Origin of the sequence: Roseomonas sp. HF4, from assembly GCF_005222755.1 — a bacterium.
Lineage (GTDB): Bacteria > Pseudomonadota > Alphaproteobacteria > Acetobacterales > Acetobacteraceae > Neoroseomonas.
Genome location: NZ_STGD01000011.1, coordinates 1 through 54,126, shown reverse-complemented (window position 1 = coordinate 54,126; position 54,126 = coordinate 1). Strand labels below are relative to the sequence as shown.

The following is a 54,126-nucleotide window of genomic DNA, read 5'->3' as shown; positions in this document are numbered from 1 at the left end:
CCCCCGGCCTTTCTGCCCATGAGCACCACCACCGCCGACTTCCTCCTCGACGCCCGCGGCGTCTCGCATGACCTCGGCGCCTGGGTCGTCGGCCTCGCCTTCGGTCGGGAGGGGAGCAGCATCGGCTTCGCGCTCGGCGACGGCACGGTGCGCCTCGGCGCGCTGGCGGGCGAATGGCGCAGCGTGGCCGCGCATGACGGCGCCTGCCTCGCCATCGCCGCCGATGCGAAGGACGGCCTGCTGACCGGCGGCGACGACGGGCGCCTGGTGCGCGTGGCGCCGGACGGGGCCGTCGCGGAGTTGGCGAAGTACGGCAGCCGCTGGGTCGAGCATGTCGCGGCCCACGAATCCGGCCTGCGCGCGGCGGCCGTCGGCAAGGCGGTCCACCTGATCGATGCGAAGGGGGCGGCGCTGAAGTCGCTCGCGCATCCGTCCTCGGTCACCGGCATCGCCTTCGACGCCAAGGGCAAGCGGATCGCGGCGTCGCACTACAACGGCGCCTCGCTCTGGTTCGTGGGCGCCAGGGACGGCACGGCGCGGCTGCTCGAATGGAAGGGCAGCCATACGGGCGTCGCGATCAGCCCGGACGGCACGCATGTCGTGACCACGATGCAGGAGGCGACGCTGCATGGCTGGCGCCTGGCCGATGGCCAGCACATGCGCATGGCGGGCTACCCCTCCAAGACGAAGTCCTTCGGCTTCACCTCCAAGGGCCGCTGGCTCGCGACCGCCGGGGCGGATTGCGTCGTGCTCTGGCCGTTTTTCGGCGGCGGGCCGATGGGCAAGGCGCCGACGGAACTGGCCGGAGGGGATGGCGTGCTCTGCACCGTCGTCGCCTGCCACCCGCAGCAGGAGGTAGTGGCGGCCGGCTTCGCCGATGGCCTCGTGCTGATCGGCGACGTGGCGAGCGGGCGGATCGTGCCCGTGGCGGCGCCGCGCGGCTCGGCCGTTTCGGCGCTCGGCTGGAGCGCCGCCGGCACGCTGCTGGCCTTCGGCACGGAGGCCGGCTTCGCGGGGCTCGTGGACCTGGCGCGGCGCTGATGCGGCAAGGAAGGATCGCGACATGACGGCACCCATCCTCGAAACCCCCCACCTCCGCATCCCGCGCATCGGCCTCGGCACCTGGACGCTGCGCGGGGCGGAGGCGCAGCAGGCCGTCGAAGGCGCGCTCGCGCACGGCTACCGGCACATCGACACCGCCGCGATGTATGGCAACGAGGAAGCGGTCGGCGCGGGCATCGCCGTCTCCGGGCTTCGCCGCGGGGACATCTTCGTCACGACCAAGGTCTGGTGGACCGAGCTTGCGCCGGATGCGCTGCGCGCCTCGGCCGAGGCGTCGCTGAAGCGGCTCGGCCTGCGCCAGGCCGACCTGGTCCTGGTGCATTGGCCCGCGCCGGGGATGGATCTGCCCGCGACCCTCGGCGCGCTCGACCGCCTGCGGCGCGACGGGCTTGCGCGCGCGGTCGGCGTCTCGAATTTCCCGGCCGGGCTGCTCGAGCACGCGATCGCGCTCGGCATCGGGCCGCTCGCTGCACTGCAGGTGGAGGCGCATGTCTATCTCTGGCAGGACCGGCTCGCGGCGCTCTGCCGCCGGCACGGGCTCGCGCTGACCGCCTATGCCCCGGTGGCGAAGGCGAAGGTGAACGACGATCCGGTGATGCGCGCCATCGCCGCCAAATACGATGCGAGCCCGGTGCAGGTTGCGCTGGCCTGGCTCATGGCGCAGGACGGCGTCGTCGCGATCCCGAAATCCGGGCGTCCGGAGGGCCAGCGGGAGAACCTCGCCGCCGCCTCGATCCGCCTCGATGCCGAGGATCTCGCTGCGATCGCCGCCCTGCCCAAGGACCGGCGCCTGGTGAACCCCGATTTCGCACCCGACTGGGCGGCCTGATCGCACGGGCCGGGGGTGGCCCCCCGCCCCCCGCCCATGCTTGATTGCGCCCGACCGCAGACCGGAGACGATGACCATGGCCGCACGCAGCGAGGATGAGGAGTTCGACCTCGGCATCAGCCTCGAGGCCGTCGCCGCCATCGTCGACGCCGCCCGCGCGGTGCAGGAGGGCGAGGAGAGCGGCGCCCTGGCGCGCGAGGAGGAGGACGAGGAAGGCCTCGACGCCGAGGACGACGAGAACATGGACGAGGACGCGCTGCGCGCCTTCATCGCCGACCTCAACGAGGACGAGCAGGCCTCCCTCATCGCGCTCGCCTGGATCGGCCGCGGCGACTACACCGGGGCGGAATGGGACGAGGCGCGCAGCCTCGCCAAGGAGCGCAACATCCGCGATCCGGCCGAATACCTGCTCGGCATCGACATGCTGGGCGACATGCTGGAGGAAGGGCTGTCGGAACTCGGCCTGTCGCTGGAGGACGCGGACGGATCGTGACGCGCGCAGCCCTCCTGCTGCTGCTGCTGGCGCTGCCCGGTTGCTCGGCGCGCGATTCGGCCCGCGCGGAAGACGGCCGCGAGCGGCTGGTCGGCCTGCGCGCGGACGACCTCCGGCTTTGTGCCGGCGTGCCGAACCTGACCGCGAATTCCGCCGGCGGCGATTTCTGGACGTACGACCGCACGCCGCCGGCCTCGGGCGTCTCGGCGCCGGTGCCGGTCATCGGCGGCTCGCTCAGCGTCTCGGCCGGCTCGACCTGCCGGGTGACCTTCCAACTGGTGGACGGCAAGGTCACGCGCGTCGGCTACGCGGCGGCGTCCGACCTGCCGCTGTCGCAGAATGCGGCCTGCGCGCCCGTGGTGCAGGGATGCCTCCGCCTGGTCGACGAAGGCTCGGTCAGGCGGGAATGACGCCGGACGGGGCGATGCCCGCGATCTCGCGGATTAGCTTGCGCTTCACCGCCTGGCCGAAGCTCTCGAAATTCTGGGCCACGATCATGAAGGCGCCAGGGCCGCCGATCACGTTGTCGCGAAAGTAGTCGTCGAGCGGCACGGGTGGCAGGCGGCCGAAGGTCGGCCGGTCGTTGATGATGGGCAGGCCGTTGATGGTGATGCCCTCCTCGACCGCCGCGTCGCGCTCGAAATCCGCGGGCGCGCCGGAATTGTTCACGCCGTCGCCCGAGACGTCGATCACGCGGCGCGTCGCATCGAACGGGCAGTCGCGCAATTCGCCCCGCGCGTGCCGGATGGCGCCCGAGATCGAGGTCCACGAGAGCGAGGCGCGCGGCGCCTCCGACAGCGCCGAGGCCCAGCGTTCGGCATCCATCGCGGTCGCGATCCGCTGCCAGGACAGGATGGTGCGTTGGAACTCCATCCCCGCCCATTCGACATAGCAGACGGCGATGGCGCCGATCAGGCCGCGCCCGATCGCTGTGACCACGACGGGATCGACGATGGCGTTGCGGTAGCCTTCGCGCTGCAGCCGGGCCTCGTCCTCGTCGATCGAGCGCGAGACGTCGACCGCCAGCACGAGCGCGACGTCCACCTCCTGCGACGCCCGCGCGGGGCGCGGCACCGGCACGGCCACGGCGCCCGCCGCGGCGAGAAGCATCCTGCGACGCATCGGCGCCTCCTCGGCACGAAGCCGCATCGTGGCGCCGAGCCGCGGACGGATTCAACCGTTCCGTGCAGCCGGTTACAAAGCGGCCAGGACCGTCTCCGCCGCCCGCGTCGCATCGGCCTCGCTCATGTAGGGGTGCATCGGCAGGGACAGGACCTGGTGGCACAGCGCCTCGCTCACCGGCAGCGGCGGCGGGCCGCCCGCGATGGACGCGGCATGATGCGTGGCATAGGCCGGCTGGTGGTGCAGCGCCTTCGGGTAGTAGATGCCGCTGCCGATCCGCTGCGCCGACAGCGCCTGCTGCACCCGCCCGCGCGCCTCCGGATCCGGCAGGCGGATGGTGTAGAGGCCGTAGCAGCTCTCGGCGCCCTGCTGCGCCACCTGCACGCCGACGCGGCCCGCCAGCGCGGCGTCGTAGGCGGCGCCGAGGCGGCGGCGCTGCGCGAGCTCGCCCTCGAACAGCGACATCTTGGCCAGCAGGATCGTCGCCTGGATCGTGTCGAGCCGCCCGTTCATGCCGGTGCGCTCGACCTCGTAGCGGGTCTTGCCCTCCCCGTGCGTGCGCAGCGAGCGGTAGAGCTCGGCGCGGTCCGCGTCGTCGGTCAGCAGCGCGCCGCCGTCGCCATAGGCGCCCAGCGTCTTGGTCGGGTAGAAGGACAGCGCCGCGGCATGCCCCCAGCGGCCGAGGCGCCGGCCGTCCAGCGCCGCGCCGAAGGCCTGCGCCGCGTCGTCGAGGGCGAACATCCCCTCCCGCGCGCAGGTCGCCTCGATCGCCTGCCAGTCGGCGGGCAGGCCGAACAGGTCGACGCCGACCACGGCGCGCGGCCTGAGCCTGCCTTCCGCCTTCACGAGCGCGATGCGGCGCTCGAGGTCGGCGATGTCGAGGTTGAAGCTCTCGGCCGCCACGTCGACGAAGACCGGCTTGGCGCCGAGCACGAGCGGCACCTCGGCGGTCGCGGTGTAGGTGAAGGCTGGCAGGAAGACGGCGTCGCCGGGGCCGATGCCCTCGGCCATCATGGCGATCTGCAGCGCGTCGGTGCCGGAGGAGACGCCGACCGCGTGGCCGCAGCCGGCGAAGGCGGCGAGCGTGGCCTCGAGCTCGGCCACTTCCGGCCCGTTGATGAAGCGGCCCGAATCGAGCACGGCGGCGATGCGGCGGTCGAGATCGGCGCGGATCAGGGATTGCTGCGCCTTGACGTCGAACAGCGCGATGGGGTCGGACATGGAGCCTCACGCAGGAAACGGTCGTCGTCATAGACCCGGGCGCCGCGTCGCGCGAAATCACCCTTGGTGACGCTGCGCTACCGGAGGCGGGAGCCTCTCCCCCGCAACACGCCTCAACCCCCCTTGTGCCCTGGCGCCCCGCCTGCACGGATCGGCGCCGATTGCGAAAGAAGGGAGGGGGCTTGGGGGAGGTTCCCCTCCGCCACCCTGCCTCAGGGCGCCACCAGCATCACCCAGAGCGGCAGCGTCACGATCGAGGCGATGTGCTCCGTCGTCGTGATCGCGGCCATCAGCCGCGCATCGCCGCCCAGCGCCCGCGCCATGACGTAGGAGGTCGCCGCCGTGGGCAGCGCCATGAAGGTGACCGCGATGGCGGTCGCCAGCGGCGGCACGCCGAACAGCACGCAGAGCCCCCAGGTCGCCGCCGGCATGACCAGCAGCTTCAGCGCCCCCGTCGCCGCTTGCACGCCGATGCGGTCCGAGAAGGATTGCAGCGACAGCGCCGCGCCCACGCAGAGCAGCCCGAGCGCGACCGAGGCCCGCCCCAGCGCCTGCACCGTCGGCGCGAGCCCGGCCGGCAGACCGCCGAGTGCCGCGATGGCGAAGCCGAGGCCGACCGCCATCATCAGCGGGTTGAACAGCAATTGCCGCAGGATCGCCAACGGCCGCGGCGGGCCGCGGTCGCCGCCCAGCGCGAAGGCCAGCGTCGTCGCGGTCTGCACGAAGGGCACGATGATGCCCGTGGCGACCGCGCCGAAGCCCGTGCCTGCGGCGCCGAACAGCGCGCCGACGATGGCGAAGCCCATCAGGTTGTTGAAGCGGATGCCGCCCTGCAGCACCGAGGTCATGGCCGGACGCCCGAGCCCGAGCGCCCGCGACAGCATGACCGCGACCAGCGTGCCGAGCGCCAGCGCCCCCCATATCGCCGCCGCGATCCGCCCGAGCGGCAGGTCCGCGAGGTTCAGCGGCGCCAGCGCCGCGACGATGAGGGAGGGCAGCAGCACCCAGTAGATCAGCCGCTCCATTCCCGCCCAGACGGCGTCGTCCTTCAGCAGGCGCCGCTTCAGCAGGGCGCCGAGGGCCAGCAGCGCGAAGGCGGGCACGAAGGCGTCGAGCCAGGCGCTCACGGGTGGCGCGCCGGGGCGGGGGGCTGGGGCATGGGGCGAGGCACGACGGGTGCTTACGCCCGGCGGCCGGGCGGCGCTACCCGATGCCGGCGGCCGGGCGATGCCGCCCGATGGCGGGTGCCGGGCAGGGTCAGGCGCGGCGGCCCGTGGCCGGGGCAGTCCAGGGCGCCGGCGTCGGTGCCGCGGCGATGGCGGCAAGGCAGGCGGCCTCGGTCACGCCGTCCCCGGCGCCATGCGCGCGCGCCGCGGCATGGGCCACCCGCAGCGCCCCGCCCTCGGGATAGAGCACGAGGTCGAGCCGGCAGTCGCGAGCCTCGTAGAGCCAGATCTCGGCCTCCCCTTCCGGGCGGCGCAGCGCGGGTTCGCCCAGCATGCGGCGCAGCTCCGCCGCCGGTCGTCCGAGCAGCGCGGCCGCGGCGGCGGGCGGCGCCACGCCGGCCTGCCGCGGCCCGGTCGGCGGCGGAGGCAGGGTGGGCGGGACGGGGGTGGCCGCGCGGGCCAAGGGCTGAGTCAGGCCGGGGCCGTCTCGGCCGTCGGCGGATGGCGGACCCACGGCCGCCACGCCTGCGCGGGCGGACCGAAGCGCGTCGCGCATCATGGCGGCGGCCTCCTCCCCGGGTTCGGCCACGCAGCCGAGAAGGAGGAGAGACAGCAACGGGAGGACGCGCGGTCCCGGCATGGGGCATCGCCCGGCCCCGGCGGCGGTGCCGCCGGGGCGCGGGGCCGTCGGCTCAGGCGTCGGCGGGTTCCGTGCTGCGCGCCGGCACGGCGGCGGGCGGGGACACCGGCGCCAGGCGCGGCGCCCCGGCGGCCGGGGCCGGCGCGTCCGTGATCATCTCCATCTTGCCGGAGAGCTGCCCGCCTTCCTCGACCTGCAGGCGGCGGCAGCGCGCCGTACCCAGCACGCGCCCCGTGGCGCGGATCGTCAGGCTGCCGCTGGCGGTCAGGGTGCCGTCGAAGGTGCCGCCGATCTCGGCGTCCTCGACCTGCACCTCGCCCTTGAACAGGCCGGAATGGGTGATGATCAGCTCCTGCGCCTGCAGGAGCTCGCTCTCCATCGTGCCCTCGATGACCAGGCGCTCGGCCTCGGTCACGGTGCCCTGCAGGCTGATGCCCTTGCCGACCACGAGGGTGCGCTGGTCCGTGGCCTCGGTGCGCGACGGCCCGCGGGACGGGGCGGCGACGGGCGCTGCCGGCGCGCCGGTCACGCGCGCGGCCGGCGTGCTGGCCGGGGACGGCGCCGTGGCAGCCTTGGGCGCCGCCGCGCCGGCCTGCGGCAGCGTGATGCCCGACGGGCGGAAGGGCGGCACCCCGAGATCGGGGTCCCGCGCGGCGGCGACGGTCGTGGCGGCAGGCTCGGCCCCGGTGCCCGCGGCACCCGGTTCATCCTTGCGGCGGAAGAGCGACATGGTGGAGCCCCCTCGATTCCCGGCGGTTGACCTGAAGATGCGGGGCTAGCATGCGCATCGGCGCGGCCACAACGCCGCCGCCCGGCTTATCCCCAGGATTCACGTCCCCCCGGCGGGCCTCATGCGCGCCGCGGCCCGCGGTGCAGCAGGTGTACCGCCGCCGCCGTGCCGATCACCGGTACCAAAAGATTGAACAGTGGGACCATCGCCAGGGCCGCCAGCGCCAGCCCGAGCGCCCATCCGGCCCAGCGGCGCGACCGCCAGGCCAAGCGCGACTCGGCCGTGCCCATGCGCAGCATCGCGGTCTGCCGCAGCATCCCGGCCCCGAGCGCATGGGCGGAGATGGCGAGTGCGGCCACAAGTCCCAGCACAGGCACCAACAGCAGCGGCAGGAGCAGCACCTGGAGCGCCAGCATCCGGAGGCCGAACAGCACGCCGAAGGCCGCCTGCGCCGCGACCGAGGCGCCGCGCGGCGGCGGCAAATGCGGGTAGTGCCGGCGTTCCACCGCGGCAGCCACCGGCTCCACGAGCTGCGAGGCGATGACGGCCGCGATCGGCAGGAACAGCCACCAGGCCAGCACCAGCGCCGCCAGCCCGCCGCCCGCCTGCGCCGCCCAGGACAGCCAGCCGGTGGTGCCCGCGGCCCAGTGCGCGGCCTCGGTGGCGCCCCAGACGAGCAGGCCGATCGCAACGACCGCGCCGAGCACGCCCAGCAGGAGCGGGCGGCGGAAGGCGGGGTCGCCGATCTGGGCGAAGGCGAGGAGGATCGCGGCCGGCATGGCGGGGATGTAGCGGTCGCGCGGCGCGGCCGCGAGGGGGCGGGACCGGCCCCGCGGTCGCGCAGGCCCCTTGGCGGCCCGCGCGCGCGGCGCCAGATTGGCGGCCCTGCCCCGGAGGAAGCGCAAATGATCCGACGTCGCGGCGCGCTCGCGCTCGGCCTTGCCCTGCCCGGCCTGGCGCATGCGCAAGCCACCTGGCCCGAGCGGCCGCTGCGCCTCATCGTCGGCTATCCCGCGGGCGGCCCGTCGGATGTCTTCGCACGGCTCGTGGCCGGGCAGATGGGCCCGCGACTCGGCCAGGGCATCGTGGTCGAGAACCGCCCCGGCGGCGGTGCCGTGCTGGCCAGCGAGACCGCCGCCCGGGCGCCTGCCGACGGCCACACGCTGATGCACGTGGACAACGGCATCCTGGTCTACAACCCGGCGCTCTATGCCAGGCTGCCCTATGATCCGGACCGGGATTTCCGCGGCGTCGGCTTCATCGGGCGCTTTCCGCTCTACATCGTCTGCCGCGCCGATGCGCCCTTCGCGGATTTCGCGGCGCTGCTCGCGGCCTCCCGCACGCGGGCGGCCACCTATGGGAGCCCGGCCGTTGCCTCACCGCACCATCTGGCGATGGAACTGGTCAAGCGCCGCAGCGGCCTCGCGGCCGAGCACGTGCCTTATCGCGGCGGCGGCGCGGCGATGCAGGACCTGCTCGCGGGCAGCGTCGACCTGGTGATGATCGACACCGCGACCGGCCTGCCCTTCATCCGCGACGGGCGCGTGCGCGCGCTGGCCGTGCTGACCGAGGCCCGCACCGCCGAGGCCCCCGCCGTGCCGTCGCTGCGCGAACTCGGCCACGATGCCGTGGCCTTCGGCTGGCAGGGCATCAGCGTGCCGCGCGCGGTCGCGACGCCGGTGGTCGAACGGCTCAGCGCCGAACTCGTCCGGGCCATGCAGGCGGATGAGGTGCAGGCGCGCACCCGCGCCCTCGGCATCCAGACCACGGGCTGGAGCGCGGCCGAATTCGACGCCTTCGTCGCCGCCGAGGCCGCCGCCTGGCGGCCGCTGATCCGCGACCTCGGCATCCGTCTCGATTCTTGACGTGAGCCCGGCCCCGCATCACGTTGAGCGCATGAAGCGGCGTTATCTCATGCTTGGCCTGCTGGCCGGGACCCTCGCCAACCCGGCCGTCGCGGCCGAAGGGGCGGTGCAGCGCACCGGGCGGCGGCTCGAGCGCACGGCCAAGCGCACCGGCGCTGCGATCGAGCGCGGCGCGCAGCGCACCGGCGGCGCGTTGGAACGCGCTGCGGACTGGACCGGCAACCGGCTCCGCCGCGCCGGGCAATGGGCCTTCGGGGACTGATGGCGAGCGCCCGAATGGGCGCCGCAGGCGATCCAGCGAAGCCCAGGGCCGCGGATGCGACCCGCCAGGCGGCTTGAGGGTCACGAGGGTGAAACCCGCGTGCGCGCCAAAGGCGCGCCGCCCCGTTGTTGCCACGGGAGCGCGTCATCATCTCCCTGGCGCGTTGCCCAGTCCAGGAGACCCTGTGATGCGTCCGTTGCCTGTCGCCGCTGCCCTGGTCCTCATGGCGCTGCCCGCCGCCGCGCAGCAGCCCGGCAGCCTGCCGCCGCCCGTGCCGCGCGCGGCCGAGCCCGCGCCGCCACCCGGCGCTCCGGCCCCGGCCGCCCAGCCCGGCCTTGGCGAACGTACGGGAGCGGCGATCGACCGCGCCGCCGAGCAGACCGGCCAGGCGCTCGAACGCGCGGGGGAGAGCACCGGCAGCGCGGTCGGCCGCGCCATGCGGTGGACCGGGGAGCAGATGCAGGGCGCCGGCGCCTGGACCGCCCGGCAGGGAGAACGGATGACCGCGCCCGCGGCGCCGCCCGGCGCGCCGCCCACCGCTGCGCCCGACACCCCGGCGCAGCCGGCCCGGCCCTGAGGCGCCGGACGGTTTCGTTTCGTAACAATCACGGCATGCGCGCGCAATCCGCGCAACGCAGGCTGATGGCGACGCCGGCGGGAGATCCGCCATGCGCGGTCGCCCGCTCCCTGCTTCTTCTCCTCCTCGCCGCGCCGGCGGCCCTCGTGCCCGCCGCGCCGAGGCGCGCGAACACAGCCGCGCGTGGCGCGCCACCCGCAGCGGCGGGCGCAGCGCGAGCGGCGGCATGACCCGGTCCTACGACCCCGCCACCGGCACCCGCCAGCGCAGCGCGAGCAAGACCGGCCCGAACGGGCGCACGCGCAGCGCCACGGGCCAGGGCACGGTGCAGGACGGCACCTATTCCGGCACGCGCGACGTCACCGGCGCGGGCGGCAAGACGCGCAGCACGGACATCGAGCGGACGCGGCGCTGAGCCTGCCTCAGCCCGGCGCCCTCGGGTCGAGATGCACGACAGGCAGGCCGACCGCCTCGGCGACCAGCGTGCGGTGGCAGGTCCGCGGGTCGGCTTCGAGGCAGAGCAGGCAGACGGGCCCGTGCCGCGCGAGGTCCGCGAGGTCGGCGAGCGCCGCCTGCGCCTCGGTGCCCGCAAGGTGCGCGGCGAAGATCCGGCGCATGACCTCGGGCCGGCCGCTGCGCACCGCGGCGCGACCTTCGGCCGGCGTGCCCAGCGCGCGCAGGTGCAGGTAGCCGATGCCCGCGCCGGTGAGCGCTGCCGACAGCGCGCCCTTGGCGAAGCCGGGCCGGCGGCTGTTAGCCAGCGCCCGCACGTCCACCAGCGTCGCGACGCCCGCCCGCTTCAGCGTGGCCAGGAGGGCGTCCGGCGTCGCGTCCTCGTAGCCGATGGTGAAGACGGGCGGCGCCCGGCTCACCGTGGCAGCGCGGCGTGCGCGGCCAGGCAGGCGACATCCAGGATCTGGTTCACCCCCGCCTGCATCGGCACGATCTGCGCGGAATGCGACATCCCCGTCAGCAGCGGGCCGATCACCGTGGCGCTGGTCAGCTGCGGCACGGAGCGCGTCAGGATATGCGCCGCGTGCAGCCCCGGCATGATCAGGATGTTCGCCGGCCCGCTCAGGCGGCAGAAGGGATAGAGCGCGGCGCGCAGCGTCGGGTCGAGCGCCACGTCGGCCGCCATCTCCCCGTCGAACTCGAAATCGGCGCCGCGTTCCGTCAGCAGCTTCACCGCCTCCCGGATGCTGCCGGGGATGGTGCCGCGCGGGTCACCGAAGGTCGAGAAGGACAGGAAGGCGACACGCGGCTCGAGCCCGAGGCGACGCGCCGCTGCGGCCGAGCCGCGCGCGATGCCGGCCAGCGTCTCGGCATCCGGGCGTTCGTGGACCGCGGTATCGGCCACCAGCACCGTGCCGGCACTGCGCGAGACGATGATCGACAGCCCGAAGACCGACCGGCCGGGCACCGGGTCGATCGCCATCGAGATGCCCTCCATCGCGACGGAATAGGACCGCGTGGTGCCGGTGACGACGGCGTCCGCGTCGCCCATCGCGACCATGCAGGCGGCGAAGACGTTGCGGTCCTGGTTGACCAGCCGCTGGCAGTCGCGCTGCAGGAAGCCATCGCGTTGCTTGCGGCCGTACAGGAAGTCGGCGTAGCGGCGGTTGGAATCCGACACGCGGGCGTTCTGGATCTCGATGCCGTCGGGCAGCGGGATGCCGAGCGCCGCGGTGACGGCGCCGATCCGGTCCTCCCGCCCGACCAGCACGGGCGTGCCGTAGCCGGCGTTGCGGAAGGCGATGGCGGCGCGGATCACCTTCTCCTCCTCGCCCTCGGCGAAGACGACGCGGCGGGGGTTCTGCCGGACGGATTCGCTGATCGCCTCGAGCGCGCCGACCGTCGCGTCCAGCCGGTTCGCGAGGTCGCGCGCATAGCGCTGCAGGTCGATGATCGGCTTGCGCGCGACGCCGCTGTCCATCGCCGCCTTCGCGACCGCCGGGGAGACGCGGCTGATCAGGCGCGGATCGAAGGCGTTCGGGATGATGTATTCGGGTCCGAAGCGCAGCGCCTTGCCGGCGCCGGCGCCGGCCACTTCCTCGGGCACGTCCTCGCGCGCCAGCATGGCCAGCGATTCCGCCGCCGCGATCTTCATCGCGTCGTTGATCGTGCTGGCCCGCACGTCCAGCGCGCCGCGGAAGATGAACGGGAAGCCGAGGACGTTGTTCACCTGGTTGGGATAGTCCGATCTCCCGGTGGCGATGATGCAGTCGGGCCGCGCGGCGCGCGCCTCATCCGGCGTGATCTCGGGGTCGGGGTTGGCCATCGCGAACAGGATCGGGCGCGGCGCCATGGCGCGCAGCATCTCGGGCGTCAGCGCGCCCTTGACCGACAGGCCGAAGAAGACGTCGGCGCCGTCCAGCGCCTGCATCAGCGTACGGGCGGAGGTCGCGACCGCATGGCCCGACTTCCACTGGTTCATCCCTTCGGTGCGGCCGCGCCAGATCACGCCCTTGGTGTCGCACAGGATGACGTTCTCGGGCCGCATGCCCATGGCCTTGACCAGCTCGGCGCAGGCGATGGACGCGGCGCCCGCGCCGTTGATGACAAGGCGCGTGGTCGCGATGTCGCGCCCGGTCAGGTGGATCGCGTTGATCAGGCCGGCGGCGGCGACGATCGCGGTGCCGTGCTGATCGTCGTGGAAGACCGGGATGTCCATCAGCTCGCGCAGGCGCTGCTCGATGACGAAGCACTCCGGCGCCTTGATGTCCTCGAGGTTGATGCCGCCGAAGGACGGGCCGAGGTACCGGATGGAATTGACGAAGGCGTCCACGTCCTCGGTATCGACGCACAGGTCGATGGAATCGACATCGGCGAAGCGCTTGAACAGCGCCGCCTTGCCTTCCATCACGGGCTTGGACGCCAGCGCGCCGAGGTTGCCGAGGCCGAGCACGGCCGTGCCGTTCGAGACGACGGCAACGAAGTTGCCCTTGGCCGTGTAGTCGTAGGCGAGCTTCGGGTCGCGGTGGATGTGCAGGCAGGGCTCGGCGACGCCCGGGGAATACGCCAGCGACAGGTCGCGCGCCGTGATCAGCGGCTTGGTCAGGCGGATCTCGAGCTTGCCCGGCCGCCCCTCTGCATGCATGGCGAGCGCCTCCTCGCCTGTCACGCGGGCGGTGCGCGTGTCTTCGGCGGGCGGCTGCTTCACGTCGTCCATGGTCGTTCCTGTCCCCGGGGATCCGTGCGATCCGAACACCCATTGTGGCGCCGCGCCGCCCGGCGCGCGACCCCCTGGCTTCGCAGGCGCGGCAAGGGTGGTGCCCGCGATCCGCCGACCGGCGGCATCACCCGGCCCCCGCCGCCCGCCAGCCCGCCTCATAGCGCCCGATCACCGCGCGCAGCGCCGCGCCGATCCGGCCATAGGCCTCTTCCGCCAGGTTGGCGAAGGAGATCCGCGCCGACCATCCCGGCGCGTGGAAGCCGCCGCCGGGCAGCAGCACGATCCCGTGCTCCTCGGCCAGGCGGAAGGCGATGTCGAGCGGATGCACATGCGCCCGCATCCAGTCGGCCGCTGCCTCCCCGAGATGCGTCCGCATCCAGAAATCGAGGTCGACCAGCCCGTAGTAGTGGTCGAACAGCGGGTTGCGCTCGAGGTCGAGGCCGAGCGCGCCCGCGAAGGCGCGGGACCGCCGGTGCAGCACCGCCGTAACCTCCCGCCGGTAGTCGAGCGCCCGGTCGGCCAGCTCCGACAGCGCGAACAGCGCCATCATCGCCTGCTGCGGCGTGGACAGCCCCGCCGTGTGGTGGAGCGCCACGTCGCGGCTGTCGGCGACCATGCGCTCGATGAAGGGCAGGCAGCCTGGATCCTCGGCCAGCGCGGCGTAGCGCGCCGCCGGCCGCCCCGCCAGCGCCGCGTCCACCACGTTGTCCCGTGCCATCGCCACGACGCCGAGCCGCCAGCCCGTGCAGCCGAAGTACTTCGAGAAGGAATAGATCCCGATCGTGTTGCGCGGCAATTCCGCGAAGATCGAGCGGAAGCCCGGCACGAAGGTCGCGTAGACATCGTCGGTCACGACGATGAGGTCGGGCCGCCGCTCCCGCACGATGGCGGCGATCCGCGCCACCGAGGCGGGCGCGATCGCGACCGAGGTCGGGTTGCCGGGGTTGACCAGCAGCAGCGCCCGCACCGCCGGGTCCTCGAGCACCGCGAGCGCCGCCTCGGGGTACTGGAAGCGCTGCTCCTCCGCCGCCTCCATCGGCAGGATCCGGAGCGCGTAGTCGGCCAGGACCGGGATCTCGAGATAGGGCGCGAAGACCGGCGTGCCGATCGCGATGCCGTCCCCCGGCCGCAGCAGCCCGTTCGCGTGGAGCGCGCGGAAGACGTCGCAGATCGCCGCCGTGGCGCCCTCGGTGGCGAACAGGTCGAAGGGCACCTCCGGTCCGCTGAGCACGGCGCGCAGATAGGCCGCGACCGCGCGCTCGGCCCCCTCCAGCATGCGCGGCGGCTCGGGATAGGTGTCGCCGAGCGTGGCGCAGGCGAGTTCATGCACCAGCCCGTCCGGCTCCGTCCCCGGCGGCGCGGCGGCCAGGGCGGCCCGCAACGTCGCGGCCCCCGCCTCTCCGCCATCGAGGAAGGCCTCGAGCCGCCCCGCGATGCCCGCCCGCCCCGGTGCCGCGGCCAGCCCCGAGCCGAACTCCCCGCCGCGCCGGCACTCCGCCAGCGCGAAGCGGTTCAGCGCCGCGAAGGCTTCCCGGGGGGCGGTCGCGATCCAGTTCGGGTTGCCGCGCCCGGCATTGAGGAAGGCGCCGGCGGTAGTCGCGGCGCGTGCGCGGCGGATCAGCTCGTCCTTGATCTCGAAGGGGCTCATCCGCGCGAAGCGGTCGAGTGTCCCTGCCGGCATCGCCCGGCTCAGCCCTGGTTGGACGGTTCGTTCATGTCGAAGGTGAGCTCGACCCGCAGGCCGAAGGGATCGGTGAGGAACAGCTGGTGCAGCGGGAAGCCGGGCAGCGGCGCCTCGGCATACGACACGCCCCTTCCCGCCAGCATGGCCTTCACGTCGGGCAGGCCGCGGGCGCGGAAGGCGATGTGCTCGAACGACGCGCCGGGGGAGGGGCCGGCCGGCGGCGCCACGCTGTCGCGCGCGGCCAGGTGCAGCACCGGCCGCCCGCCCGCGTAGAGCCAGTGGCCCGGGAAGTCGAAGGCCGGGCGGGGTCCCTCCGCGAGCCCGAGCAGGTCGCGGTAGAAGGCGAGCGCCGCGGGCAGGTCCTGCGGGCGGCAGCGCAGGTTCGCGTGGTCGAGGCCATCGAGTTGCATAACGCCCTCCCTGATCGCCGGTTTCCGGTCTAGACGCGGTGCATGGCAGCAGCCGCCACCCCCGAGAGCAAGCGCATTCCGCCCGCCGAAGGCGTGGGCGCCGCCCCGCGCGCCGACGACGAGCCCCGGATCCCGCGCGCCGAAGGCGCGGCGCGCATCCCGCGCGCCGAAGGCGCGACCCCCGCCATGGCGCAGTGGTTCGCGGCCAAGGCTGCGCACCCGGACGCGCTCGTCTTCTTCCGCATGGGCGATTTCTACGAGATGTTCTTCGCCGATGCCGAAGCGGCCTCGGCCGCGCTCGACATCGCGTTGTCCTTCCGCGGCGAGCACCGGGGCCAGCGCGTGCCGATGTGCGGCGTCCCGGCCCATGCCCACGAGGCCTATCTCGCGCGCCTGATCCGCCAGGGCTTCCGCGTCGCGCTCTGCGACCAGATGGAGACGCCGGAGGAGGCCAAGCGCCGCAAGGCCCCGACGCTGCGCCGCGAGGTCGTCCGCCTCGTCACCCCCGGCACCGTGACCGAGGACGCGCTGCTCGAGCCCGCGCGCCCGGCCTGGCTGCTCGCGCTGGCGCCGGCGGACGGACGGCTCGGCGCGGCCTGGCTCGATGTCTCGACCGGCGCCTTCGGCACGGAAACGCTGGCCGTCCAGGACCTTCCCGCCCTCCTCGCGCGGCTCGAGCCTTCGGAGGTCCTGGCGCCCGAGGCGCTCGCCCGCGCCGCCGCCCTGGCGCCGCTCGCCGGGCGCGTCGCCGAGGTCGAGCCGCCGCGCGACGCCACCCGCCGCGTGGCCGAGGCCTTCGAGGTCGCGACGCTGGAGGGCTTCGGCACCTTCGCGCCGGAGGAGGTCGCGGCCGCCGCCATGGCGCTCGACTACGTGCGCCTGACCCAGGCCGGCGCGCTGCCGCGCCTCGCGCCGCCGCGCCCGGCCGGCGGGCACGGCCTGCTGCAGATGGACGGCGCCACGCGCCGCAGCCTCGAGATCCTCCGCAGCGAACGCGGCGAGGCGCGCCATTCCCTGCTCGGCGCCGTCGACCGGACCGTGACCGCGGCCGGCGCGCGCGAACTGGCCGCGCGCCTCGCCGCGCCGCTGGCCGAAGCGGCGCCGATCGCCGCGCGGCACGATGCCGTGGGCTTCCTGCTCGCAGCCGACGCGGTGCGCGCCGCGCTGCGCAGCGCGCTGAAGGGCGCGCCCGATATGGCGCGCGCGCTGGCGCGCCTGTCGCTCGACCGTTTCGCCCCGCGCGACCTCGGCGCGATCCGCGACGGCCTCGCCCGCGCCGAGGCGATGGCGGCCGCGCTCGACGCCGCCGAGGGCGTACCGCCCATCCCGCCGCTGCTCGCCGCCGCGCGGGCGGCGCTGATGCCCGAGGCCAGCCCGCGCGCCGAACTCGCCCGCGCGCTGGCCGACCCCCTGCCCGCGCGGCTCGAGGATGGCGGCCTGGTCGGCCCCGGCTACGACGGCGAGCTCGATGCCCTGCGGCGCCTGCGCGACGGCGCGCGGGAGGCGATCGCCGCCCTGCAGATGGACCTGGCCGCGGCCTGGGGCGTGGCCAGCCTCAAGATCCGCCACCACCAGCAATTCGGCTTCCTGGCCGAGGTGCCCGCCGCGGCGGGGGAGAAGCTGCTGCGCGCAGCGCCGAAGGACGGCCCGCAGGCGCCCGTCCATCGCCAGACCATGGCGAACGCGATGCGCTTCACCTGCGCTGCGCTGGCCGAGCTCGACCGCCGGGTGGCCGAGGCCGGCGAGCAGGCGACGAAACGGGAGCGGCTGGTCGCGCAGCACCTGCGCCGGCTCTGCCTCGCCGCCGCGCCGCGGCTGGCCGCCGCCGCCGCCGCCATGGCCGAGACCGACGTGCACGCCGCCGCCGCCGGCCTCGCCGCCGACGGCCGCTGGTGCCGGCCGGAGCTGGCCGACCGGCCCGACTTCACGGCGGTCGCCGCGCGCCACCCGGTGGTCGAGGCGGCGCTGGCGGGTGCCCGCGGACCGGCCTTCGTGCCGAACGACTGCGACCTCTCGCCGGGCCGACGGCTCAGCCTGCTGACCGGGCCGAACATGGCCGGCAAGTCCACCTTCCTGCGGCAGAACGCGCTGCTCGTCATCCTGGCGCAGGCCGGGCTGTTCGTGCCGGCGGACAGCGCGCGGATCGGCCTGGTCGACCGGCTCTTCTCCCGCGTCGGCGCGGCGGACGACATCGCGGGCGGGCGATCGACCTTCATGGTCGAGATGGCCGAGACGGCGGCGATCCTGAACCAGGCCACCGCGCGCAGCCTCGTGGTGCTGGACGAGGTCGGGCGCGGCACCGCGACCTGGGACGGGCTCGCCATCGCCTGGGCCGTGCTGGAGGCGCTGCACGACCGCATCCGCTGCCGCACCGTCTTCGCGACCCATTTCCACGAATTGACCGCGCTCGCGGGAAAGCTGCCGGAAGTCACGCCGGTGCACATGCAGGTGCGCGAGTGGCGGGGCGAGGTGGTGTTCGAGCACCGCGTCGGCCCCGGGGCGGCGGAGCGGTCCTGGGGCGTGCATGTCGCGCGGTTGGCCGGCGTGCCGCGGCCGGTGCTGGCGCGGGCCGAGGCGGTGCTGGCCGCGCTCGAGGCCCGCGCCCGCGGGCTCGACCCGCTCTCCGACGAACTGCCGCTGTTCGCGCGCGCCGCCGCGCCGACGGCCGCGGCCCATCCGGCACTCGCGGCGCTGGCGGCGCTCGACGCCGATGCGCTCAGCCCGCGAGAAGCGCTCGATGCCCTCTACCGCATGAAATCGCTGCTGGAGGCTGTCCCCCCGGGCCAGGAGTAGGTAGTCTCTCGCGCGATGACATCCCTGGACGACGCCGGATCCGCGCCTGGATCCGCCGACGGGCCGGCCGCGCGGCCGCTGCCCGTGGCGGGGGAGCCGCCCGTCGTGCTCGCCGCGCTGCTGGCCGAACTCATGCCGCAGGGCCGGCCGCTGGCGCGGGAAGACGCGGTGGCGACGCTGCGGCGCAACCTCGGCCGCATCCAGAACCGCGTGCAACAGGCCTTCGAGGCGCACGAGATGTCCGGCCTCGCGGCCGCGCGCTGGCTCGCGGCGCTGACCGACACGGTCATGGCCGGCATCCACGCCTACACCGTCGCGACGCTGCCCCCGACCGAGGGCGACAAGCCCTGGGCGCTGGTGGCGACCGGCGGCTACGGGCGCGGCGTGCTGGCGCCCTTCTCGGACATCGACCTGCTGTTCCTGGCCGACGGCGCCATGGGGGCGCGCGGGAAGAAATCGGTCGAGTTCATGCTCTACCTGCTCTGGGACCTCGGGCTGAAGGTCGGGCATGCCACGCGGTCGCGCGCCGATTGCGTGGTGGACGCCAAGGGCGACGCGACGGTGCTGACCGCGCTGCTCGACGCGCGGCACATCGCGGGCGACGCCGGCGTCTTCCACCGCTTCGAGAACGCCTTCCGCGAGGCGCGCGCGGACTGGGGGCTGAAGCCCTTCCTCGCGGCCAAGCGCGCCGAGCGCACGCAGCGCCACGCCCGCTACGGCGAGAGCCCCTTCCTGGTCGAGCCGCACGTCAAGGAAGGCCGCGGCGGGTTGCGTGACCTGCAGACGCTCTACTGGCTGGCGCGCTACGCCTTCAACGTGCAGCGCATGCCGGAACTGGTCGGCCCCGGCTCCCCCGGCGGCGGCCTGCTGATCGCCGAGGAGGCGCGCGCCATCCGCCGCGCCTGGAACTTCTTCTGGACCGTCCGCTTCCACCTGCACCTGGTGACCGGCCGGGCGGAGGAGCGCCTGACCTTCGACCTGCAGCCCGTGGTCGGCGCGCGCATGGGCTACACGCGCCACGGCCTGCAGGACGGCGTCGAGCGGTTCATGAAGCACTTCTTCCTGACCGTGCGCGACGTGGCGCGCTTCACGCGCATCCTGGAGCCGGCGATCGAGCGCGCCTCGCTCGGGCCGCCGGCGGTGGTGCCGGCGTCGGACAAGGCGCTGACGGCGGCGGGCTTCGCGCTGGCCGACGGCAAGGTCATCGCGGCCCCGGGCAACGACTTCACCATCGACCCGGTCCTGATGCTGCGGATCTTCCGCATGGCGCGCGACCGCGGGCTCGATGTCCATCCGCTGGCCTTCCGAGCCATCGTGCGCCATGCGCGCCACCTCGCGCGGCTGCGCGGGGGCAAGGACGCGAGCGCCGAGTTCCTCGACCTGCTCTCGGGCCGCGACCCGGCCACCTGGCTGCGCATGATCAACGAGGCGGGGCTGATCTCCCGCCTGCTGCCGGACTGGCAGCGCATCGTCGGGCTGATGCAGTTCGACACCTACCATGTCTTCACGGTGGACGAGCACACCATCGAGACGGTGGGCGTGCTGGCGGCGCTCGAGCGCGGCGAGCTGGCCGAGGTGGCGCCGGTCGCCTCGGAGCTCATCGGCCAGCTGCAATCGCGCCGCGCGCTCTATGTCGCGATGCTGCTGCACGACATCGCCAAGGGCCGCGGCGGCGACCACAGCGAGATCGGCGCGCAGCTCGCGCAGTCCATCTGCCCCGCGCTCGGCCTGACGCCGGAGGAGACCGAGACGGTCTCCTGGCTCGTGCTGCACCACCTGCTGATCAGCCAGACCGCCTTCAAGCGCGACATCGAGGACCCCAAGACCATCCTCGACATCGCCGAGGTCGTGCAGTCCCCCGAGCGGCTCCGGCTGCTGCTGGTGCTCACGGTGGCGGACATGCGGGCTGTCGGCCCCAAGGTCTGGAACAACTGGAAGGCGACGCTGCTGCGCGAACTTTACTGGCGCGTGGCGGAGGTTCTGGCGGGCGGGCTGTCGGTGCCCGAGCGCGACGTGCGCGTGGCGCGCGCCAAGGAAGCCGCGGCGATGCTGCTGGCCGACCGCCCGAAGGCCGAGGTGGATGCCTTCCTCGACCTCGGCTACCCCGGCTACTGGCTGTCCTTCGACCCCGAGACCCATGCGCGCCACGCGGCCATGATCCATGAGGCGAAGGAGGCGCGGGCGCCGCTCACGGTCCGCGCCCGCGTCCTCGACAGCCGCGCGGTGACCGAGGTGACGGTCTACTGCACCGACCATCCGGGCCTGTTCAGCAAGATTGCCGGCGCGCTGGCGGTGGCGGGCGCGACCATCGTGGATGCGCGCATCCACACCATGACGGACGGCATGGCGCTCGACACCTTCTGGGTGCAGGACGCACAGGGCGGGGCGTTCGAGGCGCCGCACCGCCTGGCGCGGCTGTCCGTGCTGGTCGAGCAGTCGCTGTCCGGCCGGCTGCGCCTGCGCGACGAGATCCGTAAGCTGAAGCGCGAGCCCGCGCGGCTGCGCGCGGTGACGGTGCCGCCGCGCGTCGTCATCGACAACCACGCGTCGAACACCTTCACGGTCATCGAGGTGAACGGGCGCGACCGGCCGGGCCTGCTGCACGACGTTACGGCCGCGATCAGCGACCAGGGACTGCAGATCGCCTCGGCGCACATCACCACCTACGGCGTGCGGGCGGTCGACGTGTTCTACGTCAAGGACGTGTTCGGGCTGAAGGTCGAGAACGAGCGCAAGCTGGCGGTGCTGCGCCGTGCGCTCGAAAAGGCGCTGGAAGTCGTGGAGGCGCCGGGCGGAGGCGTCGCGGTGCGGGCGGCGGCAGGGGCGCGCTGACCGGCGCGGATCGCCGCGTCAGCCCAGCAGCCGCCCGATCACCCTGGCCGTGTAATCCACCACCGGGATCACGCGCCCGTAGTTGATCCGTGTCGGCCCGATCACGCCGATCGCGCCCACGATGCGTTCCTGCCCGTTGCGGAAGGGTGCCACCACCATCGACAGCCCGGCGCTGTCGAACAGCCCGGATTCCGCGCCGATGAAGATCTGCACGCCTTCCCCCCGCTGCGCGAGGTCGAGCAGGCGGAGCATCGTCTCCTGCTGCTCCAGCCGCTCGAACAGCCGCTGGATTTCGCCGACGCGTGCCGCCTGGTCGATGGTCTCGAGCAGCCGGGCCTGGCCCCGCACGATCAGGGAGCCGCCCTGGCCGCCCGACCAGGTCGCGAGCCCGGCCTCGATCACCTGCTGGGTCAGCGCATCGAGCGCGGTGCGATTGGCCGCGATCTCGCCGGCGACGACGCCGCGCGCCTCCTCGATGGTGCGCCCGGTCAGGCGGGCGTTGAGGTAGTTCGACGCCTGCTGCAGCGCCGAGAGCGGCAGCCCCGCCGGCACCTCGATGATGCGGTTCTCGACCTGCCCGTCATTGTGCACCAGCACGACCAGCGCGCGGCCCGGGCCGAGCGCCACGAACTCGATATGCCGCAGGGCGCCCTCGGCCGTCGGCGCCACCACGAGGCCCGCGGCGCCGGCCAGGCCGCTCAGCATCTGCCCCGCCTCGCCGAGCGTCTCCTGCAGCGATCGGCCGGAGGCGGCGCAGCGGGCGGAGATCGCGTCCCGCTCCTCCTCCCCCAGCGCGCCGAATTCCAGCAGCCCGTCCACGAACAGGCGCAGGCCCCGTTCCGTCGGCAGCCGCCCGGCCGAGGTGTGCGGGGCATACAGCAGCCCCGCATCCTCGAGGTCCGCCATGGCGTTGCGGATGGTGGCGGGCGACAGGCCGAGCGGCAGGCGGCGCGAGAGCGTGCGGGAGCCGACCGGCTCGCCGGTCTGCATGTAGGTTTCGACGAGCTCGCGCAGGATCGCCGCGCCGCGGCCGTCGAGGCCGGGAAGGCTCGCGCCCGAGATCGGCATCTGGGGCATTCCGGAGGGGCTCATCTTCATCGCTTGTCCGATCAACTATGGTCGCGCGGCCGGCCGGGTCAACCACGGAGCCGCGCGGGTCCGAGCCCGGCCGGCCTTCGGACGTGCCGGCACCCGAAACCGCGGCGCGGCGCGCGCCGATCGGGCGCGGGCACCCGCGGGCGCGCATGTCGTCCCGCGGGCCATACGCATCGTCGCGCCGGGACGGGGTGCATGGCCGGCATTGGCGTTGTAGAAGGCGTCCCGATCGTTCGAAGGACATCCCGATGCGCCCCTCCGGCCGCGACCCCGCCGTGCTGCGCCCCGTCAGCCTGCAGCCCGGCGCCGCCCGCCATGCCGAGGGATCCTGCCTGATCCGCATGGGCGTGACCGAGGTGCTGTGCACCGCGAGCGTCGAGGGCAAGGTGCCGCCCTTCCTGCGCGGCCAGGGCCAGGGCTGGGTCACCGCCGAATACGGCATGTTGCCCCGCGCGACGCATACGCGCGGCGACCGCGAGGCCGCCCGCGGCAAGCAGTCCGGCCGCACGCAGGAGATCCAGCGCCTGATCGGCCGGTCGCTCCGCGCCGTGACCGACCTCAAGGCGATGGGGGAGATGTCGGTCACGGTCGATTGCGACGTGCTGACGGCCGATGGCGGCACGCGCTGCGCGTCCATCACCGGCGCCTGGGTCGCGCTGCACCTCGCCTTCGAGCATTGCCGGCGGATGAACATCCTGACGCGCAACCCGTTGAAGGACCAGGTCGCCGCGGTGTCCTGCGGGGTGTGGCAGGGCACGCCGGTGCTCGACCTCGACTATGCCGAGGACAGCAAGGCGGATGCGGACGCGAATTTCGTGCTGACCGGGGCGGGCGGCATCGTGGAAGTGCAGGGCACCGCCGAGGGCGCGCCCTTCTCGGACGAGGAATTGCTGGCGCTGCTGCGGCTGGCGCGGAGCGGGACGGCGGAGCTGTTCGCGCAGCAGCGCGCCGCGGTCGGGATGTGAGAATGGGGGGAGAAGGGAACTTCTCCCGCCATGTCCCCCTCAACCTTCTCTGGAACTGGGGATGGACGATGACGGTCGGCACCAAACCGAAAAGGAAGGGAGGCCTGGGGCCCCCGCGGCGACGCGGAGCGGCGGCGTGGGGTCGCGGCTCGGAGGAGGTTCTCCTCCCCCGACCTTCCGTCGCATGACCCACCGTCACCTTGCGCGCGGCGAACGCATCGTCATCGCCACCCACAATGCGGGCAAGCTGCGCGAGGTCGCCGCGCTGCTCGCCCCGTACGGCATCGAGACCGTCAGTGCCGGCGAACTCGGCCTGCCCGAGCCCGAGGAGACCGAGGAGAGTTTCCTCGGCAATGCCGCGATCAAGGCGCGGGCCGCCGCGCGTGCCGCCGGGCTGCCGGCACTGGCCGATGATTCCGGTTTCTCGGTCGCGGCCCTGGCCGGCGCGCCCGGCGTGCGCACGGCCGACTGGGCGATGCAGCCGGATGGGTCGCGCGACTATGGCGACGCCATGCGCAAGGTGATGGAGGCGGCGCAGGAGTTCGAGGACCGCACCGCTTGGTTCTCCTGCGCTCTGGCGCTGGCCTGGCCCGACGGGCACGAGGAAGGCTTCGAGGGCCGCGCCATGGGCCATTGGGTATGGCCCCCGCGCGGCACCCACGGCTTCGGCTACGACCCGATGTTCGTGCCCGATGGCGGGGCCGCGACGTTCGGCGAGATGGACCCGGCCGAGAAGCACCGAATCAGCCATCGCGCCGCGGCCTTCGCGCTGCTGTCGGCGGCGTGCCTACTGGGCACGACCGGGTAGGGCGCGCGACACCGTGTCGGACATAGCCGCGCGGATCGACGCGCTGATCGGGATGGCCCTGGCGCCTCAACTGAAGGCCGACGGCTATGCGCGCAAAGGCCGCACATGGCGGCGGCGCGGCGGCGACGGAATCCTCGTCGTCAACATCCAGGCGAGCCAGTTCAATGCGGGCGAGGACGGCCGCTTCACCATGAACCTCGGCGTCAGCCTGCCGGCGCCGCACCGCCTATTGAAAGAGCGTGACCCGCCCGCGGCCCCCACGGAGTATCAGTGCGACCTGCGGGCGCGCATCGGTGAACTGATCGGCGACGGTGACCACTGGTGGCGGGTGGACGCCTCGACGGACGACCTCGCCCTGGGCGTGGAGATCGCCGAGGCGTGGACGCGGCACGGGAGGCCTTGGCTCGAGGCGCGCGCCACGCTGGCCGGCGCGGCCGACTTCCCATGCCGCGGCAACGCCTTCGCGCAGCCGGCGCTGTTGCTTCTCCTCGGCCGGCCCGAGGACGCGCGGCGTCTCCTGGAGGAGGCCGTCGCCTCCTGGCCTGAAGCGCGTCGTGCCATCGCGCGCGACATGGCGGATGCGGTTCTGCGGCGCGCAGGGGCTTGATTGGGCGTCAGCGACTCCGCTTCGATGGGACAGGGACCGCCGGGGGCATCTGCTCCTGCTGCGGTGCCCGCCGCCGTCCCGGCCTCGCCAGCGGCGGCTCCGGCGCCGGCGTCGGCGGCGCCGCCCGAAGCCCGCGCCGCAACAGGCTCGCCCAGGCTTCCTCCGGCGTGTCCACCACCTCGAACAGGTCGAGGTCGCGCGCGTCGATCGTCCCGTGCTCTACCAGCATCCGGAAGTTCACCGCCTTCTCCCAGAAGTCGCGGCCGTAGAGCACGATCGGCCGTGGCGTCGCCTTGCCGGTTTGCACCAGCGTCAGCAGTTCGAACAACTCGTCGAAGGTGCCGAAGCCGCCGGGGAAGACGGCCAGCGCATTGGCGCGCATCGCGAGATGCATCTTGCGCATCGCGAAGTAGTGGAAGCGGAAGGTCAGCGCGGGCGTGGACCAGGCATTGGGGTCCTGTTCGTGCGGCAAGGTGATGTTGAAGCCGATGGACGGCGCGCCCGCCTCGGAGGCGCCGCGGTTCGCCGCCTCCATGATCCCCGGCCCGCCGCCGGTCGCGATCACATTGTCCCGCGGCACGCCCGAGGCCGCCAGTGCGCCGCCGCGCATCGACACGAGCCGCCCGAAGGCGCGCGCATCCTCATAGAGCCTGGACTGCTCCGCCGCGCGCTTCGCCAGCCGCTTCTCGGCCGGCGTCTTCGCCGCTTCCGCCATCGCCTTGGCCTGCTCGGCGCTCGGCGTGCGGGCGGAGCCGAAGACCACCACGGTCGAGCGCACGCCCCAGTCGCGCAGCGCGAACTCGGCCTTCGCGTATTCCATGCCGAAGCGGAAGGGGCGCATCTCGTCGCGCAGCAGGAAATGCTGGTCCTCGATCGCCAGCAGGTAGGACCGCGAATGCTTCTGCGCCCCGTTGTCGGGCATGGCGTTTCTCCCCATCCTGCCGGGCGGTGGGCAGCCCGGCCGTTCCCGAGTATTCCTGGCCGGACGCCACGGGGAAACCGCCATGAACGACGCCACGCGCGAGAAACTCGCCGCCGTCTCGACCGCCACGCTCACCACCGTGCTGTTCAAGCACGGCTTCCGCAACGTGTTCCTGTCGCTGCATCCGCTCGGCGCCGATGCGCCGCGCATGGTGGGGCCGGCCTATACGCTGCGCACCATCCCGGCGCGCGAGGACCTCGACACCCTCGACGTGTTCAGGGACCCCGGCCACCCGCAGCGCAAGGGCGTGGAGGAATGCCCGCCTGGCGCGGTCTTCGTCATCGACAGCCGCGGCGACGCGCGCGCGGCGTCCGCGGGCGGCATCCTGATCACGCGGCTGCGCGCCCGCGGCGTGGCCGGCGCCGTCACCGACGGCGGCTTCCGCGACAGCCCCGAGATCGCGGCCATGGGCTGGCCCGCCTACCACGCCACACCCTCGGCGCCGACGAACCTGATCCACCATCATTGCGTTGATCTGAACGTGCCCATCGCCTGCGCCGGCGTCGGCGTGCATCCGGGCGACATCATGGTGGGCGACGCCGAAGGGGTGGTCTGCATCCCCGCCCACGTCGCCGACGCGGTGGCTGAGGAAGCGTTCGAACAAACCGTCTACGAGGATTTCGTGCAGGAGCGCGTGGCGGCGGGGCACACGATCCGCGGGCTCTATCCGATGACGGACGCGGCGAACAGGCCGGTCTTCGAAGCCTGGCGGAAGCAGCACGGGCGGTAGGGGTGCGCCGAGGGCCGAAAGGCCCGGCTGCGGAGAGATGGGGGGCGCTGCCCCCCAAGACCCCCCGCCGAGGGCCGAAGGGCCCTCGGAACCCGTCACTCAAGCGCCAGCGTGAAGAACCGGTTCTCCGGGCTGGCAACGTAGTCGGCGAAGGGGCCGCAGGGGACGAAGCCATGCATGACATACATCGCCACGGCCGCCGCGAAATGTGCGCTGGTGCCGGTCTCGAGGCTGAGGCGCCGCATGCCGGCGGCCCGCGCCTCGGCGACGATATGGCGTAGCAGCGCCGCACCCACGCCGCGGCGGCGCGCCGCCGCGGCCGTGTGCATCGACTTCACCTCGCCATGCTCGGGCGCCAGCCGCTTCAACGCCGCGACGCCGCGCAGTTCTTCCCCCTCCCAGGCCGCGAAGAACCAGATCCCCGGCACGCGCAGCCCCGAGACGTCGAGCGCGAAGGCAAAGCCCGCCGCGGTGTTCGCGCGCGCGGCCGCGAGATGCACGCCGAGCAGCGCCTGAACCCGCGCATCGTCCAGCCCGCCCTCCGCGATGCGGAGCGTCACGGGTGCCGCCCCCGCTCCAGGATCTCGAGCGCATAGTCCCGATACGTCATGCCGAGGACCTCCGCGCGCGCGAGCCGCCTGAGCGCCACCTCCCGCGGCGGCGCCCGCCAGGCCCGGCGATGCGCCCGCCGCCAGCACCAGAGTCGCCAGCCGGCGGGGTCGTCGCCATCCTCGAACGGCGGGCCGCCATTGTGGCCGAGGGATGCGGGCATGGTCATGCCATCCAGTATCCACTATCGTTTCATCATGTCCACTATGATGGAAGAACTCTCCCTCGACAGCCTGATCGCCGCCCGCCTCCGGCAGGAAAGGGAGGCGCGGGGCTGGACCATCGCCGACCTCGCCGCCGCCTCCGGCGTCTCCCGCGCCATGATCAGCAAGGTCGAGCGCGCCGAGGCGAGCCCGACCGCGGCGCTGCTCGGCCGCCTGTCGGGCGCCTTCCACCTGACCGTCTCCGCGCTGCTGGCGCGCGCCGAGGCGGCCGGCGGCCCGCCCCGCATCGCCCGCGCCGACGGCCAGCCCCGGTGGCGCGACCCCGACACGGGCTACCGCCGCCGCGCCCTCTCGCCCCCCGGCGCCGAGCCGGAACTTGTCGAGGTCGAACTGCCGCCCGGCGCCCGCGTCGCCTACACCGCGGCCTCCTTCGCCTTCCTGCGCGGACAGGTGGCCTGGGTGCTCTCGGGCCGGCTCGTCGTCGAGGAAGGGGCTGGGGAATCGCGGCTCGAGGCCGGGGACTGCCTCGCCTTCGACCTCGACGCGCCGAAGGGCCACGCCTTCCGCAACCCGTCGAAGTCTAAGCCCTGCCGCTATCTGGTCGCGCTCTCGCGCCGATGAGCGACGCGCCCCTGGCGCGCAGGCCCCGCCCGGTGGCAGGCTCGCTGCAACGAACCCCGGAGGAAACCGTGCGCCCCGTCCTGTCTCGCCGCGCGCTGCCCGCGCTCGGCCTTGCCGCCGCCCTGCCGGCGCCCGCGCTGGCCCAGTGGAACCCCTCCCGGCCCGTCACCATCGTCGTGCCCTTCCCGCCGGGCGGTTCGACCGACGTGACGGCGCGGCTGATGGCCGAGAAGATGGCGCCGCTGCTCGGCCAGAACGTCGTGATCGACAACAAGCCCGGCGCGCAGACCGTGATCGGCGCCGAGGCCGTGGCGCGCGCCGCTCCCGACGGTCACACCATGCTGATGTCGTCGGGCACCACGCTGACCATCAACCCGCTGATCGGGCGCAACCTGCCCTACCGCCCGGCCGACTTCGCCCCCGTGCTGCATGTCGCGACGCTGCCCTTCTGCATCGCCGTCCGCCCCGGCATCCCGAACACGCTGGAAGGCTTCGTCGCGCATGTGCGCGCCAATCCCGGCAAGGTCACCTGGGGCCACAACGGGCGCGGGTCCTTCAACCACATCGCCGGCGCGCTGATCGCCGAGCGGCTCAACCTCGACTGGCAGGATGTCGGCTATCGGGGCGATGCCCACCAGATGAACGACCTGCTGGCAGGTACGCTCGACAGCATCCTGGTGGGCGGCGCCACCGGCCTGCAGGTCGCGCGATCCGGCCGCGCGAAGATCATCGGCTGGACCGGCGAGAGCCGCCTGCCCAACCTGCCCGACCAGCCGGTCTTCCACGAGATCTGGCCGGGCCTCGTCGCCATCACCTGGTTCGGGCTGCTGGCGCCGGCGCGCACGCCGCCGGCCGCCGTCGCGCGCCTCAACGCCGCCGCCGCCGCGGCCGCGGCGGACCCGACGCTGCGCGAGCGGCTGCTCGACCAGGGGATCCTGGCCGCCGGCGGCACGCCCGCCGATTTCCAGGCCTTCCTGGCGCGGGAGGCGGAACGCTGGGCGCCGCTGCTCCGCCGGCTCGACATCACGCTCTGATCGCGGCGCGCCGGCCGCCCCGCCGCGGCGGGGGACGCGCCGGCGCAGCCACGCCCCGCCGAGACCCCCTGCCGCCACGCCCGGACCCGCTGTGCCCGACGCCATCGGATATTTCCTGCTCTCCTGGATCGACCCGTCGCTGCTCGCGCTGACCGCGCTCGGCACCTTCGCGGGCATCTACATCGGCGCCATCCCGGGCCTGTCCGTGACGATGGCGGTCGCGATCCTGATCTCCTTCACCTTCACCTGGGACGTGAACCCGGCGCTGGCGCTGATCGCCGGCGTCTATACCGGGGGCGTCTACGGCGGCAGCCGGTCGGCCGTGCTGCTCAACATCCCGGGCGCGCCGGCGGCAATCGCGACGGCGCTCGACGGCTACCCCATGGCGCAGCGCGGGGAGGCGGGGCGCGCCATCGGGCTGGCCACCGTGATGAGCGTGATCGGCGGCTTCGTGGGCATCCTGGCGCTGGCGCTGGCCGCGCCCGCCATCTCGGACATCGCGCTCGCGGTCGCGCCGCGCGACTATCTGGTGCTGGCGCTGCTGGGCCTGCTGCTGGTGGGCAGCCTGTCGGGCGAAAGCCTCGCCAAGGGCATCTTCTGCGGCGCGCTCGGCGTGGTGCTCGGCCTGGTCGGGCTCGACCAGATGACGGCCGAGCCGCGCTTCACCTTCGGCACCACCGCGCTGCTGGGCGGCATCCCCTATGTCGCGGCGATGATCGGCTTCTTCGGCGTCAGCGAGGCGCTGGTCCAGCTCCGCCGCCCGGACCTGCCGCCGATCCGCCAGAAGGTGGACCGCATCGTGCCGCCCTGGGGCGCGCTGCGCCGGCACCTGCCGCTGACGCTGCGCTCCTCGGCGATCGGCGTCGTGGTGGGGGCGCTGCCGGGCACGGGCGGCGACATCGCGGCGCTGCTCGCCTACGACGCGGCGCGGCGGTCCGTGAAGAACCCGACGCATCCCTTCGGCCAGGGCGCCGAGGAAGGCGTCGTCGCCCCGGAATCCGCCAACAACGCGGCGGTGGGCGGCGCCTATATCCCCATGCTGACGCTCGGCATCCCGGGCGACGCGGTCACCGCCGTCATCATCGGCGCGCTGTTCATCCATGGCCTCAAGCCCGGCCCGATGCTGATGATCGAGACGCCGCACCTGTTCTGGTTCACCGTCGGCAACCTGGCGCTCGCCAACATCTTCCTGCTGGTCTTCGGCCTGACCGGCATCCGGCTGTTCACGCGGCTGGCCGAGGCGCCGCGCGCGCTGCTCGCGCCGCTGATCCTAGTGCTGAGCGTGGTCGGCACCTATGCCATCCAGAACAGCGCGACCGACGTGCTCTGGATGCTGGGCTTCGGGATCTTCGGCTACTTCCTGAAGCTCTATGGCTTCGAGGTGGGTCCGGTGGTGCTCGGCATGATCCTGGGGCCGCTGATGGATGCGTCGTATCGGCGCGCCATGATCTCGGCGGCGGACGACCCGGCGGAGTTCCTGATGGGCTTCGGCGGGAGCTGGATCTCGGCCGGGCTGGCGGCCGTGCTCGTGGCGGCGCTGGCGCAGGCGACGTGGCGCGCCTGGCGCGGCCGACGCGCGCCCGTGCCGTAGAGCGCGAAAGGGCGGCCCGAAGGCCGCCCCTGGCGGATGCGCGACGGCGCGACCGTCAGCGGCGCAGGCTGAGTCGGCCGATCAGCGTCTCGTAGCGCTTGCGGTCCTTGCGCTTCAGGTAGTCCAGCAGGCCGCGGCGCTGACCCACGAGCACGAGCAGGCCACGGCGCGAATGGAAGTCCTTCGCGTGGGTCTTGAGGTGCTCGGTCAGGTTGACGATGCGCTCGGACAGGATTGCGACCTGCACTTCCGGGCTGCCCGTGTCGTTCGGGCTGGTCGCATAGTCCTTGATGACCGCCTGGCGGCGTTCGGCAGTGATCGACATCGTGTTGTCCTTCGTGTTGGCCGGGCCGTCGGGCCTTCGGCGTGCCGTGGAAACCGCCCGGCCGTGGGGAACCCCACCTGCCTCGGGCGTCTCCGGCCGCGTCGCCGCGAAACGGGGCGTATCGCCCCCAACCCCTGCCCACGAAAGCGGCCAGCGCCGGGATGTCGGCCAGCGCGGTCGCGACCGGAAGCGCAGGGGTTCCGGAAGAGCGCGCCTATGGCGGGAATCCGACGCGCTGTCCAGAGCGCCGCGCGGATTCATGCGCGGCGCACGGATGTCGAGCCTGCGGCCCGCCGGGCGCCCGAGGGCCACGAAGGCCACGAAGGCGAAGCCTTCTTGCGTCCGGCGTCAGGCCTCCACGCGGGCCGGCGCCATGCGCTCGCCCTCGCGCCCGAGCCAGCGTTCCGGCTTCAGCAGCCCTTCCTCGAGCCGTGCCAGGCCCATCAACCGCTCGCCCACCATCGCGCGCGCGAGCCCGCCATCGGGGTTCGCCGCGGCCGGGATGCGTCCCATCAGGTCGACCAGCGAGATCGGCTGGCCGAAGGACAGCCGCGCGGCCTCCGCCTCCGACAGGTCGAGCGCCGGGATATCGGCCAGCGCCATCGTCACCGGCAGCAGCGGCGGCAGGCCCTCGGCCGCGGCGCCCTGCACGGCCGCGAGCGGCACGGCGTCCCGTTCCAGGAACGGCCCGACCCGCAGGCGCCGCAGCGCCGTGATGTGGCCGACCGTGCCGCAGGCCTTGGCGATATCCCGCGCCAGGCTGCGCATGTAGACGCCCTTGCCGGACTCCACGAAGAACACGGCGGTGTCGGCGTCCGGGCGCTCGATGAGCTCGAACCGGTCCACGCGCGCCGGGCGGGCGGCGAGTTCCACCGCCTCCCCCGCGCGCGCCAGGTCGTAGGCGCGCTCCCCAGCGACCTTGATGGCCGAGAAGATCGGCGGCACCTGCATGATGTCGCCGATGAAGGCGGGCAGGGCTGCGCGGATCTGCTCGTCGGTCGGGCGGGCCTCGCTGGTGCCGGTGACGTTGCCGTCGGCGTCGTCGGAATCCCGCGCCTCACCCAGGTGGAGCGTGAAGCGGTATTGTTTCGTGCCGTCCATCACATAGGGCACGGTTTTGGTCGCGGCGCCGAAGGCGATGGGCAGCACGCCGGTCGCCAGCGGGTCGAGCGTGCCGCCATGACCGCATTTCTGCGCCTGGAAGCCGCGCTTGCAGATGGCGACCACGTCGGTCGAGCCGATCGCGGTCGGCTTGTCGATGATCAGCCAGCCGTCGATTGGCCGGCCCTTCGGCTTGCGGTGTCGCTGCGCCATGTCGGTGGTGTCAGTCGCTTTCGGGGGGAACGGGGCGCGGGCGCGATTGGGCGTCCAGCGCGACGAAGGTGAAGGTCGCTTCCGTGACGCGGGCCGCGTCCTCGGTCGTGCGGTCGCGGCGCCAGGCCTCGACATGCACGCGGATGGAGGTGCGCCCGACCGAGAGCAGTCGGCCATGCAGGCTGACCTCGTCGCCGACGCGCACGGGCAGGTGGAAGGACATCGCCTCGACCGCCACGGTGGCGACGCGCCCGCGTGCGCGGCGCAGCGCGACCGACGCGCCGGCCTGGTCCATATGCGCCATCAGCCAGCCGCCGAAGATGTCGCCGGCCGGGTTGGCATCGGCCGGCATGGCGATGACGCGCACTTGCGGCGGCGTGTCGGGCGGTGCCTCGCTCATGCCCGACGCACGAAGGTTTCACCTTCGTGTTCCTCAAGCGCCGGGCGGGCCGCATCCGCAGCCCTTGGCTTCGCCGGACAACCGGCGGGCCGCAGTCGCGGCCTCGGCCCTTCAGGCCGCAAGTCGGAACCTCGTGCGCCTCGCATCATTCCTCCGCCTCGTCCTTGCGCGGCACCAGGTCGCGCTGGACTTCGGGGCGGTGCATCACCTCGTTGATGTGCATGGCGTAGTTGAGAGCGGTGTCGGGCTGGAAATGCAGGTCCGGCGCGTAGCGCAGGCGGATGCCCTTGGCGATTTCCCGCCGCAGGAAAGGCGAGACGCGCTTCAGCGCGGCGAACTGCGCCGGCGTCAGATCGCGCCCGAGCGCCGAGACGAAGGCGGTCATGTGCTTGAGGTCGGGCGAGGCGCGCACCTCGGTCACCGTCACATGCAGCCCATGAAGGTCGGGGTCGCGGAACTCCTCCCGCGCGAACACGGCGGAGAGCGCGTGGCGGATTTCCTCGGCGACGCGCAGCTGCCGCTGCGAAGGGCCTTCGGCGGACTTGCCGTGATGGTGTTGCTTGCTCATGGAACCTACCTCACCGCCGACGCCCGGCGGCGCACCGCAGGTGCGCCGGGAGCGCACGGCGCGACCGCGCCCAGACCCTCATCACCGCCGGCCGCACCAGCACAAGGCGCGAAAGCCAAGCCGCCGGAGGCGGCGCCCGGTGCCTGAGGGCAAAAGAACCAGGTGGTCGCCGCCCGTCAGGCGGCGGCCACCGTCTCCACCTCGTAGCACTCGATCTGGTCGCCCACGCGGATGTCGTCGTAGTTCGCGAAGGACATGCCGCATTCGAGGCCGTTGCCGACCTCGCGCACGTCGTCCTTGAAGCGCTTGAGCGTCGACAGCTCGCCCTGGTGGATGACCACGCCGTCGCGCAGCAGGCGCACGCCGGCGCCGCGCTTGACCACGCCTTCGGTGATGCGGCAGCCGGCGACCTTGCCGATCTTCTTGACGTCGAAGGTCTGCAGGATCTGGGCGTAGCCCAGGAACTTCTCCCGCTGCACCGGCGCGAGCTTGCCCTTGTAGAGCTTCTCGATGTCGTCGGCGACCTCGTAGATGATCGAGTAGTAGCGGATCTCGACCCCCTCGCGGTTCGCGAGGTCGCGCGCCTGCGACGTGGCGCGCACGTTGAACGCGACGATCACCGCGTCGGACGCCTTGGCCAGCTGGATGTCGGATTCCGTGATCTGGCCCACCGCGCTGTGCAGCACGCGGACCTTCACCTCCTCGTTGCCGAGCTTGCCGAGCGTCACGCCGATCGCCTCCGCGCTGCCCTGCACGTCGGCCTTCACGACGACGGCCACTTCCTTCTGCTCGCCCGCCTGGATGCGGGCCAGCATGTCGGTCAGGCTGCCGCGCGCGCCGGCGGCCGCGGCCGCCTTGTCGCGCAGCTTGCGCTGGCGGAACTCGCTGACCTCGCGTGCGCGGGCCTCGTTCTCGACCGCAATGAAGTTCTCGCCCGCCGAGGGCACGCCCGACAGGCCCAGGATCTCGACCGGCAGCGACGGCGGCGCATCCTTCAGCTGCCGCCCCTTGTCGTCGAGCATCGCGCGCACCCGGCCCCATTCGGCGCCGGCCACGACGATGTCGCCCTGGCGCAGCGTGCCCTTCTGGACCAGCACGGTCGCGACGGGGCCGCGCCCGCGGTCGAGCTTGCTCTCGATCACGGTGCCTTCCGCCGCGCGGTCGCGGTTCGCCTTCAGGTCGAGCACCTCGGCCTGGAGCGAGATGGCTTCCAGCAGCTTGTCGAGGTTGATCTTCTGCGTCGCCGAGACCTCGATCTCCTGCGTCTCGCCGCCGAGCGATTCCACCACGATCTCGTGCTGCAGCAGTTCCTGCTTCACGCGCTCGGGCTTCACGCCGGGCTTGTCGATCTTGTTGACGGCGACGATCAGCGGCACCGAGGCCGCGCGGGCATGGCGGATCGCCTCGATCGTCTGGGGCATAACGCCGTCGTCGGCGGCCACCACCAGCACCACCATGTCGGTGACCGAGGCGCCGCGTGCACGCATGGCCGTGAAGGCCTCGTGGCCCGGCGTGTCGATGAAGGTCACCTTCGTGCCATCCGGCACGCTGATCTGGTAGGCGCCGATATGCTGCGTGATGCCGCCCGCCTCGTGCGCGACCACGTCGGTCTTGCGGAGCGCATCGAGCAGGCTCGTCTTGCCGTGGTCGACATGGCCCATGATGGTGACCACCGGTGGCCGCGGCGTCAGGTCGGTGTCCTCGTCGGCGCTGCCCTCGAGGCCGATCTCGACGTCGCTCTCGCTCACGCGCCGGATGCGGTGGCCGAATTCCTGGACCACCAGTTCCGCGGTGTCGGCGTCGATCGACTGCGTCAGCGTCGCCATCACGCCCATGCGGAACAGCGCCTTCACCACCTCGCCGCCACGCGCGGCCATGCGGTTCGCGAGTTCCTGCACCGTGATCGCTTCCGGCACCACGACGTCGCGCACGACGCGCTCGGCGCCGGAGCGGAGCCGCGCGAGTTCCTGCTGCCGCCGCTCGCGGTCGCGCGCACGGCGCATCGAGGCGATCGAGCGGCTGCGCTCGTCCTCGCCCTCGATCGCCGCCTGCACGTCGATGCGACTGTCGCGCTTGCGGTCGGCGGTGGGCGCGGGCTTGCGGACCGGCACCGGCATGGGCCGGCGGCCGGGCGCGCCGGCCGGGCCGCCGGGGCGGCGCAGCACGGGGCGGCGCTCGTCTTCCTCCTCACCGGGGGAGCGGGCCTTGAGCGTCAGGCGCGGCGCGGGCCCGGCGGGCTCGGCCTTGCGCGCGGCCGGGGCTGCCGGCGCACCGGCGGGGCGGCCGGTCTGCTTGGCGGCGGCGGCGACGACGACGGAGGCGGCCTCGGCCGACTTGCGCGCCTCGGCCTCAACGGTCGTACGGCTGGCGGCCTCGGCGGCCGCGCGGGCCTCCTGCTCGGCGCGCTCGGCGGCTTCCTCGGCGGCGCGGCGGTCTTCCTCGGCCTTACGCGCGGCTTCCTCGGCGGCGGAGCGCACCATGAGCGCCTGGCGCTCGCGTTCCTCCCGCTGGCGCTGGGCCTCGACCTTGCGGTTCTCCTCCAGCACGCGCTGGCGGACGGCGATCTCGGCCTGGGTCAGCGGGCGGCCGCCGGCGGGGGCGCGCGCCGCGGGCCCCTGCGCCTGGCCCGACGGCTTTGCCTGCTGGCCGGCGCCGGCCGCGGCCGGGCCGCGCACGGCGGGCGTCGCGACGCCTGGCTTGGCCGGGGGGCCGACCACGCGCTTCTTCACCACCTCGACCTGCACGGTCTTGGTGCGGCCATGGCTGAAGGATTGCCGCACGCTGCCGGCATCCACCGTCTTGCCGAGTTCGAGGCGTCCGCCGGGCCGAAGGCTCAGCCTGCTCTTGCCCGCGTCCTGCTCGTTCTGGTCGCTCATTCGTCGATCCGAACCCGATCCTTCAACCGCACCAAAAGGGCCGCGCCGATTGCGGCGACCCTCACGAAATGTCCGGCGCAGCGGGGCCGAACCCGGCCAGCCGCTGCGCCTCGCCCCGGATGGCTTCCGCCAGCCGACCGGGCGCCACAACCACATGCACGGCGTGGTCGCGCCCGAAGACCACGCCGAGTTCCGCTGCCGTCAGCGGCGTCACCGCCGGCAGGTTGCGCCCGCCGAAGCGGGTGCGTTCCGACGGGCTGCCGTCCGACGCCTGGACGATCAACCCTGCACGGCCGGCGACGAGCCATTCGCGGCCCGCCTGCCAGCCTGAAACCGCCTGTCCCGCCCGCCGGGCGAAGCCCAGAAGGTCACGGATCCGGGCGCGAAGACCGTCCTCGATCCGTGCGCGAAGGTCGGAGGGAAGCGTCACCTGCCCACGCGCGGCCCGCATGAAGGCCCCGCGGCTCAGGGCGCGTTCTAGCACATCGCCCCGCGCGCTCAACCACATTCCCCGCCCCGGCAGTTTCGCGGCAAGGTCGGGCACGATTTCCCGACCCGGGCCGAGCACGAAGCGCAGCATCCGTTCCTTCGGCGCGCTCTCGCGCGTCACGATGCAGCGGCGCAGCGGCCCGGTTTCGGGCTCGTCCTGCTCCGCCTCGGGGTCAGGCGTCTCCGTCACCCGGCTCCGTACCCTCGTCCTCGCCGAGCCAGCCGGCGCGGCGGCGCGCCTCCATGACGATGGCGTTGGCGGTTTCCTCGTCCACCACCTCGGCGCCCAGGATCTCGACCAGCTCGTCGCCGGCCAGGTCCGCCAGGTCCTCGAGGCCCTTCACGCCCTTGTCGCCCAGCGTGACCATCATGGCCGGGGAGAAGCCGCCGATCTCGGCCAGCACGTCGTCCACGCCCATCTCGCGGCGCTTCTCGTCCAGTTCCCCGTCGCGCTTCTCGAGGAAGGTCTGCGCGCGGCGCTTCAACTCGGTGGACACGCTCTCGTCGAAGCCCTCGATGCCGGCCAGTTCCTCGTCCTCGACCTGCACGATGTCCTCGATGGTCCCGAAGCCTTCCTGCACCAGCAGCCCGGCGATCACGTCGTCCACGTCGAGCGCCTCGACGAACAGGCCTGTGCGCTTGCGGAACTCCTCCTGCCGGCGCTCGCTCTCCTCGGCCTCGGTCAGGATGTCGATGTCGTAGCGCGTGAGCTGGGAGGCAAGGCGCACATTCTGCCCGCGGCGGCCGATGGCCAGGCTCAGCTGGTCGTCGGGCACCACCACCTCGCAGCGCTTGCCGTCCTCATCCAGCACGACCTTGCTGACTTCGGCCGGGGCCAGCGCGTTGACGATGAAGGTCGCGAAGTCGGGCGACCAGGGGATGATGTCGATCTTCTCGCCCTGCAGCTCGGCCACCACCGCCTGCACGCGCGACCCGCGCATGCCGACGCAGGCGCCGACCGGGTCGATCGAGCTGTCGCGGCTGATGACCGCCATCTTGGCGCGGGACCCGGGGTCGCGCGCGACCGCCTTGATCTCGATGATGCCGTCGTAGATCTCCGGCACTTCCTGGGCGAACAGCTTGGCCAGGAAGCCCGGATGCGTGCGGGAGAGGAAGATCTGCGGCCCGCGCGGTTCCTCGCGGACGTCGTAGATGTAGGCGCGCACGCGGTCGCCGTTGCGGAAGGCTTCGCGCGGGATGGTCTCGTCGCGCCGCAGCAGGGCCTCCGCGCGGCCGAGGTCGACCATCAGGTTCCCGTATTCCGTGCGCTTGACGATGCCGTTGATGATCTCGCCGACGCGGTCCTTGTATTCGTTGAACTGCTTGCCGCGCTCGACCTCCCGCACCCGCTGCACGATCACCTGCTTGGCGGTCTGGGCGGCGATGCGGCCGAAGTCGATCGGCGGCAGGGGGTCGATGATGAACTCGCCGATGCCGATGCCCGGCTTGATCTTCTGCGCGATGCGGTGCGGGATCTGCGTCGCCTCGTTCTCGACCGGCTCCTCGGCCACCACCTCGGTCCAGCGCGACAGCTTCACCTCGCCGGTCTTGCGGTCGATCGTGGCGCGGATGTCCTTCTCCTGGCCGTACTTGGCGCGGCCGGCCTTCTGGATGGCCTGCTCCATGGCCTCGAGCACCTCGTCGCGCTCGATCATCTTCTCGCGCGCGACGGCGTCGGCGACCTGCAGCAGCTCGGGGCGGGCGATGGCGACGTCCATGGCCATGGAAGCCTCTCTCCTAGTTCGTCGTCGGTGGCGCCGCGGTGGCGGCGATGAGTTCGTCGGTCAGCACGAGCTTTGCCTTGCGGATGTTGCTCCGCGGGAAGGCGAGCTCCGTCCCGTCCTCAAGTCGAAGCCGCGCCGTCTCGGCATCCGCGCCCAGCGCGATGCCCTTGAAGCGCTTGCGCCCGTCCTGCGGGATGGCGAGCTCGAGCGTCGCCTCGTGCCCGGCGAAGCGGTTCCAGTCGCGGGCGCGGGTCAGCGGCCGGTCGATCCCGGCCGAGGACACCTCCAGCATCCATTCGCCCTTGATCGGGTCCGCCACGTCCAGCACGGCGCCGACCGCGTGGCTGATGGCCTCGCAATCCTCGACCAGGAAGGGGGCGCCGTCGGCGCGGTCGGCCATGATCTGCACGACCGGCCGTTCCTTGCCCGAGACCTGCACGCGCACGAGCTCATAGCCCAGGTGCCCGAGCGTCGGCAGGATGGCGTCGGCGATGCGGGCCTCTAGGCCTTCATGGCGCGGCAGGTCGGCGGTATCGTTCAAGCAACAAAAAAGGCGGCCCTTTTCAAGGCCACCCCCCGTTCGAGCGGATGAGATGTCGGCGCTCCTTATGATCCCGCGGCGACCCGGATGCAAGCGGCCCTTGCGCCACGCCGCCCATGGGCCGACTTCCGATCCAAGGAGGCACCGCATGACCACAGGGACCCCCCTCGGCCGCCGGACCGTCGCCGCCGGGTTCGGCGGGCTGGCGTTGGCCCGTCCGGCCGCGGCCGCCCGCAGCCGCTACGTCTTCGACGAGGCCGCCGGGCGGCTCGAATTCGTCGCGCGCCACCTCGGCGTGCTCAGCTCTACCGGCCGCTTCGAGGATTTCGAGGCCGAGCTGCTGATCGACCCCGACCGGCCGCTGACCACCCACGTGACGGTCACGGTGCGGACGGCGGCGGTCGCGCTCGCCTATCCGGGCGCCGTGGACCTGCTGCGCTCCCCCGCCTTCTTCGACGTCGAGCGGCACCCGGAGGCGGTCTTCTCCGGCGCCGCGACGGGGGAGGGCTCGCTCGCGCGCTTTGCCCTGGCGGGCGAACTCACGATCCGCGGCATCACCCGCCCGCACCGGATGGAGGCGCGCCTGGTCGGGCGCCGCCCCGACCCCGCCGAGGGCGGGCGCGAGGTCGCGGAATTCACGGCGGCAGGGGAGATGAAGCGATCGGAATTCGGCATGACGGCGGAACCCGCCGCGATTTCCGACACGATCCGGCTGGTGGTCCGTGTCCGCCTCCTCGTCTGACGGCTGGAGCGCGGCGCAGCGCCGGCTGCACTGGCTCGTGGCGGCGCTCGTGCTGCTCGCCTTCGGGATCGGGCTGGTCATGGTGGCGCTGCCGCTGACGCGGCTGCTCGAGAAGATCATCGCCTACCAGCTCCACAAGTCGCTCGGCCTGCTGGTGCCTCCGCTGGTGCTGTGGCGGCTCTGGCTGCGGCGGCGGCGCGGGCGGCCGGCGTCGGAGCCGGGCATTCCCCGATGGCAGCACCGCGCGGCGGCGGCCGGTCATGCCGCGCTCTATGCACTGCTGCTGGTCGTGCCGGTGCTCGGCTACCTCAGCGCCAGCACGGCACCGGGGCAGATCGAGACCGTGTGGTTCCTGCTGGTGCCCGTGCCGCACCTGCTCGAGGCGAACGAGGCGCTCTACGAGGCGATCCGCCCGGTCCACGAGGCCGGCGCCTGGGCCCTGGTGTTGCTGGCCGCCGGCCATGCCGCCATGGCCGTCCTGCACCACCGGCGCGGCCATGGCGTGCTGCGCGCGATGCTGGGGCGCGGCGCCGGCGTGTGACGCGCCGCACGCGGCGCACCCCGCCCCCCTTCCGGCGCGGCGGGCGGCCGTGCCAGCCTGCCGCGCATGAAACGACGCCTTGGCCTGCTCGCGCTGCTGCTGCCGCTCCTGGCCGCTCTGCCCGCCGGGGCGGCGGAGCGCCGCTGCGGCTGGATCCACAACCCGACGCCGGCCAACTGGTGGCTGGTCGATCGCGACGGGCGCTGGGACATCGCCTTCCAGGGCGAGCGCCGGCCGCCCGGCATGGACGAGATCCCCGACCTCACGACCCGCGAATGGGAACGCACCAACGGCTGGTACGGCTACGGCTGCGCCTGCATGACGGTCGAGACCGACCCCGCCGCGCGGCGCATCCGCCGCATCGTGGCGGTGCAGCAACTGCCGCTGGCGCGGTGCCGGGCCGACCGCGCGCTGCCGCGGATCGATTGAGGACGGCTGACAGGAAGGGGGGGGGAGAAGGGAACTTCTCCCCCCGGACCCCCCACAACCTTCTTTATCATTTGGCGCCCGACCTCCCCGGGGTCGGTGCCAAGCCTTAAAAAAGGGAGGGGGATCGGGCGAGGTTCTCCTCCCCTGACCTTCAGGCCGCGCCCCCTACGTCACCGACAGCACGGGCGCCGCGTCAGAGAATGAAGCGCGACAGGTCTGCGCTGCCCGCCAGCGGCGCCACCCGCTGCTGCACCAGCGCGCCATCCACCCGGACCGTCTCCCCCCCGCGGTCGGAGGCGGTGAAGGACACCTCCTCGAGCAGCCGCTCGAGCACGGTGGCGAGGCGCCTCGCGCCGATATTCTCGACGCTCGCGTTGATCTCGGCCGCGAGGTCGGCCAGCGCCTCCACCGCATCGGGCGCGAAGTCGAGCGTGACGCCCTCGGTCCCGAGCAGCGCCGTGTACTGCTTGAGCAGCGAATGCTCCGGCTCGGTCAGGATGCGGCGGAAATCCTCCCGCGTCAGCGCCGAGAGCTCGACGCGGATCGGCAGCCGGCCCTGCAGTTCCGGCAGCAGGTCGGACGGCTTCGCCAGGTGGAAGGCGCCGGACGCGATGAACAGGACATGGTCGGTCTTCACCGGCCCGTGCTTGGTCGTGACCGTGGTGCCCTCGATCAGCGGCAGCAGGTCGCGCTGGACCCCTTCGCGGGAGACGTCGCCGCCGCGCACGCCGCCCTCCCCGGTGCGGGCGCAGACCTTGTCGATCTCGTCCAGGAAGACGATGCCGTTGTTCTCGGCATTCGCGACGGCGTCGCGCACCAGGGCATCCTGGTCCAGCAGCTTGTCCGCCTCCTCCTTCGCCAGGGCGATGCGCGCCTCGGCCACCGTCATCCGGCGCGGCTTCTGGCGGCCGCCGAACATCTTGCCCAGCATGTCCTGCATGTTCTGCATCTGCGCGCCCTGCGCGCCGGGCAGGTCGATCATGCCGATCGGCAGGCCGGGCGCGGCATCGGCCACCTGCACCTCGACCTCGCGGGATTCGAGCGTGCCTTCGCGCAGCATCCGGCGGAACTTCATGCGGGTCTCGCCGGAGGCACCCTCGCCGACCAGCGCGGTCAGCAGGCGTTCTTCCGCCGCCAGCTCCGCCTTGGCCTGGACGCCCCGGCGCGCCTGCTCCCGCGCCATCGTGATCGCGGCCTCGACCAGGTCGCGCACGATGCTCTCCACGTCGCGGCCGACATAGCCGACCTCGGTGAACTTGGTCGCCTCGACCTTCAGGAAGGGCGCGTTCGCCAGCTTCGCGAGGCGGCGCGCGATCTCGGTCTTCCCGCAGCCGGTCGGGCCGATCATCAGGATGTTCTTGGGCACCACTTCCTCGCGCAGGCCCTCCGGCAGTTGCTGGCGGCGCCAGCGATTGCGCAAGGCAATCGCAACGGCGCGCTTGGCGTCCTGCTGGCCGACGATGTGGCGGTCGAGCTCGCTGACGATCTCGCGCGGGGAGAGGTTGATCGATTCAGACATTTTTCCTGCCCTCAAACGGCGGGCGGCGGCCATCCGGCCGCCTTGCCTTCGCGCCGCGCGCTGGCGCGCCAGCGACGGGTGTCGGGTTGGGCGCGGTCGCGCTTTGCGCTCGCGGCGGGGCGCGATCCGCGGGTGCGGATGGCGATGCGGGCGGGGTCACGCGTCCAGGCTTTCCAGCACGATGTTGCCGTTGGTGTAGACGCAGATGTCGGCGGCGATCTTCATGGACCGCCGGCAGATCTCCTCGGCGTCCACGCCGTCCACGGGCAGCAGCGCGCGCGCCGCGGCCAGCGCGTAGTTGCCGCCGGACCCGATGCCGATGATCGCGTCCTCGGGCTCCAGCACGTCGCCCTGGCCGGTCACGAGCAGGCTGCGCTTCGCGTCGGCCACGGCCAGCAGGGCTTCCAGGCGCCGCAGGTAGCGGTCGGTGCGCCAGTCCTTCGCCAGGTCCACGCAGGCGCGTTCCAGCTGGTCGGGAAAGCGCTCGAGCTTCGCTTCCAGCCGCTCGAGCAGGGTGAAGGCATCGGCGGTGGCGCCCGCGAAGCCCGCGAGCACGCGGCCCTGGGCGATGCGGCGCACCTTGCGGGCATTGCCCTTCACCACCGTCTGGCCGATCGAGACCTGGCCGTCGCCGGCCATGGCGACGCGCCCGCCCTTGCGCACGCAGAGGATGGTGGTGCCGTGCCACCCGAGGGGATCGTGTTGTGGAGAGGTCATGATGCCCGGAATGTGGGCGGCATCGGCGCCGGACTCAACGGGGGCGGCGGAAGGCGGCGCAACGCTTACGCTTTGTAAGGGACGTCGTGGTTCGCTGCCGGCTGACGGGGCCGCCGGCCCCATGGAAACGGACAGGTATGCGCGCCAGGGTCACGCCCCTTCTGCTTGGCCTTCTGGCCGCCATCTCCGCCGTCAACGCGGTCGCCACCGGCTACGCCTGGCTCGCCTTGCGCCAGGATGCCGCGACGATGCAGGCGCTGCGCGACGACACCATCCGCCCCGTGCAGTCGCTGAAGGCGCTGTCGGACGCTTATGCCGTGCTGATCGTGGACGCCGCGCACAAGGTGCGGAACGGCAACCTCGACTGGCCGGGCGGCGCTGCCGCGCTGGACGAGGCGGCCGGCATCCTGCAACGGCACTGGAAGGCCGTCGGCCGCGTCGCCTTCGCCGAGGCCGCGCGCGCTGCACTGGCCGAGGCGCTGCGCCGCCGCGTCGCGGTGGACGCCGTCTTCGCTGACCTGCGGCGGATCGTAGCCGCGCGCGACGCGTCCGCGCTCGACCGCCTGGTGCGCGAGCGCCTCTACCAGGAAATGGACTCCTTCACGGAATCGATCGGCGCGACCGCCGATGCGCTGATCGCCGCCGCCGACCTCCATGTCGCGGACGGTGTGGCGGAAGCGAACACGACCATCGCCTGGCTGGCCCTGCTCGCCGCGCTGGCGCTCGCGACCGCGCTTGCCGCCGCCTGGGTTGTGGTCGCGCGCGTCACGCGCCCGGTCGTGCGGCTGACGGGCTGCATGGGCGCGCTGGCCAGGGGTGACCTCGCCGTCGCCATCCCCGGCGCTGGCCGCCGCGACGAGGTCGGCGACATGGCCGCCGCGGTCGCCGTGTTCCGCGACGCGGCGGCGGAGAACGGCCGCCTGCGCGTCTCGCAGCAGGTCGCGAACGAGGAGGCCGACCGCGCCCGCCGCGCCGCCCTCGAAGGCATGGCGCTCCGGGTCGAGGCGGCAACCCGCGGCGCGGTGGATGCCGTCTCGGCCCGCATGGTCGCCGTCAATGAAAGCGCTGGCCTGGTCGGCGCGGCGACGGGGCGCATCCGCGCCGACAGCCTCTCGGTCGCCGAGGCGGCGCGCGAGGCGCTCGGCGCCACCCAGACCGTCGCGGTCGCGACCGACCAGCTGTCCGCCTCGATCCACGAGATCGCCGGCCGCCTCGGCGAGGCGGCCGGCGTGGCACGCACCGCGGTCGGCGGCGTCGAGCACGGCACCCGCACCATCGCGAGCCTGCATGAGGCCGTGGCCCGGATCGGCGAGGTCGCGGGGCTGATCGCCGACATCGCCGGGCAGACCAACCTGCTGGCGTTGAACGCGACCATCGAGGCCGCGCGGGCAGGGGAAGCCGGCAAGGGCTTCGCCGTCGTGGCCGGGGAGGTGAAGTCGCTGGCCACCCAGACGGCCCGGCGGACCGAGGACATCTCCCGCCAGATCGCGCTCATCACCGCCGCCACGGCGGATGCGGTGCAGGCGGTGCAGGGCATCGCGCAATCGGTCGGCGCGCTCGATTCCATCGCCGCCGGCATCGCCGCGGCCATGGAGCAGCAGACCCTCGCCACCACCGAGATCGCGCGCGCCGTCTCGGGCGCCGCCGCCGCGGTCCGCGACGTCGAGGACCGCATGGCGGCCGTCGCGACCGAGAGCGAGGGCAGCGCCCGCGCCGCCGGGCAGATGGCCTCAGCGGCCGGGGACGCCGAGGGCGCGGTGGCGGAGCTGCGCGGGGCGCTGGTGCGTATCGTGCGCACCTCGACCGAGGACGTGGACCGCCGCGCGCACCCGCGCCGCCCGCTGCGGCTGGCCGCGCTCCTGGAACTCGCCGGCCGGGCCGCCCTGCCGGCGACGGTGGCCGACCTGTCGGAGGGCGGTGCGGCGATCGAACCTGCGCCGCAAGGCGTCGCTCCGGACGACGAGGGCCGACTCCGGATCGGCGATGCCCTTCTCGCCATCCGTGTCGTCGCGGTGGAAGGGGATCGGCTGGGCTTGTCCTTCCTCGCCCCCGACGTAGCCGCGATCCGGCGCCTGCTGTCCGAGGGCGCGGCCGCCTGACGCGGCCGGCGGCCCGGGCTCAGTCGGCCATCGCGACTTCCGTGCGCGTGCCGATGGTCTCGGCCAGCCGCGCGAGGTCCCGCCGGGCGGCGTTGAAGGCCGTGAGGTCCCGCCCCGCGAGCCGCACGGTGCGCGTGGTCCGCGTGGCCGGGTTCACCGGCCGGCCGCCCACGACCACCTCGTAGTGCAGGTGCGGGCCGGTCGAGAGGCCGGTCGATCCGACCGCGCCGATCACGTCCCCCTGCCGTACCGGCCGCCCGGCCCGGATGCCGCGCGCGAAGCGCGAGAGATGTGCGTAGCGGGTCTCGATCCCGCCGGGGTGACGGATGCGCACGATCTTGCCGTAGCCGCGCTCGTGCCGGATGGAGGCGACGACCCCGTTCCCCGCCGCATAGACCGGCGTGCCGGTCGGTGCCGCGAAGTCCATGCCGGCATGCATGCGCGTGTAGCCGAGGATGGGGTGCCGCCGGTTGCCGAAATGCGAGGAGATCCGCGCACCGTCGAGCGGCGTGCGCAGGAAGGCGCGGCGCAGGCTCTGGCCGCGCTGGTCGTACCATTCGGTCGTGCCGTCGCGCCCCTGGTGCCGCCAGTAGGCAAGGCGCCGGCCGGACAGCACCATCTCCACCTGCAGCACGCGGCCATGGCCGAGCAGCCCGCCCTCGTCGTCGCGGAAGCGCTCGAACAGCACCTTGAAGCGGTCGCCGGGCTGGATGTCGCGCTGGAAGTCGATCTCGTGGCCGAGCGCGCGGATCAGCGAGAGCGTCAGCCCCGGCGGCAACCCCGCAGCAGTCGCCGAGGGGTAGAGGCCGGTCTCGATGCTGCCCTCCGCCTTCGCCAGCAGCCGCTGGCGCGGCGCGATGATCTCCTGCGCCTGCCAGGCGCCGTCCCGCAGCCGGGCGCGGATCGTGCGGCCCGGCGCGGGCTCAATCTCCAGCGCCACCAGCGTGTTGTCGTCGCCCGGGTCGAGGTGGATCGCCACCTCCTGCCCCGGGCGCAGCGCGCGGGCGGGAAAGAGGACCGTGATCGCGGCGGCGGCGGCGTGGGCCTCGGCGTCGTCGATGCCCGCGCCGGTCAGCAGGCCGACCAGCGTGTCGCGCGGGCGGACCACCAGGATGCGCTCGGCGGCGGTACTGGCCTCGGGCTCATGCTCCGCCGCGGCCGGGGGCGGCGCGTCGGCGGCGGCCGGCCCGGTCGCGACGGAGAGGCCCGCCTCGGCGTCCGGCGCGTCGGGCGCGGCGTCCGGTGCCTCCGCCGCCACCGGACCGGGCGTGGCGTCCGCCGGGTCGTTGTCGGCGGCGACAGGCGGCGTGGCCTCGGCTGCGAGCAACGTCACGTCGGGTGCGGCGTCCATCGCCAGCACCGTCGGCGCGGCGGCCCCCGCGTCCGGGAGCACCGGCGTTCCGGCCTGCGGCGCCGCCACCACCATGGCGCCGAGGATCCAGGCGAGATGACGGACAGTCACGATGAGGGCGCGCTGTGGCATAGGATCGGTCCCGCTCCGGCTCGGCTTCTCGACTGTCAATCAACCGAATGAACGTCTTCGGTCAACCTGTTGATTGCAGGAACCTTGTGTGGCAGGCAATGCTTGCCGCTGGTGGTCGCTATGCCGCATGGTCGTGGTGTCTCGTCTCGACGCCGACATACGCGGCCGCATGCATGGCCCATGAATTCTGATCGACCTCCGGCCGCTTCCCGCTGCCGCCGCCGACCGTTGCGATTCCCCCGCGCAACGGCGTAGGTAGCGCCCATGACTGGCCCCCGCCCCGCGCCGCGTCGCGCCGAGATCGCCCGCCGCACCGCCGAGACCGACATCCGCGTCGCGATCGACCTGGACGGCATCGGCCGCGCCACGGTCGCGACCGGCATCGGCTTCCTCGACCACATGCTGACCGCGCTGGCGCGGCATTCGATGATCGACCTGGAGGTCGCGGCGAAGGGCGACCTGCACATCGACTTCCACCACACGGCCGAGGATGTCGGCATCGTGCTCGGCCAGGCGCTGCGCCAGGCGCTCGGCGACAAGCGCGGCATCCGCCGCTACGGCGCCGCCCTGCTGCCGATGGACGAGGCGCTGGCGGAATGCGCGCTCGACATCTCGGGCCGCCCCTTCCTCGCCTGGTCCGTCGCCTTCGCGCGCGACAAGGTGGGCGAAATGGACACCGAACTGTTCGAGGAATTCTTCCGCGCGCTCGCCTTCAATGCGGGGATCACGCTTCACATGACCTTGAAGGCCGGCACCAACGCGCACCATGTCTCCGAGGCATGCTTCAAGGCCGCCGCCCGGGCGCTCAGGGAGGCCGTCGAGCCCGACCCCCGGGCCGCCGGAGCCATCCCCTCGACCAAGGGCGTTCTGGAGGGCTGATCGATGCGCGTCTGGACGGTGCGCGTGAGGCCACCCGCCGGCGGAGCGGGGCCGAGGACGATCCTGCTGCGCGACGGCTTCTCGGCCGGGGCGCTGCTGCTGCCCGTGGTGTGGTTCGCGGGGCGCGGCTGCCTTGCGCTGGCGGCGATGCACTTGGCCGTGATCGCCTTGCTCTGGGCACTGCTGCCGTCCGACGCCTTCGGCGTCGCAGTTGCAGGTCTGCAGCTTTTCATGGGGTTCGAGGCGCGGAACCTGCAAGGGTGGTGGCTCGGCCTGCGTGGCTTCAGGGCGGAAGCGGTGGTGATGGCGCGGAACGAGGACGCGGCGTTCCTCAACCTGGCCTCCTTCCGCCCCGATCTCGCGCGCGCGGCGGTCTGAGGGGGCACGAAGCATGGCGCAGCGCGTTGCGGTGGTGGACCCGGGCTCGGGCAACCTGGCGTCCGTCGTCCGCGCCTTCGAGAAGGCCGCCCTCGACAACGAGATCGAGGCCACGGTGCGCGTTGTGACCGCCGCGGCCGACCTGCGCGCGGCGGACCGCATCGTGCTGCCCGGCCAGGGCGCCTTCGCGGCCTGCCGGCGGGGCCTCGACGCCCTGCCCGGCGTGGTCGATGCGCTGGAGGAGCGCGTCCGCGGCCAGGGCGTGCCCTTCCTCGGCATCTGCGTCGGCATGCAGTTGATGGCGACGCGCGGGCTCGAACACGGGGAGACGCCGGGCCTCGGCTGGATTCCCGGCACGGTCGCGGCCATGGACCCGAAGGGCCCGGACGGCCTGCCCCTGCCGCTGCCGCAGATGGGCTGGAACGCGCTGTCCTTCGAGGCCGGCTTCCACCCGATGCTGGACGGCGTGAAGCCGGGCGACCAGGTCTATTTCGTCCATTCCTTCGCCTTCGAGGCGGAGGAGGCCGAGGACGTCGTCGCGACCACTGACTACGGCGGGCAAGTGACCGCGGTCATTGCGCGCGGCAACCTCGCCGGGCTTCAGTTCCATGTCGAGAAAAGCGGCCCGATCGGCCTGCGCATGCTCGCCAACTTCCTGAGGTGGGAACCGTGAACTCCGCGGCGCTGCAGGCCGGCCGGGCGCTCGCCGTCGAGCGCGTGGACCATCTCTCCGAGGCGGACCTCGCGGAGCTCGCTGAGGCGACGGATGCCGCCATCATCGAGGGCGGCGGCTTCGGCTGGGTCGAACCCCAGGGCCGCGCCGCACTGGAACGCCATTTCCGCGGCGTGCTGCTGGTGCCGGAACGCGAGCTGTTCGTGGCGCGCCTGGACGGCCACGCGGTCGGCTCCGCGCTCCTGGTCCGCCCGCCCCGCAACAACGAGGCGCAGGCCTTCGCGGCGACACTCACGCACGCCTACATCGCGCCCTATGCGCGCGGCTTCGGCCTGGCCCGCATGATGGTGCGACGCGTCGAGGAACGCGCAGCCGCGCTCGGCCACCGCGTCATCAATCTTGACGTGCGCGAGACGCAGGCGACCGCGATCCTGCTGTTCGAGAGCCTGGGCTACCTGCACTGGGGCACGCACCCGTACTACGCGCGCGTGGCGGGGCAGACCGTCGCGGGGCGCTTCTACACCAAGACGCTGGAACCCGGGCGCGGACGCAGCACGGGCGCGTTGATCGACGGCGCGGGCTGAAGCGGCACGCGAACCAAAGTTTGGGGGGAGAAGAGAACGTCTCTCACCAGACCCCCCTCAATCTTCTTTGTCATTTGGCGCCTCACCTTCCGGGACCGGCACCAAATGACAAAGAAGGGAGGGGGGCTCGGGGGAGGTTCTCCTCCCCCGACCTTCCAGGACGGCCCGCCTCAGCCGATCGCGCGGCGCCGCTGCGCGCGCTCCGTGCCCCAGCCGGCGCGCTGGATGCGCCGGCGCACGACCTCGACCTTCAGGCCCGTGGGATCTCCAAGACGCGACTGCAGCGTCGCGAGGCGGGCGTGCTCGACCGCGATGCCGCCGATGCTGCCCTCGGCCTTGCCGTCCCGTCCGTGCAGCAGCACCGGCGCCGCGTCGCCGCCGACGCGGACCAGCACCATCGCCGTGCGGCCGAGCGCCTTGCGGATGGCCTCGTCCAGCGCGGGCGTGCCGGTCCCGAGTGCGTCCGGTGCGCCGAGGTCGACCGCGGCCGCGACGCGCCAGGCGCCGGTCGCCACCGGGCCGCCGAGCCGCCGCGTCGCCTGCTCCGGATTTCCGAGCGCGGCCGCGAGCGCCGGGGGCGGCGTGCAGTCTGCCGCCACGGGGCCGAACAGGCTGCCGCCGCCGCCTGTGAGCGTGAGGCGGGGCGCCTCGGCGCCTGGTTCGCTCTCGACTGTGAGGCGCGTCTCGGGCGCGCGCACCCAGTTGCCGCCGGTGGCGCCACGGACCGAGCGCCAGGCGAGCACGACGAGCGCCACGCCGCCGGCGAGAAACAGAAGGCCGAGGATCATCGCGCGGCCGCCGGCGGGGGCTTGGCGGACGAACTGCCCTGGTCCTGCCGCGCGGGCGCGGCCGCGGGCTCGGGCGCGCGCGGCATGGTGCGGACGCGCTCTGCCGCCTCGACCTGCGCCACGGCGGCGGGTCCGGGCCGGGCGGAGGCCACGGGCATCCAGAAGCGCGGCGGCGCGGCGGCGGCCTCCGGCAGGCGCGCGGCGCGGGCGGCGGCGTCGACGAAGGCACGGTCCGTCGTCGCCTGGTTCCAGCGCGCCACGGCGAAGATCATGCCGCCAAGCAGCACGAGAAGCCCGGCGCCGAGCAGGTAGAGCCGGGCGCGGTTGATGAGCGGGTTCATCGGGTTCCTCCGGCCGGCGGGGCAAGGCGCGCGGCGGCGGCCTCCGCCGCGCGGATGCCGGCGGGCTCGCCGTCGAGCAGCCCCGCCACGAGTCCGGGCAACTCCCGCGCGAGCGCGGCCCGCGCGGCCTCGTCGGGCGCGGCGTTCCAGGCCGCGGTGACGGCAGCCAGCAGGCCGTCGGCGGCGGCGCGCGCGGGGCGCGGCACGCCCTTGCCCACGAGTTGCGCGAGCAGCGCCGGCACGGCGGCGGCCAGCAGCGCGGCGCGGGCAGCCTCCGGCAGGGCCGCCGCGGCGGGCGGCTTGAACGCCTTCGCGGTGCCGTCGCCGAGAAGCCTGGCATCGAGGCGGCGGCCCAGCGCCACGGCCAGGATCGCGGAGATGGTGCCCGCGAGCAGCGGGAGCAGGGCGAAGGCGACCCAGAACAGCGCGTCGCGCGGCGGCACGAGGAGGCCGATGGCCAGGAAGGCGATGCCGGCCGCGAGGAACCCGGCGGTGACCATGCCCGCCCCTCCGCCCAGCAGCGTGGGCGGCTCGGCCGCGGCCTTCACCCTGCCCGACATGCCTCAGCCCCCCGAGGAATAGGCGCGCCCGGTGGAGCCGAAGCCCGCGCGCGTGATGGTGGTGGTCTGGCGGGAGACGGTCGATCCCGTGAGGCGTGACGTCGTGCCGTCCTGCACGACGCCCATGCGGCTCGCGAGGCCGAGGCTGCGGCTGCCGCTGTCCCAGGCGCGCAGGGGCCCGGTGCCGGTTGCAGGGCGATAGGCGGCGGTCGGGCTGTGGTCCGCGGTCCAGGTCCAGCCCTGGTAGCGCGGCCCGATGCCCGCGCCGTAGGAGCGATACCAGAACGTATTGTAGCCGCCCCACCAGGTGGTGCTGCGCGGCGTGGTGGTAGTGCCCTGCTGTTGTGGCTGTTGTGGCTGCTGTTCGGCGGCGACCGCGATCGCGTCGGCCGGGACCTCGACCTCGAGGCAGTTGGACCATTGCGCGCGGCAGGCTTCCTGCGTCGCGAAGCGCGTCGGCAAGGGCAGCGGGAAGCGTTCGCAGGACTGCCATTCGGTCGCGCAGGTCGCCTCGTCCGGATAGAGCGGCGCGAGGCGGTAATAGGCGAGGCTGACGCCGAGCGGCGCGCGGGCGGTCGCGGCGTAGTCGAGCGTCTCGACCCGGCGCGGGGCCGGCAGGGCGGGCACGTCGCGGCTGGGCGTGAGGGTGCCCGGCACGAGAGCGGGGGCGGGCTCGGGCAGCGCCCAGGCCTGGCCATCCTTGTCGCGCACCACGGGCTGCACGGCCGTCATCTGACCGGGCACGCGCGACCAGCCGGCCAGCGCCGGGCGCCAGGATTCGCCGGAGGCGGCCAGCGTCTCCCCCTCGCAGGCACCGCGGCCGAACAGCGTCTCGCAGGCGGCGACGGTGGTGAAGCGCGGGCGTGTCTGCCCGTGTTCCCGCGCGATGGTCCCTTCCAGGCTGTCGCAGCGCGCCGGGTCCTCCCCCATGCGGCGATGGGCGGCGCGGCAGGCGTCGAGCCGTGCCTCGGCGGCGCCGGGCAGGTCCGCCGGTACGTCGTCGCAGCCCGCCGCGCCGAGGCCGAGCGTCACCAGCGCGGCGGCGCGGATGGTGCGGGACCGGCGGCGGGTTGGCTGCGTCATCGCCCCCGCCTCAGCCCGACATCACCGCTTGGTTCAGCGAGCCGACGCCGACCTGCATGAAGGCGATGAAGACCGCCGCGCCGCCGACCTTGTCGGCCTCGATCTCCTGTTTCAGACGGCCTGCGAGCAGCACGTTGAGCGCCAGGTGCATCACGAGTTGCACCGCGACGGCGACGATGCACCAGATGATCTGGTCGACCGGGCCGGCCGCGGCGCGCGCGACCGCGCCTATCGGCAGCACCATGCCGAGCGCCTTGCCGCCGAAGGCGATGGCGCAGGGCAGGTTGCCCGCGCGCAGCAGGGCCAGTTCGTTGTGCGGCGTGACGAGGTTCACGACGACCAGGCCCGCGATCCAGAACACGAGGCCGAGCGAGAAGGCCACGAGGAAGCTCAGGAAGGTCGAGGGGAACAGGGTCAGGATCTCGGCGGCGGTCATGGCGGTGCGGTCCTTGTTCGCGCGTCAGCCGCGCAGGATGTGGGGCACGACGCGCGCGGCAGGCCCGGTGACCGGGCCGCGCGATTCGCGGAAGGAAATGCCGGCAGGCTCGCCGCCGACCATCCAGACGGAGACATTGGCGTGCACCTGGCCGCGCCCGGCATCGAGCACCGGCAGCGGGCAATGCGCCTGCCACAGCAGCGGGCCCATCTCCTCCTCCGGCACCTGGCCGGGGGTCTCGCCGGGGAGGTACACGTGCTCCCCGTCCCAGCCGCGGCGGGGCTTGGCGACCATCGCGCCCTCGGTCGGGCGCTCGAGGAAGGTCGGCAGCAGGTGGGCCGCGCCCGGGTGCATGTGCCAGAGCAGCGCCATCATCGTCTTGTCGGCCATCAACCGCACCCAGGCGCCGGGCAGGATGCGCGTGCGGTTCTGCGGCAGCACCTCGACGTTCGGCTCGTCCTCCATCCAGTCCCACGGATAGATCTTGATGAGACCTTCGAGCGGCGTGTCGGCCTCGTCCGTGAAGCGCATGGCGTCGAGGTCCCAGCCGACCTGGCCGATGCTGCAGACGGAGGGGCGCATGCCGGCCTCGCGCGCGATCTCGGCCAGGAAATTGGCGTCGAAGCGTTCGGTCGTGTCGGCCGGCGCGCCGTTCGTCAGCGTCTCGCCGCCGCAGGCGATGGCGAAGCGCTGCGGCAGGCCGGCGCGCGGCAGGTGCTCCAGCAGCTTCTCGTAGAGGAGGTTCTCCTGGCTGTCCGAGCCGGCGCCGGTGGCGGCCTGCCAGGCCTCGAACCATTCCCACTGCACGAAGGCGGCTTCGGCGAGGCCGAACGGGCTGTCCGCCTCGTAGTCCAGCAGCATCGGCCGGCCGTCGGGCGCGAAGGAGAAGTCCATGCGGCCGTAGAGCGGCGCATCCTTCGCGCGCCAGGATTGCGCGATGGCGGTCTGCATCGCCCGGTTGCGGATGCCGAAGTAGGTGTAGTCGCCGCTCGCGACCAGCGCCTCGATCGCCGCGTAGCAGAGCTTCTGGATGTCCTGGGCGGCCCCGAAGAGCTTGTCCACCAGCGCCGCGTCGATCACGTAGGCGGCGTCGGTGACCCACCAGGGCTCGCCATCCGCATTGGGGGCGAGCATGCCGAGCTCGCGCAGCCGGGCCTCGGCGGTGCCGGGCGTGCGCACCGGGATGCGGGCGAAGGGCGGCATGGCCATGGCGGCCTAGAGCACCACATGCGGCACGAAGCGGTCCTCGAGCGTCGTCACCAGCTCTTCCCCTTCCCGGATGCCGAGCCCACAGGGCTCGCCCCCCGCCATCCATACGCCCATGACCGGATAGGCTTCGCCCGACGGCGTCGCGTGTCCCGGCAGCGGCGCCCAACGTTGCCAGATGGTGGGCGAGGGAGGCAAACCCTCCGCGATCTCGGTCGAGACATCCTCGTTCACGCCCTCCACCCGCATGCCATGGCCTTCGAGGCCAAGCGCCGGCTTGCCGATCGCCGGCCCGTCGATGGCGGCGCGGTCGAGCGCGGCCGGCAGCAGCAGAGGATGCCCCGGGAACATCTCCCACAATGTGACCAGGATCGCCTTGTTCGCATGCAGCATGCGCCGCGCCGGCTCGATCCACCGCGTGCGGCCGAGCGGCAGCAGCCGCCCGCCTTCCTCCCAGTCCAGCCAGTCCCAGGGATAGAGCTTGAAGCAGGCGGCGAGCGGCGTGCCGTCCGGCGTGCAGAACCCGGCCGCGTCGTGCCAGGAGATGTCCTCGACGCCGAGGAACGCCGCCTCATGCCCCGCCGCGCGGGCGGTCGCCATCAGGTACGCGACCTGCGCGACCTCGTCCTCCCGATGCGCCTCGGCCGAGAAATGCACGCGGCGCGGCAGGCCGAGCGCGGGCCAGCGCGCGACCAGCGCGTCGTCGATGCGGTTCCACTGGTCGGTGCCCGGGCGCGTCTCGGCGCCCACCGGCGTTTCCTCGAACCAGGCGAGCTGCACGGTTGCGGCCTCCAGCAGCGCGGCCGGCGTCTCGGCATTGTATTCGAACAGCTTGATGCCGCCGGCCTCGTCCAGCCGGAGGTCGAAGCGGCCATAGAGGGAGGGCTCGCGCAGGCGGTGCGACTGCTCGACCAGTGCGGCCAGGCGGTCGGTGAAGCCGAAGGCGGCGTAGTCGCCGCGCGCCACGACGCGATCGACCGCGGCGGCGATCATGCCGTCGAGCTCGCGCGCCGCGGCCTCGAGCGCGGCGACAGCCTCGGGCGTCAGGGCATAGCAGGCGTCGCGCGCCCAGTATTCGCGCCCGTCCGGCGAATGCCAGGTGAAGCCGAGCGCTTCCGCGCGGTGCGGGAAGGCATCGTCGCGGCGGAGCAGGCGGCGTTCGAGGGCGGGGCGGGGCATTGCCGGGGAGCATAGCCGCGGCGTGGACGGGACGTCGAAAAGGGCGGGGGAGGAGAACCTCCCCCGATCTGGAGTGGGCCCCTGGAGGCGGACAGGCGGACTGCCGCGAATTGACCAGGGAGCTGGGCTTCCGAAGGATGGAAGCCGATGACGAGACACCGATCGCACAGCGTCGAGTTCAAGCGCCA

The 54,126-nt window shown here is 73.3% G+C and carries 57 protein-coding genes; 25 read left to right on the top strand and 32 right to left on the bottom strand.

The genetic code is table 11. The annotated features are described in order from the left end of the window. Nucleotides 1-18 precede the first annotated feature (18 nt). The 4 genes from E8M80_RS16745 (at nucleotide 19) to E8M80_RS16730 (ending at nucleotide 2,794) form a co-directional block, all read left to right on the top strand. Nucleotides 19-1,041 (top strand): WD40 repeat domain-containing protein, encoded by a 1,023-nt coding sequence (locus tag E8M80_RS16745; protein ID WP_137126860.1) that lies wholly within the window; start codon nucleotides 19-21, stop codon nucleotides 1,039-1,041. 22 nt (nucleotides 1,042-1,063) lie between these two features. Next, complete coding sequence (locus tag E8M80_RS16740; RefSeq protein WP_137126859.1) at nucleotides 1,064-1,891, top strand: aldo/keto reductase; 828 nt, start codon at nucleotides 1,064-1,066, stop codon at nucleotides 1,889-1,891. 76 nt (nucleotides 1,892-1,967) lie between these two features. After that, nucleotides 1,968-2,384, top strand: coding sequence for a DUF3775 domain-containing protein (locus tag E8M80_RS16735; protein WP_137126858.1), 417 nt, complete (start codon nucleotides 1,968-1,970; stop codon nucleotides 2,382-2,384). After that, on the top strand, nucleotides 2,381-2,794 hold the full coding sequence (locus E8M80_RS16730) for a hypothetical protein (protein WP_137126857.1): 414 nt from the start codon (nucleotides 2,381-2,383) through the stop codon (nucleotides 2,792-2,794). The genes E8M80_RS16735 and E8M80_RS16730 overlap by 4 nt, the downstream gene beginning before the upstream one ends. Here E8M80_RS16730 and E8M80_RS16725 read toward each other — a convergent pair. From E8M80_RS16725 to E8M80_RS16700, 6 genes are all read right to left on the bottom strand, one after another. Further along, nucleotides 2,781-3,506: a DUF1194 domain-containing protein gene (locus E8M80_RS16725; protein WP_137126856.1), complete on the bottom strand. Its 726-nt coding sequence runs from the start codon at nucleotides 3,504-3,506 to the stop codon at nucleotides 2,781-2,783. The genes E8M80_RS16730 and E8M80_RS16725 overlap by 14 nt on opposite strands. Before the next feature lie 72 nt (nucleotides 3,507-3,578). Next, nucleotides 3,579-4,727: a DegT/DnrJ/EryC1/StrS aminotransferase family protein gene (locus E8M80_RS16720; RefSeq protein WP_137126855.1), complete on the bottom strand. Its 1,149-nt coding sequence runs from the start codon at nucleotides 4,725-4,727 to the stop codon at nucleotides 3,579-3,581. A gap of 212 nt (nucleotides 4,728-4,939) precedes the next feature. Next, nucleotides 4,940-5,854: an AEC family transporter gene (locus tag E8M80_RS16715; RefSeq protein WP_137126854.1), complete on the bottom strand. Its 915-nt coding sequence runs from the start codon at nucleotides 5,852-5,854 to the stop codon at nucleotides 4,940-4,942. 130 nt (nucleotides 5,855-5,984) lie between these two features. Continuing rightward, on the bottom strand, nucleotides 5,985-6,287 hold the full coding sequence (locus E8M80_RS26690; RefSeq protein ID WP_240790080.1) for a hypothetical protein: 303 nt from the start codon (nucleotides 6,285-6,287) through the stop codon (nucleotides 5,985-5,987). A gap of 298 nt (nucleotides 6,288-6,585) precedes the next feature. Further along, nucleotides 6,586-7,263, bottom strand: a complete 678-nt coding sequence (locus E8M80_RS16705) for a polymer-forming cytoskeletal protein (protein ID WP_137126852.1) — start codon at nucleotides 7,261-7,263, stop codon at nucleotides 6,586-6,588. A 119-nt stretch (nucleotides 7,264-7,382) separates the two neighbouring features. Further along, nucleotides 7,383-8,042, bottom strand: coding sequence for an EI24 domain-containing protein (locus E8M80_RS16700; protein WP_137126851.1), 660 nt, complete (start codon nucleotides 8,040-8,042; stop codon nucleotides 7,383-7,385). Between the two features lie 126 nt (nucleotides 8,043-8,168). On the opposite strand from E8M80_RS16700, the gene E8M80_RS16695 reads away from it, so the two are divergent. The 4 genes from E8M80_RS16695 to E8M80_RS16680 all read left to right on the top strand — a co-directional run bounded on the left by E8M80_RS16695 (nucleotide 8,169) and on the right by E8M80_RS16680 (nucleotide 10,382). After that, complete coding sequence (locus E8M80_RS16695) at nucleotides 8,169-9,128, top strand: tripartite tricarboxylate transporter substrate binding protein (RefSeq protein WP_137126850.1); 960 nt, start codon at nucleotides 8,169-8,171, stop codon at nucleotides 9,126-9,128. A gap of 31 nt (nucleotides 9,129-9,159) precedes the next feature. Next, a complete protein-coding gene (locus E8M80_RS16690; RefSeq protein ID WP_137126849.1) occupies nucleotides 9,160-9,390 on the top strand; it encodes a hypothetical protein in 231 nt (76 codons plus the stop codon). A 187-nt stretch (nucleotides 9,391-9,577) separates the two neighbouring features. Beyond that, nucleotides 9,578-9,967: a hypothetical protein gene (locus tag E8M80_RS16685; protein WP_137126848.1), complete on the top strand. Its 390-nt coding sequence runs from the start codon at nucleotides 9,578-9,580 to the stop codon at nucleotides 9,965-9,967. 226 nt (nucleotides 9,968-10,193) lie between these two features. Then, a complete protein-coding gene (locus E8M80_RS16680; RefSeq protein WP_137126847.1) occupies nucleotides 10,194-10,382 on the top strand; it encodes a hypothetical protein in 189 nt (62 codons plus the stop codon). A gap of 7 nt (nucleotides 10,383-10,389) precedes the next feature. On the opposite strand, the gene E8M80_RS16675 is transcribed toward E8M80_RS16680, so the two are convergent. From E8M80_RS16675 to E8M80_RS16660, 4 genes are all read right to left on the bottom strand, one after another. Further along, nucleotides 10,390-10,839 (bottom strand): DUF488 family protein, encoded by a 450-nt coding sequence (locus E8M80_RS16675; protein ID WP_137126846.1) that lies wholly within the window; start codon nucleotides 10,837-10,839, stop codon nucleotides 10,390-10,392. Beyond that, nucleotides 10,836-13,136 carry an NADP-dependent malic enzyme gene (locus tag E8M80_RS16670; protein ID WP_137126845.1) on the bottom strand — a complete coding sequence of 767 codons (2,301 nt, stop codon included), beginning with the start codon at nucleotides 13,134-13,136 and terminating at the stop codon, nucleotides 10,836-10,838. The genes E8M80_RS16675 and E8M80_RS16670 overlap by 4 nt, the downstream gene beginning before the upstream one ends. Nucleotides 13,137-13,263: 127 nt before the next feature. Then, on the bottom strand, nucleotides 13,264-14,820 hold the full coding sequence (locus tag E8M80_RS16665) for a bifunctional aspartate transaminase/aspartate 4-decarboxylase (RefSeq protein ID WP_137126844.1): 1,557 nt from the start codon (nucleotides 14,818-14,820) through the stop codon (nucleotides 13,264-13,266). 8 nt (nucleotides 14,821-14,828) lie between these two features. Then, nucleotides 14,829-15,233, bottom strand: a complete 405-nt coding sequence (locus E8M80_RS16660) for a VOC family protein (RefSeq protein WP_137126843.1) — start codon at nucleotides 15,231-15,233, stop codon at nucleotides 14,829-14,831. A 186-nt stretch (nucleotides 15,234-15,419) separates the two neighbouring features. On the opposite strand from E8M80_RS16660, the gene mutS reads away from it, so the two are divergent. Continuing rightward, nucleotides 15,420-18,026 carry a DNA mismatch repair protein MutS gene (mutS, locus tag E8M80_RS16655; RefSeq protein ID WP_240790097.1) on the top strand — a complete coding sequence of 869 codons (2,607 nt, stop codon included), beginning with the start codon at nucleotides 15,420-15,422 and terminating at the stop codon, nucleotides 18,024-18,026. A 15-nt stretch (nucleotides 18,027-18,041) separates the two neighbouring features. Next, nucleotides 18,042-20,858, top strand: coding sequence for a [protein-PII] uridylyltransferase (locus tag E8M80_RS16650; RefSeq protein WP_137126841.1), 2,817 nt, complete (start codon nucleotides 18,042-18,044; stop codon nucleotides 20,856-20,858). A gap of 18 nt (nucleotides 20,859-20,876) precedes the next feature. Here E8M80_RS16650 and hrcA read toward each other — a convergent pair whose 3' ends face one another. Continuing rightward, nucleotides 20,877-21,950: a heat-inducible transcriptional repressor HrcA gene (hrcA, locus tag E8M80_RS16645; RefSeq protein ID WP_370287456.1), complete on the bottom strand. Its 1,074-nt coding sequence runs from the start codon at nucleotides 21,948-21,950 to the stop codon at nucleotides 20,877-20,879. Nucleotides 21,951-22,201: 251 nt separating this feature from the next. Between hrcA and rph the strand changes: the two genes are divergently transcribed. From rph to E8M80_RS16630, 3 genes are all read left to right on the top strand, one after another. Then, nucleotides 22,202-22,918: a ribonuclease PH gene (rph, locus tag E8M80_RS16640; RefSeq protein WP_137126839.1), complete on the top strand. Its 717-nt coding sequence runs from the start codon at nucleotides 22,202-22,204 to the stop codon at nucleotides 22,916-22,918. Nucleotides 22,919-23,102: 184 nt separating this feature from the next. Then, nucleotides 23,103-23,726, top strand: a complete 624-nt coding sequence (rdgB, locus tag E8M80_RS16635; protein ID WP_137126838.1) for an RdgB/HAM1 family non-canonical purine NTP pyrophosphatase — start codon at nucleotides 23,103-23,105, stop codon at nucleotides 23,724-23,726. 13 nt (nucleotides 23,727-23,739) lie between these two features. Continuing rightward, on the top strand, nucleotides 23,740-24,333 hold the full coding sequence (locus E8M80_RS16630; RefSeq protein ID WP_170979462.1) for a DUF4304 domain-containing protein: 594 nt from the start codon (nucleotides 23,740-23,742) through the stop codon (nucleotides 24,331-24,333). A 7-nt stretch (nucleotides 24,334-24,340) separates the two neighbouring features. Here the strand turns inward: E8M80_RS16630 and E8M80_RS16625 are convergent, their stop codons facing one another. Continuing rightward, nucleotides 24,341-25,255, bottom strand: coding sequence for a TIGR00730 family Rossman fold protein (locus E8M80_RS16625; protein ID WP_137126836.1), 915 nt, complete (start codon nucleotides 25,253-25,255; stop codon nucleotides 24,341-24,343). Between the two features lie 82 nt (nucleotides 25,256-25,337). Here E8M80_RS16625 and E8M80_RS16620 point away from each other — a divergent pair, with 82 nt between their 5' ends. Then, entirely contained in the window at nucleotides 25,338-26,045 is a 708-nt protein-coding gene (locus E8M80_RS16620; RefSeq protein WP_137126835.1) for a ribonuclease activity regulator RraA, read from the top strand. Nucleotides 26,046-26,140: 95 nt separating this feature from the next. On the opposite strand, the gene E8M80_RS16615 is transcribed toward E8M80_RS16620, so the two are convergent. After that, nucleotides 26,141-26,605: a GNAT family N-acetyltransferase gene (locus E8M80_RS16615; RefSeq protein WP_137126834.1), complete on the bottom strand. Its 465-nt coding sequence runs from the start codon at nucleotides 26,603-26,605 to the stop codon at nucleotides 26,141-26,143. Continuing rightward, nucleotides 26,602-26,823: a hypothetical protein gene (locus tag E8M80_RS16610; RefSeq protein ID WP_137126833.1), complete on the bottom strand. Its 222-nt coding sequence runs from the start codon at nucleotides 26,821-26,823 to the stop codon at nucleotides 26,602-26,604. The genes E8M80_RS16615 and E8M80_RS16610 overlap by 4 nt, the downstream gene beginning before the upstream one ends. 28 nt (nucleotides 26,824-26,851) lie before the next feature. Here E8M80_RS16610 and E8M80_RS16605 point away from each other — a divergent pair, with 28 nt between their 5' ends. The 3 genes from E8M80_RS16605 to E8M80_RS16595 all read left to right on the top strand — a co-directional run bounded on the left by E8M80_RS16605 (nucleotide 26,852) and on the right by E8M80_RS16595 (nucleotide 30,064). Then, entirely contained in the window at nucleotides 26,852-27,439 is a 588-nt protein-coding gene (locus E8M80_RS16605) for an XRE family transcriptional regulator (RefSeq protein ID WP_240790079.1), read from the top strand. Then, complete coding sequence (locus tag E8M80_RS16600) at nucleotides 27,436-28,473, top strand: tripartite tricarboxylate transporter substrate binding protein (RefSeq protein WP_137126832.1); 1,038 nt, start codon at nucleotides 27,436-27,438, stop codon at nucleotides 28,471-28,473. The genes E8M80_RS16605 and E8M80_RS16600 overlap by 4 nt, the downstream gene beginning before the upstream one ends. Before the next feature lie 91 nt (nucleotides 28,474-28,564). Continuing rightward, nucleotides 28,565-30,064: a tripartite tricarboxylate transporter permease gene (locus E8M80_RS16595; protein ID WP_137126831.1), complete on the top strand. Its 1,500-nt coding sequence runs from the start codon at nucleotides 28,565-28,567 to the stop codon at nucleotides 30,062-30,064. Between the two features lie 55 nt (nucleotides 30,065-30,119). On the opposite strand, the gene rpsO is transcribed toward E8M80_RS16595, so the two are convergent. The 8 genes from rpsO to rimP all read right to left on the bottom strand — a co-directional run bounded on the left by rpsO (nucleotide 30,120) and on the right by rimP (nucleotide 38,301). After that, the gene (rpsO, locus tag E8M80_RS16590; protein WP_137126830.1) at nucleotides 30,120-30,389 is read right to left on the bottom strand and encodes a 30S ribosomal protein S15; all 270 of its coding nucleotides are present in this window, start codon (nucleotides 30,387-30,389) and stop codon (nucleotides 30,120-30,122) included. Nucleotides 30,390-30,737: 348 nt separating this feature from the next. Further along, on the bottom strand, nucleotides 30,738-31,703 hold the full coding sequence (gene truB / locus E8M80_RS16585; RefSeq protein ID WP_137126829.1) for a tRNA pseudouridine(55) synthase TruB: 966 nt from the start codon (nucleotides 31,701-31,703) through the stop codon (nucleotides 30,738-30,740). 10 nt (nucleotides 31,704-31,713) lie between these two features. Next, nucleotides 31,714-32,103, bottom strand: a complete 390-nt coding sequence (locus E8M80_RS16580) for an acyl-CoA thioesterase (RefSeq protein WP_137126828.1) — start codon at nucleotides 32,101-32,103, stop codon at nucleotides 31,714-31,716. Between the two features lie 145 nt (nucleotides 32,104-32,248). Next, nucleotides 32,249-32,671: a 30S ribosome-binding factor RbfA gene (gene rbfA / locus E8M80_RS16575; RefSeq protein WP_137126827.1), complete on the bottom strand. Its 423-nt coding sequence runs from the start codon at nucleotides 32,669-32,671 to the stop codon at nucleotides 32,249-32,251. A 176-nt stretch (nucleotides 32,672-32,847) separates the two neighbouring features. After that, complete coding sequence (gene infB / locus E8M80_RS16570) at nucleotides 32,848-35,547, bottom strand: translation initiation factor IF-2 (protein WP_137126826.1); 2,700 nt, start codon at nucleotides 35,545-35,547, stop codon at nucleotides 32,848-32,850. Nucleotides 35,548-35,608: 61 nt separating this feature from the next. Next, on the bottom strand, nucleotides 35,609-36,226 hold the full coding sequence (locus E8M80_RS16565) for an RNA-binding protein (RefSeq protein WP_137126825.1): 618 nt from the start codon (nucleotides 36,224-36,226) through the stop codon (nucleotides 35,609-35,611). After that, nucleotides 36,210-37,754: a transcription termination factor NusA gene (nusA, locus tag E8M80_RS16560; protein WP_137126994.1), complete on the bottom strand. Its 1,545-nt coding sequence runs from the start codon at nucleotides 37,752-37,754 to the stop codon at nucleotides 36,210-36,212. Before nusA ends, E8M80_RS16565 begins: the two co-directional genes overlap by 17 nt. Before the next feature lie 19 nt (nucleotides 37,755-37,773). Then, on the bottom strand, nucleotides 37,774-38,301 hold the full coding sequence (gene rimP / locus E8M80_RS16555) for a ribosome maturation factor RimP (RefSeq protein WP_240790077.1): 528 nt from the start codon (nucleotides 38,299-38,301) through the stop codon (nucleotides 37,774-37,776). A gap of 148 nt (nucleotides 38,302-38,449) precedes the next feature. Between rimP and E8M80_RS16550 the strand changes: the two genes are divergently transcribed. From E8M80_RS16550 to E8M80_RS16540, 3 genes are all read left to right on the top strand, one after another. After that, on the top strand, nucleotides 38,450-39,043 hold the full coding sequence (locus tag E8M80_RS16550) for a YceI family protein (protein ID WP_170979461.1): 594 nt from the start codon (nucleotides 38,450-38,452) through the stop codon (nucleotides 39,041-39,043). Further along, complete coding sequence (locus E8M80_RS16545; protein ID WP_137126822.1) at nucleotides 39,024-39,584, top strand: cytochrome b; 561 nt, start codon at nucleotides 39,024-39,026, stop codon at nucleotides 39,582-39,584. Before E8M80_RS16550 ends, E8M80_RS16545 begins: the two co-directional genes overlap by 20 nt. Before the next feature lie 66 nt (nucleotides 39,585-39,650). After that, a complete protein-coding gene (locus E8M80_RS16540) occupies nucleotides 39,651-40,013 on the top strand; it encodes a DUF4087 domain-containing protein (protein WP_137126821.1) in 363 nt (120 codons plus the stop codon). A 193-nt stretch (nucleotides 40,014-40,206) separates the two neighbouring features. Here the strand turns inward: E8M80_RS16540 and hslU are convergent, their stop codons facing one another. Together hslU and hslV are read right to left on the bottom strand one after the other, a co-directional pair. After that, a complete protein-coding gene (gene hslU / locus E8M80_RS16535) occupies nucleotides 40,207-41,532 on the bottom strand; it encodes an ATP-dependent protease ATPase subunit HslU (protein WP_137126820.1) in 1,326 nt (441 codons plus the stop codon). A 156-nt stretch (nucleotides 41,533-41,688) separates the two neighbouring features. Further along, the gene (gene hslV, locus E8M80_RS16530; RefSeq protein ID WP_137126819.1) at nucleotides 41,689-42,249 is read right to left on the bottom strand and encodes an ATP-dependent protease subunit HslV; all 561 of its coding nucleotides are present in this window, start codon (nucleotides 42,247-42,249) and stop codon (nucleotides 41,689-41,691) included. A gap of 137 nt (nucleotides 42,250-42,386) precedes the next feature. Between hslV and E8M80_RS16525 the strand changes: the two genes are divergently transcribed. After that, on the top strand, nucleotides 42,387-44,348 hold the full coding sequence (locus tag E8M80_RS16525) for a methyl-accepting chemotaxis protein (RefSeq protein ID WP_137126818.1): 1,962 nt from the start codon (nucleotides 42,387-42,389) through the stop codon (nucleotides 44,346-44,348). Between the two features lie 19 nt (nucleotides 44,349-44,367). On the opposite strand, the gene E8M80_RS16520 is transcribed toward E8M80_RS16525, so the two are convergent. Then, a complete protein-coding gene (locus E8M80_RS16520) occupies nucleotides 44,368-45,831 on the bottom strand; it encodes a M23 family metallopeptidase (RefSeq protein ID WP_137126817.1) in 1,464 nt (487 codons plus the stop codon). A 264-nt stretch (nucleotides 45,832-46,095) separates the two neighbouring features. Between E8M80_RS16520 and hisB the strand changes: the two genes are divergently transcribed. The 4 genes from hisB to E8M80_RS16500 are packed head-to-tail and all read left to right on the top strand — an operon-like array spanning nucleotide 46,096 to nucleotide 48,345. Beyond that, complete coding sequence (gene hisB / locus E8M80_RS16515) at nucleotides 46,096-46,710, top strand: imidazoleglycerol-phosphate dehydratase HisB (protein ID WP_137126816.1); 615 nt, start codon at nucleotides 46,096-46,098, stop codon at nucleotides 46,708-46,710. Between the two features lie 3 nt (nucleotides 46,711-46,713). Continuing rightward, nucleotides 46,714-47,088, top strand: a complete 375-nt coding sequence (locus E8M80_RS16510; protein WP_137126815.1) for a hypothetical protein — start codon at nucleotides 46,714-46,716, stop codon at nucleotides 47,086-47,088. Nucleotides 47,089-47,101: 13 nt separating this feature from the next. Beyond that, a complete protein-coding gene (gene hisH / locus E8M80_RS16505) occupies nucleotides 47,102-47,761 on the top strand; it encodes an imidazole glycerol phosphate synthase subunit HisH (RefSeq protein WP_137126814.1) in 660 nt (219 codons plus the stop codon). Further along, the gene (locus E8M80_RS16500; RefSeq protein ID WP_137126813.1) at nucleotides 47,758-48,345 is read left to right on the top strand and encodes a GNAT family N-acetyltransferase; all 588 of its coding nucleotides are present in this window, start codon (nucleotides 47,758-47,760) and stop codon (nucleotides 48,343-48,345) included. The genes hisH and E8M80_RS16500 overlap by 4 nt, the downstream gene beginning before the upstream one ends. Nucleotides 48,346-48,515: 170 nt before the next feature. Here E8M80_RS16500 and E8M80_RS16495 read toward each other — a convergent pair whose 3' ends face one another. Genes E8M80_RS16495 through E8M80_RS16465 form a run of 7 tightly spaced genes read right to left on the bottom strand, consistent with a single transcriptional unit; the run spans nucleotide 48,516 to nucleotide 53,938 of the window. Continuing rightward, nucleotides 48,516-49,133: a hypothetical protein gene (locus tag E8M80_RS16495; RefSeq protein WP_137126812.1), complete on the bottom strand. Its 618-nt coding sequence runs from the start codon at nucleotides 49,131-49,133 to the stop codon at nucleotides 48,516-48,518. Continuing rightward, nucleotides 49,130-49,474 (bottom strand): hypothetical protein, encoded by a 345-nt coding sequence (locus E8M80_RS16490; RefSeq protein ID WP_137126811.1) that lies wholly within the window; start codon nucleotides 49,472-49,474, stop codon nucleotides 49,130-49,132. The genes E8M80_RS16495 and E8M80_RS16490 overlap by 4 nt, the downstream gene beginning before the upstream one ends. Beyond that, nucleotides 49,471-50,034: a hypothetical protein gene (locus tag E8M80_RS16485; RefSeq protein WP_137126810.1), complete on the bottom strand. Its 564-nt coding sequence runs from the start codon at nucleotides 50,032-50,034 to the stop codon at nucleotides 49,471-49,473. The genes E8M80_RS16490 and E8M80_RS16485 overlap by 4 nt, the downstream gene beginning before the upstream one ends. A gap of 3 nt (nucleotides 50,035-50,037) precedes the next feature. Beyond that, nucleotides 50,038-51,117, bottom strand: coding sequence for a DUF1190 domain-containing protein (locus E8M80_RS16480; protein ID WP_137126809.1), 1,080 nt, complete (start codon nucleotides 51,115-51,117; stop codon nucleotides 50,038-50,040). Nucleotides 51,118-51,127: 10 nt separating this feature from the next. After that, nucleotides 51,128-51,553 (bottom strand): DUF350 domain-containing protein, encoded by a 426-nt coding sequence (locus E8M80_RS16475; protein ID WP_137126808.1) that lies wholly within the window; start codon nucleotides 51,551-51,553, stop codon nucleotides 51,128-51,130. 24 nt (nucleotides 51,554-51,577) lie between these two features. Next, nucleotides 51,578-52,762 carry a glutathionylspermidine synthase family protein gene (locus E8M80_RS16470; RefSeq protein ID WP_137126807.1) on the bottom strand — a complete coding sequence of 395 codons (1,185 nt, stop codon included), beginning with the start codon at nucleotides 52,760-52,762 and terminating at the stop codon, nucleotides 51,578-51,580. A 6-nt stretch (nucleotides 52,763-52,768) separates the two neighbouring features. Continuing rightward, nucleotides 52,769-53,938, bottom strand: a complete 1,170-nt coding sequence (locus E8M80_RS16465) for a glutathionylspermidine synthase family protein (protein WP_137126806.1) — start codon at nucleotides 53,936-53,938, stop codon at nucleotides 52,769-52,771. Nucleotides 53,939-54,126 lie beyond the last annotated feature (188 nt).

Coding starts and splice junctions, on each gene's coding strand:
- E8M80_RS16605 (WP_240790079.1), top strand. CDS start 26,852: ATGTCCACTATGATGGAAGAACTCTCCCTCGACAGCCTGATCGCCGCC.
- rph (WP_137126839.1), top strand. CDS start 22,202: ATGCGCCCCTCCGGCCGCGACCCCGCCGTGCTGCGCCCCGTCAGCCTG.
- E8M80_RS16680 (WP_137126847.1), top strand. CDS start 10,194: ATGACCCGGTCCTACGACCCCGCCACCGGCACCCGCCAGCGCAGCGCG.
- E8M80_RS16600 (WP_137126832.1), top strand. CDS start 27,436: ATGAGCGACGCGCCCCTGGCGCGCAGGCCCCGCCCGGTGGCAGGCTCG.
- E8M80_RS16695 (WP_137126850.1), top strand. CDS start 8,169: ATGATCCGACGTCGCGGCGCGCTCGCGCTCGGCCTTGCCCTGCCCGGC.
- E8M80_RS16525 (WP_137126818.1), top strand. CDS start 42,387: ATGCGCGCCAGGGTCACGCCCCTTCTGCTTGGCCTTCTGGCCGCCATC.
- E8M80_RS16480 (WP_137126809.1), bottom strand. CDS start 51,117: ATGACGCAGCCAACCCGCCGCCGGTCCCGCACCATCCGCGCCGCCGCG.
- E8M80_RS16745 (WP_137126860.1), top strand. CDS start 19: ATGAGCACCACCACCGCCGACTTCCTCCTCGACGCCCGCGGCGTCTCG.
- hslV (WP_137126819.1), bottom strand. CDS start 42,249: ATGACCTCTCCACAACACGATCCCCTCGGGTGGCACGGCACCACCATC.
- E8M80_RS16580 (WP_137126828.1), bottom strand. CDS start 32,103: ATGAGCGAGGCACCGCCCGACACGCCGCCGCAAGTGCGCGTCATCGCC.
- hrcA (WP_370287456.1), bottom strand. CDS start 21,950: ATGAGCCCCTCCGGAATGCCCCAGATGCCGATCTCGGGCGCGAGCCTT.
- E8M80_RS16540 (WP_137126821.1), top strand. CDS start 39,651: ATGAAACGACGCCTTGGCCTGCTCGCGCTGCTGCTGCCGCTCCTGGCC.
- E8M80_RS16610 (WP_137126833.1), bottom strand. CDS start 26,823: ATGACCATGCCCGCATCCCTCGGCCACAATGGCGGCCCGCCGTTCGAG.
- E8M80_RS16475 (WP_137126808.1), bottom strand. CDS start 51,553: ATGACCGCCGCCGAGATCCTGACCCTGTTCCCCTCGACCTTCCTGAGC.
- E8M80_RS16735 (WP_137126858.1), top strand. CDS start 1,968: ATGGCCGCACGCAGCGAGGATGAGGAGTTCGACCTCGGCATCAGCCTC.
- E8M80_RS16550 (WP_170979461.1), top strand. CDS start 38,450: ATGACCACAGGGACCCCCCTCGGCCGCCGGACCGTCGCCGCCGGGTTC.
- E8M80_RS16490 (WP_137126811.1), bottom strand. CDS start 49,474: ATGAACCCGCTCATCAACCGCGCCCGGCTCTACCTGCTCGGCGCCGGG.
- E8M80_RS16650 (WP_137126841.1), top strand. CDS start 18,042: ATGACATCCCTGGACGACGCCGGATCCGCGCCTGGATCCGCCGACGGG.
- rpsO (WP_137126830.1), bottom strand. CDS start 30,389: ATGTCGATCACTGCCGAACGCCGCCAGGCGGTCATCAAGGACTATGCG.
- hslU (WP_137126820.1), bottom strand. CDS start 41,532: ATGTCTGAATCGATCAACCTCTCCCCGCGCGAGATCGTCAGCGAGCTC.
- E8M80_RS16465 (WP_137126806.1), bottom strand. CDS start 53,938: ATGCCCCGCCCCGCCCTCGAACGCCGCCTGCTCCGCCGCGACGATGCC.
- E8M80_RS16485 (WP_137126810.1), bottom strand. CDS start 50,034: ATGTCGGGCAGGGTGAAGGCCGCGGCCGAGCCGCCCACGCTGCTGGGC.
- E8M80_RS16725 (WP_137126856.1), bottom strand. CDS start 3,506: ATGCGTCGCAGGATGCTTCTCGCCGCGGCGGGCGCCGTGGCCGTGCCG.
- hisH (WP_137126814.1), top strand. CDS start 47,102: ATGGCGCAGCGCGTTGCGGTGGTGGACCCGGGCTCGGGCAACCTGGCG.
- E8M80_RS16685 (WP_137126848.1), top strand. CDS start 9,578: ATGCGTCCGTTGCCTGTCGCCGCTGCCCTGGTCCTCATGGCGCTGCCC.
- E8M80_RS16665 (WP_137126844.1), bottom strand. CDS start 14,820: ATGCCGGCAGGGACACTCGACCGCTTCGCGCGGATGAGCCCCTTCGAG.
- E8M80_RS16620 (WP_137126835.1), top strand. CDS start 25,338: ATGAACGACGCCACGCGCGAGAAACTCGCCGCCGTCTCGACCGCCACG.
- truB (WP_137126829.1), bottom strand. CDS start 31,703: ATGGCGCAGCGACACCGCAAGCCGAAGGGCCGGCCAATCGACGGCTGG.
- hisB (WP_137126816.1), top strand. CDS start 46,096: ATGACTGGCCCCCGCCCCGCGCCGCGTCGCGCCGAGATCGCCCGCCGC.
- E8M80_RS16520 (WP_137126817.1), bottom strand. CDS start 45,831: ATGCCACAGCGCGCCCTCATCGTGACTGTCCGTCATCTCGCCTGGATC.
- E8M80_RS16660 (WP_137126843.1), bottom strand. CDS start 15,233: ATGCAACTCGATGGCCTCGACCACGCGAACCTGCGCTGCCGCCCGCAG.
- rdgB (WP_137126838.1), top strand. CDS start 23,103: ATGACCCACCGTCACCTTGCGCGCGGCGAACGCATCGTCATCGCCACC.
- E8M80_RS16700 (WP_137126851.1), bottom strand. CDS start 8,042: ATGCCGGCCGCGATCCTCCTCGCCTTCGCCCAGATCGGCGACCCCGCC.
- rbfA (WP_137126827.1), bottom strand. CDS start 32,671: ATGAGCAAGCAACACCATCACGGCAAGTCCGCCGAAGGCCCTTCGCAG.
- nusA (WP_137126994.1), bottom strand. CDS start 37,754: ATGGACGTCGCCATCGCCCGCCCCGAGCTGCTGCAGGTCGCCGACGCC.
- E8M80_RS16690 (WP_137126849.1), top strand. CDS start 9,160: ATGAAGCGGCGTTATCTCATGCTTGGCCTGCTGGCCGGGACCCTCGCC.
- E8M80_RS16510 (WP_137126815.1), top strand. CDS start 46,714: ATGCGCGTCTGGACGGTGCGCGTGAGGCCACCCGCCGGCGGAGCGGGG.
- E8M80_RS16705 (WP_137126852.1), bottom strand. CDS start 7,263: ATGTCGCTCTTCCGCCGCAAGGATGAACCGGGTGCCGCGGGCACCGGG.
- E8M80_RS16720 (WP_137126855.1), bottom strand. CDS start 4,727: ATGTCCGACCCCATCGCGCTGTTCGACGTCAAGGCGCAGCAATCCCTG.
- E8M80_RS16670 (WP_137126845.1), bottom strand. CDS start 13,136: ATGGACGACGTGAAGCAGCCGCCCGCCGAAGACACGCGCACCGCCCGC.
- infB (WP_137126826.1), bottom strand. CDS start 35,547: ATGAGCGACCAGAACGAGCAGGACGCGGGCAAGAGCAGGCTGAGCCTT.
- E8M80_RS16740 (WP_137126859.1), top strand. CDS start 1,064: ATGACGGCACCCATCCTCGAAACCCCCCACCTCCGCATCCCGCGCATC.
- E8M80_RS16470 (WP_137126807.1), bottom strand. CDS start 52,762: ATGGCCATGCCGCCCTTCGCCCGCATCCCGGTGCGCACGCCCGGCACC.
- E8M80_RS16625 (WP_137126836.1), bottom strand. CDS start 25,255: ATGCCCGACAACGGGGCGCAGAAGCATTCGCGGTCCTACCTGCTGGCG.
- mutS (WP_240790097.1), top strand. CDS start 15,420: ATGGCGCAGTGGTTCGCGGCCAAGGCTGCGCACCCGGACGCGCTCGTC.
- E8M80_RS16495 (WP_137126812.1), bottom strand. CDS start 49,133: ATGATCCTCGGCCTTCTGTTTCTCGCCGGCGGCGTGGCGCTCGTCGTG.